The following is a 55291-nucleotide window of genomic DNA, read 5'->3' on the forward strand; positions in this document are numbered from 1 at the left end:
CTGGAAGACCTGTCGCCGGAGGCGGGCGAGGAAGAGGCGCTGGACATCCGCCGCCGAAGCATGCAGGCGGCCGAGCGTATCCGCGACGATGTTGCCCGCGCGCTCCAGATGCTGGGTGCGGATGGGGCAGAGGGCATGATGCTTGATGCCAATCGCTGGCTGGAGGCTGCGGCGGATCGTGCGGAGGGTCGTCTGGACCAGCCGCTGGCCGCGCTGTCGCGCGCGCTGATCGAACTGGGCGAGGCGCATGGCGGGGTCGAGGATGCGCTGTCCGAACTTGATTTCGATCCGGCGGCGCTGGAAGCCACGGAAGAGCGGCTGTTTGCGCTGCGCGCCCTGGCGCGCAAGCATGATATTCTGCCCGATGATCTGGCGGGGTTGGCGGATGAGCTGCGGGCGCGGCTGGACAAGATCGACGCGGGCGATGCCTCGATTGCCGAATTGCGCAAACGCATGGCAGATGCCCAGGCCAGCTATCAGGCCGAGGCGCAGCGGCTGACCGATATACGGCAGGCGGCGGCAAGCCGTCTGGATCAGGCCGTTTCTGCGGAACTCGCCCCGCTGAAAATGGAACGGGCGGTCTTTCAAACCCATGTCGGCACGGGTGAACCCGGCCCGGAGGGCGTCGACAGCGTGGCCTTTACCGTGGCGACCAATCCGGGCGCGCCGGCCGGTCCGCTGGACAAGATCGCCTCGGGCGGGGAATTGTCGCGCTTTCTGCTGGCTCTGAAAGTCTCGCTGGCGCGGGGCAATGATGCGCTGGTGATGATCTTTGACGAGATCGACCGCGGCGTCGGCGGTGCGACAGCCGATGCCGTGGGTCGGCGGCTGAAGACGCTGGCGGGCGATGCGCAAGTGCTGGTGGTCACGCATTCGCCGCAGGTCGCGGCGTTGGGCGATACGCATTTCCGCGTCGCCAAATCCGTCAGCGACGGGATGACCACATCCACCGTGGTGGCGCTGGCGCATCCCGAACGGGTGGAAGAGATCGCCCGAATGCTGTCCGGCGATCGCATCACTGAAGCCGCGACCGAAGCCGCACGCGCCCTGCTGGCCGGGTCATCCGGGCAGATGGGCAGTCAGTCGACCTGACGCAGGATCGACAGAACCTTGCCGGTTTCGGGGTTCATGCGCACCAGCAGATCGCCGACAATGGCATAAATGTTTCCGGCAGGTGCGATGCCAAGGCCATAGACCTCTGGCTGGTCGACAACCTGGACCCGGGACATATCCACCGTATCGCCGACGCTGACAGGGGCGCCCTTGGCCTTGGCAGAGCTTTGGGCCAGATAGATCTGCGGCTGCTGACCCACGGTATCCGCCCGGGCCTGCGCGTGATGTTGATGATATGCGACAGCCAACAGGGGAAAAACCAACAGCCCCAAGCTTGCCGTCGCGGCAATCGTCTTATGAGGCAACATAACCAAGTCCTTATTTGCTCGGGGGACTAACCGCTGTAAATGCGAAACGGTTCCGGTGATCCGACAAGTCGCGCGAACGTGAGGCGCGTTGCCCGCGACAGTGCCAATGGCTTAATCCACAATGGCGACATTGGCGCGGAGGATGGACAGCACCTTGTTGGTCTTGCTGTCCAGGCGCACAAGCTTTCCTGCCACGATCGCATAGCGGCTGCCCGGAATCTCGGGCCCCAGACCATAGGCGCCCGGTTTGTTGATGAAATGAATTGCATCGGCGGGCGGCGCTTCGCCCGCGACGACCGAAACCGGCGGGGCCGCTGCGGCAGCCCCGAAGGGGGTTGGCAGATCGTGGAACTGGCCGTCACTTTCAGCACTGTAAAGGCTGATCGCCGTCAGGGCGATCAGAAGTGATGCGTTTCGTGTAAAAGACATTGCGCGTCTACTTTGCCATGAGAACCAAAAAAACAGAACTTAACTCTGCCATTTTAGCTTCCATCTGCGGATTTGGTTCCGCAAAAATCAGCGGCTTTCGAGATTTTTTTCCGTAAACCGTGGCAACATTGCCGAAAAATCGCGCCCGCGCCCGTCTTCTTCCTCGACGAATTGGCGGTAAAGCTCACGTGCCAGCGCGCCCATCGGCGTCTCGGCCCCCGAGGATTCCGCCGCATCCTGCGACAGATTCAGGTCTTTCAGCATCAGTTCGGCGGCAAAACCGGGCTTGTAATCGTTATCGGCGGGCGATGTCGGCCCCACGCCGGGGGCAGGGCAATAGGCATTCATGCTCCAACTGTAGCCAGAACTGGTCGAAACGACATCGAACATTTTCTGCCGGTCCAGTCCAAGCTGATCGGCCAATGCGAAGGCCTCGCAGGTTGCGATCATGGTGACGCCCAGAATCATGTTGTTGCAGATCTTGGCCGACTGGCCAGCGCCCGCATCGCCGCAATGCACCGCCTTCTGGCCCATGATGTCGAACAGCGGCTGGACGGTCGCGAAATCGGCGTCTGACCCGCCCACCATGAAGGTCAGCGTCCCGGCCTGCGCGCCACCGATGCCGCCCGATACCGGCGCATCCAGCGATCCCAGACCGGCCGCATTCGCCTGCGCGGCCACGGCGCGGGCGCTGTCCACATCCACGGTCGAGCAATCGCAAAGGATCGCGCCCGGCTGCATGTCGGGAATGATCTGATCCGCCACGGCCCGCAGGATCTTGCCATTGGGCAGCATGGTGATGACGACATCCGCGCCCTTGACCGCCGCCGCCGCGCTGTCGGCGGTGCTGACGCCGTCGGGGCAGGGGGCGGCGGTGTCGAACCCCATCACCTCATGCCCGGCCGCAGCCAAATTTGCGGCCATTGGCGCGCCCATATTCCCCAGACCGATGAAGCCGATCTTCATGTTACCTCCTCCCAAGCAATTTCGTCATCGCCAAGCGATGCCAGCATTTTTTCGACATATTCGGGCGACGCATCGGCGGACCAGCGCGGATTGCGATCCTTGTCGATGATCTGCGCGCGCACGCCTTCTAGAAAGTCGCCCATCTCGCTTGCCCGCCAGGTAAAGCGGTATTCGCGGCTCAGCGCGTCCTGGATCCGCCGGTCGCCTCGCGCCGCGCGGACCATGTCAAGACCGGCTGCCATCGACAGGGGCGAGTTGCGACGGATCGCCTTTAACGCGGCCTCATCGCCATTGCTGTCCAGCGCCGTCGTTATTTCCTCGACCGTCCGGCCGCCGAAAGCGGACAGATCGCGCGTCGCCAGTTCTGAAACCGGCGCGCCATGGGCCGCGATCTCAGCCACATCGCCGCTTTCCTCCAGCCTCTCGATCAGCGCGGGCCATTCGGCCTCGGGCAGGTAGATATCGGCAAAACCGGCATGGATCGCATCGCCCGCGCCCATGCGCCCGCCGGTCAGGGCCAGGAACTCTCCGATCCGGCCGGGGGCGCGGGCCAGAAGCCAGGTGCCACCCACATCCGGGATCAGCCCAATACCGGATTCGGGCATCGCGATCTGCGTCGTATCGCCGACGATGCGGTGCGAGGCATGCCCGCCCACGCCAACGCCGCCGCCCATGACAAAGCCCTGCATGAAGGCCACGACCGGTTTGGGATAATCGGCAATCGCCGCATTCATCAGATATTCGTCGCGAAAGAAGTCGCGTCCGATCTGGTGGTCACCCTCCAGCCCGCCGCGATAGACGGCCGCAATATCGCCGCCTGCACAAAAGGCGCGGTCGCCCTCGGCATCGATCACGACCAGCTCGACCTGCGGATCGTCGCGCCAATCATCCAGCGCGCGGTGCAGATCCCGCGCCATCTGGTGATCCAGCGCGTTCAGCGCCTTTGGCCGGGTAAAGGTGATCCGGCCAGCCTGACCGGCCTTGCGTATATTCAGATCCTTCAACAGCATTCCCCCATATGCTTCGCCTGCGGTACTCGGTCTGGCGCGGTGATCGCGGTCAGATCCACGATCCGCATCCCGCCGCCATGGGTCAGCCGTGACCGTCCGCGTTCGGCCTGAAATTGAACGCGCATTCAATTAGCCCGCATGCCCTTTGAGGTGCAAGCATAACCGGCTGTCGCGGGTTGTTCTAACAGAATATTTTCGCTGATCTGCATGATCTTGCGCATTGTTCAGGCGCGGGCCACCACCCGGGAATCACAATGCGATGGCCTGCGTCGACTGGCTTTTCACGTCTGCGTCAAATCAGATGCGAAGCGCGCTTAAATCCAAAAATCATACACATTTGTTTAATTTTTATTTTCATTGCCGGAATATATCGCGGTCAGATGCCCTGTCTTTTTAGATAGGATTTTCGTTGTCTGGACATAATATCCCCTGTTATAGGCGCCTGATAGCGGAAGACTCATCTTGGGGTTGTTTTAACGTAAATACTTTCATCTTGAATGGTGAAATATCGATGGTATTTGTTTTTACTTGTAATTTATCGGCGAGATCCAGTTATGAGTAAGATCAAAAAAGCGGCGATTGCCGCGGTCATGGCAATCACAGCTTCTGCGGCTTCCGCGGGTACGATTACCTTCAACGATGGATCTCTGGGCACGCATACGAATTTCGTCGAAAGCGGCTTTCAATTCGACAAGCTGCGGATCGTGAAGGCCTATTGTGAAAACAAGGCTTCGGGGAATTGCGGCTCAGAGAACGCGTTCAGGGAAACCACGATGACGCGCGCGAATGGCGGCAAGTTTCACGTCAACAGCCTGTGGTTCTCGCTGCTTGCGGATAACGCGCCGCTGCAACTTGTTTCGGACAGAGGTTCGGCCAGCTTCGGGATCGGCACGCTTCTGGGCGGTGTCGCCGTTGCACAGAACAGCGGCTATGTGCTGGATCTGACCTCGATGGATCTTTTCAAGGATATCAGCTTTCTGACGATCATCGACCCGTCCCTGCAGCAAAACGATGCAGGCCGGGCCAAGGGCGATCTGCGCTTCGACAACATCGACGTGACGCCGGTGCCGCTGCCTGCGGCGGGTGCGATGCTGTTGGCGGGTCTTGGTGGTCTGGCGATGCTCCGTCGCCGCAAGCGGTCCGACGCCTGATCAGGTCCGAACCACGACATGCAAAAAAGGCGAGGAGAAATCCTCGCCTTTTTTAATGCGTGGGTAATATCCGGCCCGCCAGTATCAGCGGGCCGGATATTTTATCAGTCCATGGCCTTGAAGTTGAATTCGCCGCCTTCCTTGATCCCCGAAGGCCAGCGGGCCGTCACGGTTTTCGTCCGGGTATAGAAGCGGAAGGCATCCGGGCCGTGCTGGTTCAGATCGCCAAAGCCCGATTTCTTCCAGCCGCCAAAGGTGTGATAGGCCAGCGGAACCGGGATCGGCACGTTGATACCGACCATCCCGATATTGATCCGGTTGGCAAAATCGCGCGCGGTATCACCGTCGCGGGTATAGATCGCGGTGCCGTTGCCATATTCGTGATCCAAGGCCAGTTTGATCGCCTCTTCATAGCTGCTGGCGCGGACGGTGGACAGAACCGGGCCGAAGATCTCTTTCTTGTAGATCTCCATATCCGGGGTCACGCGGTCGAACAGGTGCGGGCCGACGAAGAACCCGTCCTCATAGCCCTGCAGGTTGAAGTCGCGGCCATCGACGACCAGTTCGGCGCCCTGATCAATGCCCGATTGCACCAGCCGCAGAATGTTTTCCTTGGCGGCGCCGGTCACGACGGGGCCGTAATCGACATCATTGCCCGCCGTATAGGGGCCGACCTTCAGCTTTTCGATCCGCGGCACCAGCTTTTCGATCAGCGCATCTGCGGTCTTTTCGCCGACCGGCACCGCGACCGAGATCGCCATGCAGCGTTCGCCCGCCGCGCCGTAACCGGCACCCACCAGCGCATCGGCCGCCTGATCCAGATCGGCATCGGGCATGATGATCATGTGGTTCTTGGCACCGCCAAAACACTGCGCCCGCTTGCCGTTCTGGGCCGCGCGCTCATAGATATATTGCGCGATCGGGGTCGAGCCGACAAAGCCCACGGCCTGAATGACCGGGTTGTCCAGGATCGCATCGACGCTGTCCTTGTCGCCATTCACGACCTGCAGCACGCCATCGGGCAATCCGGCCTCTTGCAGCAGCTTGGCCAGCATCATCGGGACCGAGGGGTCACGCTCGGACGGTTTCAGGATCATGGCATTGCCCGCCGACAGGGCCGGACCCATTTTCCACAGCGGGATCATCGCCGGAAAGTTGAAGGGGGTGATGCCCGCGACAACGCCCAGCGGCTGACGCATGGAATACATGTCGATGCCCGGACCGGCGCTGTCGGTGAATTCACCTTTCAGCAGATGCGGCGCGCCGATGCAGAATTCGATCACTTCCAGCCCGCGCTGCACATCGCCCTTGGCGTCGGGCAGGGTCTTGCCATGTTCAGAGGACAGCGCCTCGGCCAGCTTGTCCATGTCGCGGTTCAGCAGTTCCACGAATTTCATCATCACACGGGCGCGACGCTGCGGGTTGGTTGCGCCCCAGGCCAGCTGTGCCTTGGCGGCGCTGTCAACGGCGGCGTCCAGCTCTTGCTTGGTGGCCAGCGACAGCTTGGCCTGAACCTCGCCGGTGGCGGGGTTGTAGACATCGGCAAAACGACCCGAGGTGCCTTTGACCTCCTGGCCGTCGATCCAGTGATGAATCTCGCGCATTGCATCCTCCTTGATGATTTGTCGGCAGCATACCCTTGCGCAAATGCGGATCAAAGAGGCAGGATGGCAAATAGGTTTTGCATTTTTGCAAAGGAAGCGCATGGATTGGGACGATTTGCGGATTTTTCTGGCGGTGGCGCGGACAGAAAGCCTGTCCGGTGCCGGGCGGCGGCTGGGGATGGATGCCTCGACCGTGGGGCGGCGGATTGCGCGGCTGGAACAGGCCGTTGGCGCGGCGCTGTTTGCAAAGACACCGCAGGGCTATGCGCTGACGGCCGAAGGGGCACGCCTTATCGCCCCCGCCGAGGCCGCCGAGCAGGCCGCGATTGCCGCCAGTGAGGCAACCCGCAGGGATGCCGGCCTGACGGGGCAGCTTCGGATCGGCGCGCCCGATGGCTGCGCGAATTATCTTCTGCCGCAGGTGGCGCGGGATCTGTGCCGCCAGCATCCGGGATTGGAAATCCAGATCGTCGCCCTGCCGCGCGTGGTCAATCTGACCAAGAGAGAGGCCGATATGGCGGTCGCCGTCTCGCCGCCGGATACCGGGCGTCTGGTCGTGCAGCGGCTGACGGATTACCGGCTGCATCTGGCGGGTCACAGCGATTATCTGGACAGTCATCCCGCGATCACCGATCTGGCGGATCTGAAGGGCCACCGGATGATCAGCTATATCCCGGACATGATCTTTGACCGTGAACTGGATTACCTGTCCGAAACCGGCGTCGAAAGCGCGGCGATCACCTCTAATTCTGTCTCGGTCCAGATGCAGGCGATCCGGGCGGGGTCGGGACTGGGCATCGTGCATGATTTCGCCATCCCCTTTGCCCCGGGCGTGCGCCGCGTGCTGCCGGATCGAATCGCGCTGACCCGGGCTTTCTGGCTGATCCGGCATGCCGATGACCGCGCCTCGCGCCGCCTGACGCTTCTGGCAGAGCTGCTGGCGCAGGCAATTCGGGCAGAAGTTGCCCGTTTAGAGGCGCAAGTTTCCGCATCCGGGCATTCAGTTGCTTGACGCGACCCTGAAGGCGAAAAATAATCAACTCAACCACATGGTGAGGAGAATGTTCAATGTTGGTCAATCAGATGCTGTCGATGAAATCTGGTTCCGGTAAGGCCGGTATCGAAGCTCAGACCATCATCACGATCGCCCCGGATGCGACCCTGGCGGATGCCGTCAAGCTGCTGTCCGAGCGCCGGATCGGGGCCGTGGTGGTGTCAACGGATGGCAAGACCCCCGACGGGATCCTGTCGGAACGCGATGTCGTTCGCCAGTTGGGCGCCAAGGGCCCCGATATCCTGTCGGTGCCGATCAGTCAGGTCATGACCACGGCGGTGCAGACCTGCACCACGGGCGAGGACGCGCTGATCGTGCTGGAGCGGATGACCGAGGGGCGGTTTCGCCACCTGCCGGTGGTCGATGGCAACGGTCACATGCTGGGCGTCATCTCGATCGGGGACGCGGTCAGCGGCCGGTTGAAGGAGCTTGCCGCCGAAAAAGACGCGCTGACCGGGATGATCATGGGCAGCTGAGCCGGGTTTTCCCGCGATCTGCTTGCATTTCCGGTTCAGTTCCGTTTTGGCTGGGGCAATCGAATTGCACAAGGACAGCTGAGCATGCGCATCGGCCTTTATCCCGGCACCTTTGATCCGATCACTTTGGGCCATGTAGATATCATCCAGCGCGCCACGGCGCTGGTTGATCGTCTGGTGATTGGCGTTGCGATCAACCGCGACAAGGGCCCGCTATTCGACCTGGAAGAGCGGGTGGCCATGGTCAAGGCGGAATGCGAGGCGATTGCGCTGAACAGCGGGACCGAGATCCTGGTGCATCCCTTTGAAAACCTGCTGATCGATTGCGCGCGCGACGTCGGCGCAGGCGTCATCGTGCGCGGCCTGCGCGCGGTGGCCGATTTCGAATATGAATTTCAGATGGTTGGCATGAACCGCGCGCTGGATTCCGGGGTCGAGACCGTGTTCCTGATGGCGGATGCGCGTCGTCAGGCGATTGCCTCGAAGCTGGTCAAGGAAATAGCCCGGCTGGGTGGGGATGTGTCGAAATTCGTGACGCCCGCAGTGCGCGACGCATTGCTGCACAAATATCGCTAGCCGCGTCCGATAAAGGGCATATTGGTGGCCATCACGGTCATGAACTGCACATTCGCACCTGTCGGCAGGCTGGCCATATGCATCACCGAATCCGCCACGACCTGAACATCCATCAGGGGTTCGGCTTGCGGGGATGAACTGCTGACCTTTTGCAGCAGCTCGGTCGCGGCATTGCCGATGTCGATCTGACCACAGGCGATTCCGAAGGGGCGGCCATCCAGGGACAGGCTGCGGGTCAGCCCGGTGACCGCGTGTTTCGAGGTCGTATAGGCAATGGAGCCGGCGCGCGGCGCATGGGCAGAGATAGAGCCGTTATTGATAATCCGCCCACCCTGCGGCTGCTGGGCGCGCATGATGCGAAAGGCCGCGCTGGCGCAGTTGAACATGCCATTCACATTGACATTGATCACATCGGCAAATGTCGCCGCATCCATCTGATCGGGCAGGGCAGGATCGGCGCCGCGCCCGGCATTGTTGAACAGAACATCCAGCCGACCCCACAGCCCTGCCGCCTTGTCGAAACTGTCGCTGACTGCGGCCGCATCCGTGACGTCGCAGGGCAGGATCAGGGCCTCGTGATCCTGCGCCGTTTCACGCAGGCTGCCCAGATGCCTGCCCAGCAGTCCGACATGCCAGCCATCGCGCAGGAAGCGGCGGGCGGTGGCACGCCCGATGCCGCTGCCCGCGCCGGTGATCAGGATGCTGCGCCGATCCGTCGTCACGTCCTAGCCCCCGATCACGCGCTGCGTCTGTTCGCCAAGCCCCTCGATGCCCAGCCGCATCACCTGACCATCGCGCAGATAGGCCGGCGGTTTTTGCGCCATGCCGACACCGGGCGGGGTGCCGGTGGTGATCAGATCGCCGGGCTGCAGCGTCGTGAACCGGGAACAGTAGGACACGATCTCGGCCGGGCCAAAGACCATCGTCGCGGTGCTGCCGTCCTGATAGCGGTGGCCATCGACCTCCAGCCACATCTTCAGGGCGCGCGGATCGGCAATCTCGTCAGCAGTCACCAGCCAGGGGCCAATCGGGCCGAAACCGTCATAGCCCTTGCCCTTGTCCCATGTGCCGCCGCGCTTCAACTGCCAGTCACGCTCGCTGATATCGTTCACAAGGCAATAGCCCGCGATATGGTCGAGCGCGTCCGATTCGCTGATATTCTTGGCCCTGCTGCCAATGACAATGCCCAGTTCCACCTCCCAATCGCTTGCCTCAGAGCCCGGGGGCAGGTGCAGATCGTCGTCCGGCCCGGCAATGCAGTTGGTCCATTTCGTGAAGACGACCGGTTCTGTGGGCACATCCATCCCCGATTCGGCGGCGTGGTCGGCATAGTTCAGGCCAATCGCCAGAAACTTGTCGACACCGCCCACACAGGCGCCCAGACGCAGATCCTTTTGCGCGATGCCGTCGATGAGTGGCAGCGAGGAGATGTCGATCTTGCGCAAAGCCTCCAGCCCGCGCGGCGTCAGGGTCTCTCCGCCGATATCATCGCAATGCGCGCTGAGATCGCGAACCCGGCCATCGCTGTCCAGAACACCCGGCTTTTCCTGCCCGACAGAGCCATAACGAACCAGTTTCATCTGCATCCCTCCCATCTGCGGCACGGTATGTGCCAGCCATTCGTGTCATCACGCGTATCGTAAGGGAAGTTGGCCTTCGCGATTTTCTTTAGTTAGAGGATGCTGTGCCCCCGGATTATTGGACAACGCGGTGGGTCGGACAGCAGAAAGCCCGCAACAATGCTGCGGGCCATCAGAATCGGAGGATGTATCAGCCGGATCAGCTGGCGCTTGGCGGGGCCAGCTTCTTGGTGCCGCCATTGGACAGCGGATCTTCCTGACGCTGGACCGAGCCTTCGAAATGGGCGCCCGATTCGATCGCGATGGTCTTGTGGATGATATCGCCTTCGACACGCGCGGTGGCCGACAGGCGCAGCTTCAACCCGCGCACGCGACCGATGACGCGGCCATGGACCACGACGTCATCGCCGACGATCTCACCCTTGATGGTGGCGCTTTCGCCGACCGTCAGCTGATGCGCGCGGACATCGCCTTCGACATTGCCCTCGATCTGGATATCGCCCTGGGTGCGGATATTGCCCGTGACCGTCAGGTCCGATGACAGGACCGAAGGGGCCGTGCGGCTGCGCGGTGCAGAGGGCGCCTCGGGCGTGCGCTCGGCTGCGGTCGGGGCCGGGGTCGATTCGGCAGGTTCCGCAGGTGCGGAACCTTGCTGGGGACGGTTTTCGGTCACTCGAGTCTTAGAAAACATTTTCTGCTGCCTTGATGAAGCTCATCGGATCTACGGCCCGACCGTTCATGCGCACTTCATAATGCAGATGCGGTCCGGTCGAGCGCCCAGTATTGCCAATATCACCAATCAGGTCGCCTTGCGACACCCTTTGTCCCACTTTTACGCGAATACGCGACAGGTGGCCGAAGCGGGTTTCGGTGCCCAATTCGTGCTGGATCTTGATCAGATTGCCATAGGCGCCCTGACGGCTGGCATGGGTCACAACGCCATCGCCCGGGGCATAGACCGGCGTGCCGGTCGGGGCGGCCATGTCCATGCCTTCATGGCGGCGACCCCAGCGACGCCCGAAATTGGAACTGAGACGGAAAGAGTCGCGCACCGGCATGACCATAGGCAGCTTTTCCATCGCAATGCGATAGGTGTTCATCTGGTCCAGCGTGACGATGATCTGGTTCGCCTTCGTCTCGCCCCGCGACAGCGCGGCATCGCCGCGGGTCGAGCGTGACACCGGCGTCAGCGGGCCGCCCTGACCGGAATAACCGCTGCGGATCGTGGCCAGAACATCATCCGGGTCCATGCCGACCGAGCGGAAGACATCATCCAGCGGCTTGACCGAGACCGTGACGGCATTTTCCAGCTGCGTCAGGATTTCATCGTTACGCGCCAGGATCTGGTCGCGCTCGACAGCCATGTCATTGGCGGCACGCTGGGCCTCTTCGGCCTGCTGGACGGCGCTTGCGCGTTCTGACGCGGCCTGACGAAGCTCTCCGGACAGGATGTCCAGCGCGGTCGAGAATTCCTCGTCACGGGCGGCGGAAACGATGGCCTCATTTCCTTCTGCGGCAGTGGCGGCAATGCGCTGTGCGTCGTCGCGTTCGGTGATGGCATCGCGCAGGGTGGACTGGACCACGCCCAGCCCGGTTTCCAATTCGCGCCGACCCTCCTCCGAGGCCAGCAGCCTGGACTGCATCTGCGACACCTGCTCCAGCGCGACGGCAAAGCGGTTCTGCGCGGCGACGGCTTCGGCGGCACGTGCGTCCCGCTCTTCCGACAGCTGGTTCAGCCGCTCTTCGAAGGCCGCCTGCGTGCGCAGCATCTGATCGCGCGAGGTGCCCGAACTGATCGCGTCAATCGCCAGGATCGAGCTTGCCACCAGCGTCCAGCCAAAGACCGCCGCCAGGCCGCTGATCCCGACCATCTGCGTCGTGGGCGTCAGGCGGACAAAGCGCGTGGCGTCTTCTGAGCGCAGGAAAAGTCGTTTCTCGGGCAGGAATCTTTCCAGCGAGGCGTTCAGTCGGCTCATGAGTTTCGGCAAGGCACGTCCCCTGATATTGCGCCCCTTGCTGCGATACCGGGACGATCTGGTTCCATCAGACTGGCGGTAAACAAGACCTGTGCCTTCTTGGCAACAAGCCAGTTGCCTTAGCTTCCTAAGATGGGCGGATACCTGCCCCTTTGGGCGAAAACTCGCCGAATATCGCGGATCTGATCTGTAGGAATCATGAAATTTCATAGGGGAGAGGCCCATTTCGGTCGGATGGGATGCGTAATGGTCGGTCGATTGGCGGCACCGATCGCTGGTGGCAGGCCGGGCGCGGGCAGATTCGGCACGAGATTCCGATCGGCTCGAACATGCTGGGGCGCGACAGGTCCAGACCATCGGCATAGACAAGGTGATCGGCAAATCCGATCTCGCATCCCAGGCCGATGGCAAAGCGGCGAACCGGCGCGTTGAAGGCGCCTGCATGTTTCGACACATCGCGCGACAGCAGCAGATAGCGCACCCCGTCGGGCGTCTCGGCCAGCTGCCTGAGGAAACGTCCGGGCTGCTCGAACGCCTGATGGACGTTCCACAGCGGGCAGGCACCGCCGAAACGCGCGAATTGCAGCCGCGCGGCCGAATGGCGCTTGGTGATGGTCCCGGCCTGATCGACGCGCACGAAAAAGAACGGCACGCCCTTCATGCCCGGCCGCTGCAAGGTCGACAGGCGATGGGCCACCTGTTCCAGAGAGGCGCCAAAGAGATGCGACAGACGCTCCAGATCGTGGCGTTCGGTCTGGGCGGCGGCAATGAAGGGGCGATAGGGCATCAGGGCGGCGCCCGCAAAGTAATTGGCCAGCCCCACACGGGCGATCTCTCGCGCGGTCGGGCTGCGGAAACGGGCCAGATCCAGCGTCGCCTCTAACAGGTCATGCTGCTTTTCCAGCGCCACCAGATGCAGAAGCTGAAAGACCTGCGTGGCGCGTTCGGCGGCGGCATTCACCTGCAGCAGGTTGCCATCGCGGTGAAAGACGGCGGTCGCGGGCAGTTCCACCTCTTTGACGGAAATGCCGCTTTGCCCAAGCGTTTCGATGGCCAGCGCGCGCGGATCCGCGCGCGTGCCGCCCGGGCAGGCAAACCGTTCCGCCGCGCGGTCGACGGCATCAATGTAATTGTCGCAATAGTGGAAGAAATCCCGCACCTCTTCCCAGGGGGTCGAACTGCTGTTCTGGCCAGCCGCGCCGATTGCCTCATCCAGAGCTGCCAGCCGTTCCTGGCTTTGACGGTGCAGCCGGTAGAGGTCCAGAAAAGCCCGCGCCAGAACCGGCGCATTGCTGGCAGCCAGCCGCAGATCGGCCAGCGGCGGGGTGGTGTCAAAGACCGGATCTGCCAGCGCCTCCTGCATGTCGATGACCATCCGCTCGGCATCGCCTGCTGACAGCGTGGTCAGGTCGACGCCGAATTCCTGCGCCAGCCGCAGCAGCACCCCCGCAGAGATGGGGCGGTGATTGTTTTCCATCTGCGACAGATAGGGCAGTGAGATCCCCAGCCGCTCGGCAAAATGGCGCTGTGTCAATCCGCTGCGCGCGCGGGTTTCGCGCAGCGACGTTCCGGCATAGATCTTTTGCGTGGCCATTTTGCTGCCCCATGTATTTTGCAAAATAGCCCATAGCCTTTGCAAATGGCGCAAGGCAAGCTGGCTGACGGGGATGGGCCCCGGAAATCCTGTGCAATCCTGGCTCATGCCAGCAGATTGGCGCGGATTGGTTAAGATCCGGTTTCGCCCGTGATTTTACCGCCTGCGCGCCAGTTGCCGTTCCCGGCGAAACACCCAGAGGATCGCGATCAGGCTGCCCAGGGCCGAGGCGCACATGATCACCAGCAGCGGCGTCGCCCCCGAACCCGGGGTCAGCAATGCGCCGGCAAGGGCCGACAGGATCGCACCGCCCGCCACGGTCAGCGCGCCGCCCAGACCGCTGGCCGTTCCCGCCAGTTCCGGCCGCACATTCATCATCCCGGCATTGGCATTGGGCAGGACCATGCCATTGCCCATCCCCATGAAGACAATTGCCCCGAAGAACGTCCAAGGGCTGATCAACCCGGCCAGATCGCAGACCAGCGAGAAGGCAAGCGCCACCGCGCAGAGGACGGCGCCCAGCAGGATCATCCGGTTGATGCCAATGCTGCGCGCAAACCGGCCGGACAGGAAATTCCCCGTCAGATAGCCGATCGAGGGCGCCATGAAATAATAGCCGACCTCGGCCGGGGTCATTTGAAAAACGTTCAGGCCGACAAAGGGCGCCCCGCCAAGATAGGCGAAAAAGCAGCCCGAGCTGAAGGTTGCCGCGGCGCAATAGCCCCAGAAACGCACGGATCGCGCCAGCATGGGATAATTCGCGATCTGCTGCTGTATCGAAAGGCCGCCATCGCGAACCGTCTCGCCCAGATCCCACCAGGCCAGCAACATCACCAGAAAGGCGATGAAGCCCATGGCCGCGAAATTCGCCTGCCAGCCGAAGCTTTCGTCCAGAAAGCCGCCGATTACCGGCGCGATCATGGGCACCACGGCCATTCCCATGGTCACGTAACCGATCATCGAGGCCGCCTCGGCCCCTTCATATTGATCCCGGATCACCGCGCGCGGCACCAGCAGGCAGACGGCAATGACCGATTGCAGCAGGCGAAAGAACATGAAGCCCGCAATCGTCTGGGCCAGAAGCGTGCCAATGGTTGCCGCGATAAAGATGACCAGCCCGCCCAGAACCACCGGGCGGCGGCCATAGCGGTCGCTGATCGGTCCCGCCACAAGCTGCAGCAGCGCCGTTGCGCCGATATAGGCCGATACGGACAGCTGCATCACCGCGTAATCGACGCCGAAATACCGGGCCATGCCGGGCAGCGAGGGCAGAAAGACATTCATCGACAGCGCCGCGATGCCCGACAGGGCCACAAGCGTCAGGATATGAGGTGCCGATCTGGCCGCTGTCATCGGCGGCCGCCCCTTCGGTTCAGTCCCATTGAGTCTGCCGGTCCTTGGCCAGATTGCCAAAGCGGGTGAACTGCCCCTCGAAAGCCAGTTCGACCGTGCCGATGGGGCCGTGGCGCTGCTTGCCCAGGATCACCTCGGCCTTGCCATGCACCTGCTCCATGATCTGCTGCCATTTCGCCATCGCATCCAGATCGCTGTCCGAGGGTTTTTCGCGTTCCTTGTAATATTCCTCTCGGAACACGAACATCACGATATCGGCGTCCTGTTCGATACTGCCGGATTCCCGCAGATCCGAAAGCTGGGGGCGCTTATCCTCGCGGTTTTCGACCTGACGCGACAGCTGCGACAGCGCGATCACCGGGATGTTCAGCTCTTTGGCGACAGCCTTCAGACCCTGCGTGATCTCACTGACCTCATTGACGCGGCTATCCTTGGCCGAGGCCGCTTTCAGAAGCTGCAGATAGTCCACCATCAGCACATCCAGACCATGTGTCCGCTTCAGCTTGCGGGCGCGGGCGGCAAGCTGGTTGATGGGCAGGGCGGGGGTGTCGTCGATATAAAGCGGGCAGTTCTGCAAGGCATGGGCGGCTTCGACGAAACGGCGGAATTCGGCCTCATCCATATTGCCGCTGCGGATGCGCTCGGACGGCACCTCGGCGGCTTCGGACAGGATCCGGGCGGCAAGCTGTTCGGCCGACATTTCCAGGCTGAAAAAGCCGACAACGCCGCCTTCCACCGTGCCATGGGTGCCATCCGCCTTTTCGCCCATCTTATGCGCCTTGGCGATGTTGAAGGCGATATTCGTGGCCAGCGAGGTTTTCCCCATCGAGGGGCGCCCCGCAAGGATGATCAGGTCGGAATTGTTCAGCCCGCCCATCTTGCCATCCAGATCGATCAGCCCGGTCGAGATCCCCGACAGCTTGCCATCGCGCTGATAGGCGGCATTGGCGGCCTGCACCGCGCCGGTCACGGCTTTCAGAAAGCTCTGGAACCCGCGTTCGGCCACGCCCTGTTCGCCCAGCTTGTACAGGGTCTGCTCGGCGGCCTTGATCTGTTCTTCGGCATCGTCGCCAACCTCATGGGTCGAGGCGCGGGCGGCGATATCCTGACCCAGTTGCATCAGTTCCCGGCGCAGAGCGAATTCGCGGATCATCTGGGCATAGTCGCGCGCCGCATAGGCCGAGATCGCGGCGCTGGCCATGCGGGCCAGATAGGGGGCGCCGCCCAGTTCTTTCAGGCCCTCGTCATTTTCCAGAAAGGCCTTGATCGTGACCGGGCTGGCCAGTGCGTTCTTGCGAATCCGCTCGGCGCAGATGTCATAGATGCGGGCGTGGACGGGATGGTAGAAATGTTCGGGCTTGATGATCTGGCTGACGCGGTCAAAGACGTCGTTATTCGTCAGCAGCGCGCCCAGCAATTGCTGCTCGGCTTCCAGCGAAAAGGGGATCGCGGCCTTTTCCTCATCCGTGCCTTCCTGACCCGGAACGATTACACGCAATCCGCTCATTATCGTCATGTCCCTTGTTGCCTGTCGTGTCAGTCTAGCCCAGAAGCAGGCCGCGCGAAATGCCGCGCGGCCGGATATCGGTGCATCATTCTGTGGATAGCCTGTGGATAACCCACAAGATCAGCTATTGGCCGCCTGCCATGCACGCGGATTGCTGAGGAAGGTCTGAACCTCGTTCAGCGTGCTTTCGTCAAAGGCTTCCTGCCGCCGCGCCTCTTCCAGCACATCCCACCAGGTGCAGAGGAAATGCAGGTTGACGCCATGATCGGCCAGCTTCTGCGTGGTTTCGGGGAAGATGCCGTAATAGAAGATCACCGCCGTATGGGCGCAACTCGCGCCGGTCTCGCGGATCGCATCCACGAAAGACAGCTTGCTGCCGCCATCGGTGGTCAGATCCTCGACCAGTAGCACGCGCTGGCCTTCGGTCATCACGCCCTCGATCCGGGCATTGCGGCCATAGCCCTTGGGCTTCTTGCGCACATAGGTCATCGGCAGGCTCAGCCGTTCGGCCACCATCGCGCCAAAGGGGATACCCGCCGTTTCGCCGCCCGCGACATTGTCGAAGGCATCGAAGCCGACATTGCGTTGGACGGTCGCGGCCAGAAAATCCATCAGCGTCTGACGCACGCGCGGAAAGCTGATGATCCGGCGGCAATCCACATAGGTCGGACCTTTCAGACCCGAGGCATAGGTGAAGGGCGTTTCGGCATTGAAATCAACCGCCTTGATTTCCAGCAGCATCCGCGCCGTCAGCCGGGCAATTTCTTCGCGGGTGGGGTAGGGCAGGCTCATGCGGTCTCCAGATGCCAGTAAAGCGGGAAGCCGGGATCGAAGACGGTCACCGTCTCATCCCCGGCCGTGATCGAGGTCGGATATTCGGCGGGCCTGTCGCGGCGGATCAGGCGAATGCGATCTTCTGCCGGCGGCAGGCCATAGAAGGCGGCGCCATTGAGGCTGGCAAAGGCCTCCAACCGGTCCAGCGCGCCTTCCTGCTCAAAGACATGGGCCAGAATCGACATCGTATTCGGGGCGGTAAAACAGCCTGCGCAGCCGCAGGGTTGCAGCTTGGCGCTGTCGGGATGCGGCGCGCTGTCGGTGCCCAGGAAAAAGCGCGCCTCGCCGCTGGTCGCGGCGTCGCGCAGGGCAAGGCGGTGGTTTTCGCGCTTGGCCACGGGCAGGCAATAATAATGCGGACGGATGCCGCCCGCCAGGATGGCGTTGCGGTTGATGACCAGGTGATGGGTGGTAATCGTCGCGGCCAGATCATCGCCGCCGCTGCGGGCATAGGCCACGCCATCGGCAGTGGTGATGTGCTCCATCACCACCCGCAGACCCGGAACCGCGCGGCGGATCGGATCCAGCACGCGGTCGATGAACACGGCTTCGCGGTCGAAGATATCGACGGCGGGATCGGTCACTTCGCCGTGAACGCAGAGGGTGATCCCGGCCTCTGCCATCGCCTCCAGCACCGGACGGACCTTGTCGATATCGGTGACGCCGCTGGCCGAATTGGTCGTCGCCCCGGCCGGATACAGCTTGACGGCGCGGATGATGCCATCGCGATAGGCCGCGACGACATCCGCCGGATCGGTGGTGTCGGTCAGATAAAGCGTCATCTGCGGCTGCAGCGCGGCACCCGGGGGCAGCGCCGCCATGATCCGGTCGCGATAGGCGGCGGCCTGCGCGCCTGTCACGACGGGGGGAACCAGATTTGGCATGATGATCGCGCGGCCAAAACCGGCGGAATGCGGGGCCACGGCGGCCAGCATGGCGCCATCGCGCAGATGCAGATGCCAGTCGTCCGGGCGGCAAAGGGTGATGCTGTCGGTCATGGTTGCCTCTATACACGGCATGTTGGCGTTTCAAAGCCGTCAGTCAGGGATTCGTCAACCCTGTCGGAAAGTGTGACTTGCGCTAATCAGCGTCGGGCCCCACATTGGCCAAACGATTAATTTATAACATATGCCGTCTGAGGGACGATTCGCTGATGTATCCTGTTGGAAAATACGGCTCGCCGGCCAACCCTGTCCGCCTGTGGGCACAAGTGACCCGGCTTGCAATTGAATCGCAAATGGTGATCGGGCTTCGCGTCGCCGGAATGATGGGGATGATCGCGCAATCCCCGGGTGAGCCCTTTCGCATGGTGGCCGAAAAACAGGCCGCCGCCTCTGAATCGCTTTACGCCATGGCGCTGTCCGCCGGGCGCGGTGACAGCGCCGACCGGATGATCTCGGCCGCGCTGCGCCCCTATGGCAAGCGCACCCGCGCCAATTCCCGCCGCCTGACCAAGCGCCGGTGATCCGACCCCCTTACGGGATCTTGACTTCAATTACCTTGGCGCATCGCCATCCGATGAGGCCAACACATGAAAAAAGCGGCGGGAAAATCCGCCGCTTTTTCAATGCTTAAGGCGATGATCTCAGATCAGCTTGCCCATCGCGACGGCGGTATCCGCCATCCGGTTCGAGAAGCCCCATTCATTGTCATACCAGGTCAGGATGCGGCACAGGCGGCCCTCCATCACCTTGGTCTGATCCAGATGGAAGATAGAGCTGTGCGGGTCGTGGTTGAAATCCGACGAGACCAGCGGCTCATCGGTATAGCCCAGAACGCCCTTCAGCGGACCATCGGCGGCGGCTTTGATGGCGTTGTTGATCTCTTCGACCGAGGTGTCCTTGCCTGCTTCGAAAACCAGATCGACGACAGAGACATTCGGGGTCGGCACGCGGATCGCGACGCCGTCCAGCTTGCCCTTCAGTTCCGGAAGCACCAGACCCACGGCCTTGGCGGCGCCGGTCGAGGTCGGGATCATCGACAGGGCGGCGGCGCGGGCGCGATACAGATCCTTGTGCATCGTGTCCAGCGTCGGCTGATCGCCGGTATAGCTGTGGATCGTGGTCATGAAGCCGCGGTCGATGCCGATCGCGTCGTTCAGCACCTTGGCCACGGGCGACAGGCAGTTGGTGGTGCAGCTTGCGTTCGAGACGACGACATCGTCCTTGGTCAGCTGATCGTCATTCACGCCGAAAACGATGGTCTTGTCGGCATTTTCAGCCGGGGCCGAGATCAGCACGCGCTTGGCGCCGGTCGACAGATGCGGCTGCACCTTTTCCTTCGAGGTGAAGATGCCGGTGCATTCCATGATGACGTCGATATCGCCCCAGGGCAGGTCTGCCGGGTTGCGGATGGCGGTCACCTTGATCGGGCCGCGACCGACATCGATGCTGTCGCCGTCGACCTTCACCTCGGCCGGGAAACGACCGTGAACCGAATCGTAGCGCAGCAGATGCGCATTGGTTTCCACCGGGCCCAGATCGTTGATGGCGACGACCTCAATGTCGTTGCGGCCGGATTCAATGATTGCGCGCAGAACGTTACGACCGATGCGGCCAAAGCCGTTGATGGCAACTTTCACAGCCATGGATCTCTCTCCTGTCCAAATGACGTCGCTTCCCTCTATCGCGTGCGGAAAGGCGATGCAAACGCCGACAAAAGGATGCTGCCGGGATCAGCGCCAGAAACTGACATATTCGATGAAATTATCCAGACCCTTGCCGACCAGAACCGGCAGATCGTCCTGCAGGAAAAGAAAATCGACCGCAAAGATCGTCAGGATCAGCAGAAACAGGCAAATCGCGATGGAATTGGTCATGGCAGGCTCCTGCTGTGCTTATCCTGCGTTGGACCGTTCGGCGCAAGCGTCACGGGGGCGGGATCAGTCTTCTTCCTCGTCAAGCGGCTGGATCAGCGTCAGCTCGCCCGAGTCGGTCATCTTGCGAATCGCGGCGACCACCTCGTTCATCGCATCCTCGATATCGCGTGCGCGCAGCTTGCCCAGTGTATCGCGTTCCTCACGCAGCCCTTCGGCCATGCGCTGCGACAGGTTATCCAGGATGAAATTGGCGGTTTCGATATCTTCGGGCGCGGTGGCGGCCAGGGCGCGGACCAGAACGGCCTGATCGACCTGCCGCGTGACGCGCGGGATATCCTTTGGCTCGATCCGGGTGGGGATATGGGCGAAGATGAAGATCGCCTTGCGCACGCCGCCTGCAAAGCCCTGATCCTGTTCCTCCAATGCGCCCAGAACGTCATCGCGCAGATCGGCGGTCGCGAAATTCAGAAGCGCCCCCACGCGTTCCGCCGCCGGGGTCGAGATCGCCGGTTTCGGAACCGATTCCGCAGCCTGCAGCAGGATCAGGCCGACGCGCTGCAAGGCCTGCTGGCTGACACCCGAGGTCATGGACATGGCCGCCGCAACGGCGCGGGCGCGGTCGCGGGGCAGGGCGACAAAGGCTTCGGATGCGCGTTCGACCGGCAGTTTCGACAGCATCAGTGCCACAAGCTCGACCGCTTCGGAATTGGCCAGTTTTTCGATGGCATCTGCCGGAAGCGCGGAAATGCGCGCCCAAGGGTCGCCATGGCCCGATACCGCAGCCATGCGGCGCAGGTGATCGGCGCTGGCATCGGACAGCTTGCCCCCCAGCATCGCCAGCGTGCCATCCAGATCGCCGGGGAAGGTCAGCCCGACCGCTTCCAGATTGTCGCAGAATTCGGTGATGATGGCGTCGCGGGTCTGGCGGTCGATGATTTCCATGCTGGCCATGGCTTCGGCAACAAGCGTCTGGCTGTTGGTGTTCAGACGCGACAGGCTGGCCGCATCTTCATCATCCAGCAGCAACCGCACGATCACCGCCGCCTTCTGGCGCCGACTAAGCCCGTCTTGTGCCCGCATAACAACCCCCGGATTGACCCTGATTCCTGTCGGCCAATCTGGCAGGTCATGGCTAAGATCCCGTTACCAGGACCTTAGCAAGCCCTTAAGATTACAGAGGATTTGATTCAAATACGCGTTTGAAGATCGTATCCACATGCTTGGTGTGATAGCCCAGATCGAATTTCTCCTCGATCTGATCGGCGGACAGCGCGGCGGTGACTTCGGGATCGGCCAGCAATTCCTCTTTGAAATCCTTGCCCGCTTCCCAGACCTTCATCGCGTTTCGCTGCACCAGGCGATAGGCATCCTCGCGCGAGACGCCGGCCTGCGTCAGTGCCAGCAGGACCCGCTGGCTCATCACCAGACCTTTGAACTTGTTCATGTTCTTCAGCATGGTGTCGGGATAGATCACCAGCTTGTCGATCACGCCCGCCAGACGGTTCAGCGCGAAATCCAGCGTGATGGTCGCATCCGGGGCGATGCCGCGCTCGACCGAGGAATGGCTGATATCACGCTCGTGCCACAGGGCGACATTCTCCATCGCCGGGATCACCGCCATGCGCACCAGCCGCGCAAGGCCGGTCAGGTTTTCGGTCAGTACCGGGTTGCGCTTATGCGGCATCGCGGAAGAGCCCTTCTGGCCGGGGCTGAAGAATTCTTCGGCCTCCAGCACCTCGGTGCGCTGCATGTGGCGGATCTCGATGGCGATGTTTTCCATGCTGCTGGCAATGACGCCCAGCGTGGCAAAGAACATCGCATGGCGGTCGCGCGGAATGACCTGCGTGCTGATCGGTTCCGGGCGCAGACCCATTTTCTGACAGACATAGTCTTCGACATAGGGGTCGATATTGGCGAATGTCCCGACCGCGCCGGAAATCGCGCCGGTGGCGACCTCTTCGCGGGCGGCCTGCAGGCGGGCCTTGCCGCGCGCCATCTCGGCATAGAAGCGGGCGAAGGTCAGGCCCATCGTCGTCGGCTCGGCATGGATGCCATGGCTGCGGCCGATGCGGACCGTGTCCTTGTGTTCGTAAGCGCGGCGCTTCAGCGCCTCAAGCAGCTTGTCCATATCGGCCAGCAGGATATCGGCGGCACGGACAAGCTGGACATTCAGCGTGGTGTCCAGAACATCGCTGCTGGTCATGCCCTGATGGACAAAGCGGGCCTCTTCGCTGCCGATATGTTCGGCCAGATGGGTCAGGAAGGCGATCACGTCATGCTTGGTGACGGCCTCGATTTCATCGATGCGGGCGACGTCGAATTCCACGTCCCGGGCACGCCAGACGGCCTCGGCATTCTCTTTCGGGATCACCCCCAGTTCGGCCTGGGCATCGCAGGCATAGGCCTCGATCTCGTACCAGATGCGGAACTTGGTTTCAGGCGACCAGATCGCGGTCATGTCGGGGCGGGAATAGCGGGGGATCATGGCAGGCTCCTTTCGGTTGAGCGCGGCATAGCGGGCCGATGCCCCGGGGGCAAGTTTTCCGGTGACGCTTGCGCGGAATCGGGAACATTCCGACCGCGATTTCGGTTATATCGCCAAGACATCCGCGGTATTCGGAGACAGCACCATGACCAGCGATCACGACATCTATCAGTTGACAGAGGCCGACCGGGCCAGCCAGACCCGTTTTGGGACGCGGCCCGTCCCGCCGGGGCATATCAGCGACATGGACCATCATTTCCGAAAGCGCGCATCCTCTGACGGCGCTGGCCCCAGGGCCGGGCGTGATGAGCCGTCGCTGGCGGGCAGGATCGTCGTGTGGGGCGGCATCGCGCTTGGTGTGGCTGGCGTGACCGCAGCGGCTGTGATCGCGGCGCGAAAGCTGGGCGATGCGATGAGCGATGATCAACCGGAACGCGGGCGGAGGTCCCGTGATTATCGCCCGCAGCAGAACCATGTCGCCCCGCGCTTTGCCGCGCTGGACGAGGATGAGCGCGAGGCGATGCGCCGCCGCGTGCGCGCCCGTGCCCGCGCGGATGAGGATCAGGACGCACGGCTGCGCGCCTCGGCATCGCGGCGGCGTCGCAAGCCGCGCAAGGATTTCGCCCGCGAGGTGAATGAGACCACCAGCAGCCTGTCATCGGGGCTGGACGGGGTCACGGCATCGCTGACCGGCGCCTTTCAGGGGTTTCGCAGCGTTGCCGGGCAAGCCTCTGGGATCGTGAGGGAATTCTCGGACGCTGCCGATCAGCTTCGTTCGATGCTGCGCGGCTTTCAGGAGAATGCCAGCGGCAAGGAGGCTGAGGAGCGCTATGCCGCATCCAAGGCGCGGGATCAAAGACGAAGCCACCGGCTGTAAACCGGCAAATGCGCGGCGCGCATCACCGCTCGGTCAGTTTCAACTCGATCCGGCGGTTGCGCGCCAGCGCCTCGGGGTCGTTCCCCACATCCACGGGCCGCGTATCGGCAAAGCCGGTCGCGGCGACGCGGTTGGCCGGGAAGCCCAGATCATCGGTCATGTAGCGCACCACCGCCAGCGCCCGGGCCTGGCTGAGTTCCCAATTGTCGCGATACCGACCGGTGCCCGACAGCGGCGTGCTGTCGGTGTGACCGTCAACGCGGATGATCCAGTCGATCTCGGGCGGGATGTCACCGGCAATCTCGTCCAGCAGTTCCGCGATACCTGCGATTTCACGGCGGCCCGCGCTGGACAGCGTGGCTTCGCCCGGGGCGAACAGCACCTCTGACTGAAAGACGAAGCGGTCGCCGACGACCTGAACGCCCTGACGCCCCTGCAGGATCTGCGACAACCGGCCAAAGAATTCCGAACGATAGCGCGCCAAATCGCGCGCCTCTTCCTCGGCTTTCAGGCGGGCCTCTTCTTCCAGCGCCAGACGGCGGTCCTTTTCCTCGGCTGCGCGCAGAAGGGCGGCATTCAGCTGCTGCCCCAGATCCTCGACCCGCAATTCCGCCTGTTCCTGTTCGTCGCCCGCCGCATCCAGCAGCGCCTGCAGGCTGCCCAGCCGCGCGGTCAGCGAGGCGACCTGCTCATTCAGCAAGGCGACACGACGCTGACCCTCATCGGACAGGTTTTCCTGATCAGCCAGGGCCGCTTTCGCCTGTTGCAGCAAAATCGCCTGACGCTGGGCCTCGGACAGGTTTTTCGCCGCCTGATCGCTGGCGTCGTCGCGCGCGGCTTCGGCGGCGGCCAGAAGGGTCAGCGTTTCCTCGGCGCGCTTGCGGCTTTCCTCCAGCGACAGGGTCATGGCGGTCAGTTCGCTATCGGCGCGTTCCAGACGTTCGCGCAGCAGGGCGGCGGCTTCGGCATCGGTCAGCCGCGCGGCCTCGGCTTCGGTCAGTTGCGCTTGCAGATCGGTATTGCGCGCCTCGGTCGCCTCGTTGCGGCTGCGCAGATCGGCGATCAGCGCCTCCATCGCCTCGCGCCGGGCGGCGGCCAGTCGGGCCTGTTCCTGCTGTGCATCGATTTCCTGACGCGCCGCCGCCACGGCCAGTTCCGCGACCGAGGCGCGGTCCTGCTGGGCCGTGACCTGCGCCTGCAGATCCTCGCGTTCCGAGGTCGCCTTGACCAGATCGGCCGCCCGCGCGGCCATCAGCGCCGCGACCTCTGCCTCGAAATCGGTCAGTTGCGAGCGGGCCTGCGACAGATCCTCTTGCGTCGATTGCAACTGGGTGTTCAGGCGGGTGATGCGCGCGGCGCGGTCTCGCGCCTCGGCTTCGGCCTCACGGGCGCGGGCGGCCTCTGCCGCGACGTCGCCCTGCAGATCGGCTTCACGGTCCCGGGACGCGCTTAGCGCCTGACCAAGCGAGGAAATCTGTTGGCCCAGATCCTGCAGGCGCTGTTCCTGCTGCGACAGTTGCTGGCCCTGATCGGCGATGGTGTCATCCTGCGTATCAAGCTGTTCGCGCAGCACCGCCTGGGCGACCATGAAGATGGTCAGCACGAACATCAGCACCATCAGCAGGGTGGTCATGGCATCGACATAGCCGGGCCATATGCTGGATGAGAACCGGTTCCCCGAGCCGCGCGACAGGGCCATGATCTCAGGGCCTCCGCCGCGGTGTCAGAGGGGGATCGGCCAGCAGATCGTCGCGGAACGGATCATTGAAGCGCGCGGCCCGCACGGCCCGCGTCAGCACCAGCAGATCATTGCGCAGTTCGGCCAGCATGTCATCGCGGCCCTTGCCCAGATCGTCGGTCAGCCGATACAGCGCATCCTCGACCCCGGTCAGATCCGGCGTTGCGGATGCGCCCGGTTGCTGCGCCATGTCGATCAGACGGCTTTGCCCCTCGATCAGCTGCTTCAGCGCGACATTCAATGAGGCGATCTGCGCCAATGAGGCCTCTCTTTCGGCCTCGGTGCGTTTGACCATGGCTTCCAGCGCCTCGGCCATGATGACGGTGCGTTCATCCGCCCGGGCGGCGATCTCGTCGCGGGCGGCGTCGCGTTCGGCGTGATAGTCCTGCAGCCGCACCATCTGCCCGGCGACCTGTTCCAGAAAACGGGCCATTGCCGCATGGTCCAGATCAGCACCCGAGTCATCGGCAAGGCTGACGCTGGTAAAGCCGGACATCCACTCTTCCAATTCGCGGTAAAAGCGGTTCTGCCCATGCGTCACGAACAATTCCAGCAGCCCGACGACCAGCGATCCCACAAGGCCCAGCAGGGATGAGGAAAAGGCCGTGGCCATGCCGCCAAGCTGCGATTCCAGCCCGCCGATCAGCTTTTCAAAGACCTGCACGCCGGTTTCGCCATCCTCGGGCACCAGCGCCCGGATGGCCTCGACAATGGCGGGAATGGTGATCGCCAGCCCGTAGAACGTCCCCAGAAGGCCAAGGAAAATCAGCAGATTGGTCAGGTATCGCGTGATATCGCGCAGCTCATCGATGCGCTGCGCCACGGAATCCAGGATCGAGCGCGCCGAACTGGTCGAGATCGTGCCACCCAGCGGGCCACGCGCACCCAGCAGTGCGGCCAGCGGTGCCAGCAGACGCGGCGCGGCGGCGCGGTCAGGCTCGGAGGCAGAGGGCACGCCGCGTGCCACCGCATTCTGGCGATGGGCGGCGAAATGTTCGATCCAGCTGACGGACCGGACAAGCTGCGCCACCTGCCAGAAACAGGTCAGCACGCCTGCCGCGAAAACCGCGACAATCACCCCGTTCAGCCAGCGGTTCGCCATGAAGATCGGCAGGATGCGGCTATAGGCCACGAACACGCCGGCCAGAACCACCGCCAGCAGCGTCAGCATCAGCACGATCTGCCGGACGGGTTGCGAGAAATGGGGCCGGGACAGCGGAACGGCGGCGCGTTCCGCCGTGATCTGTCTGGTTTTGGCGGTGACGGACGGGCGCGAACCCGGGTCCTGATTGCTGGTTGGATCGCTCACCTGCTTCGGTCCCTCTGCCGTCAAGCTGTTCATGGCAGGATAGGCGGCGGCGGTTCACTTGCCAAGTGACGGAAAGTTAGCCAGAGTTTTTCGGCTGAATCGGTTTCAGCAGGCGGCTGACCTCGTCCGACAACTGGTTCATCGCAAGATCGGCCAGCCCGATTTCGCGCAGATGCTGGGCGGTGTTGAACAGGTAGTCGGCATTCGGCCCGCGCCTGCCCTGTGCCGTGGCGATGATGCGCGCCTGTTCGCTGAGGCTAAGCCCGCAGGCATAATGATCGTGATCCTTGCGCATGGTATAGGTCAGCGCCTCGACCTGCCGCCCGTCCTCCAGATCCAGCGTCACGATGGTCTCGATATAGGCATCGGTCGACATTTCGCGGGCGTGCAGATAGGCCATCACCTCGTCATGCTCGGCCCCGGGGATCCGCATGGCCATACCGTCGCAGGCGCTGCCGCTGTTCCTGTCCAGCCCCAGAACCAGACCGGGCGCGGCTTCAGTGCCGCGAAACTGGGTCGAGCGCAGGCAGAAGCTGCGGGCATAGCCTTCCAGCCGGGCCTTGACGGTCTCGGCGGGCTTGAAGCCGGGATCCCACATCAGCGAACCGTAACCAAAGACCCAATGAACCATGTGCATGATGAAAAATCCCTTTCCGTGCGTAAATTACGGCAGGATCGCCCGGGATGAAAGACCCGGGCCTTCGGCGTGAATGCCGGTTCAGCGATCTGCGTCCTTGTCCGAACTGCGCCCGAAATCGGGGGCGTCGGTATCCTGTCCCGCCTCGATAATGCCGCGACGGATGGCGCGGGTTCGGGTGAAATAATCGTGCAATTGCTGCCCGTCGCCCATCCGGATGGCGCGTTGCAGCACGAAAAGCTCTTCGGTGAAACGACCCAGAATATCCAGCGTCGCCTCTTTGTTATGCAGGAACACGTCGCGCCACATGGTCGGGTCGCTGGCCGCGATCCGGGTGAAGTCGCGAAAGCCCGCGGCTGAATACTGGATCACCTCGTCATCGGTGACACGGCGCAGGTGATCGGCCACGCCCACCATGGTATAGGCGATCAGATGCGGGGCATGGCTGGTCACCGCCAGCACCAGATCGTGATGCTGCGGATCCATCTGATCGGTTTTCGCGCCCATCGCCTGCAACAGATCGGTCAGGCGCTGCACGGCGGCGGGATCGGTTTCGGGCAGGGGCGTCAGCAGCCACCAGCGATTGCGAAACAGCGTGGCAAAGCCGGATCTTGGCCCCGAATGTTCCGTGCCTGCAAGCGGATGCCCGGGAATGAAATGAACGCCATCAGGGATGTGCGGCGCGACCGCGTCGATGACGGATTGCTTGACCGAGCCGACATCGGTGACCGTTGCACCCGGCGCCAGATGCGGTGCGATCTGCGCGGCGACCTGATCCATCGCGCCAACCGGCACTGCCAGCACCACAAGATCGGCCCCCTCGACGGCCTGCGTCACATCGTCATAGACCTGATCACACAGCCCGATCTCGCGCGCGGTCTCTCGCGTTTCGGCGCTGCGGGCATATCCGACAATCTCACCGGCCAGACCCTTCTGACGCATGGCATGGGCCATGGATCCGGCGATCAGGCCCAGCCCGATCAGGGCGACGCGATTGTAAAGGGCGGTCATGCCGGTCTCCGGCTTTGCATGAAGCGGCCCAGGCAGTCCAGAACGCGGCAGGTGCCATCTTCGTCGCCAACCGTGATCCGCAGCGCGGCGGGAAAGCCATAGCCGGTGACGCGGCGCACCAGAATGCCATCCTCGCGCAGGGCGGCATCTGCGGCGGCGGCCTCATCGGCATCGGCAAAGCGGGCCAGCACGAAATTCGCATGGCTTTCGTCGCAGGCAATGCCCATCTGGATCAGCGACTGCCGCATCCGGTCGCGCATCTGCGCGTTCAGCCTGGCGCAGTTTTCGGTAAAGCTGCGGTCGCGAATGGCGGCCGAGGCCGCTGCGATCTGGGCGTTGGACAGATTGAAGGGCTGACGCAGCCGGTTCAGAAAGTCGATGATCTGGCGCTGCGCATAGCCCCATCCGATCCGCAGCCCGCCCAGCCCGTGGATCTTTGAGAAAGTGCGCGTCATCACGACATTGGGAAAGCGGTCGACCAGGGATCTGCCGCCGTCAAAGCCCTCGGCATATTCGGTATAGGCCCCGTCATGGACCAGGATGACATGATCGGGCAGGCCACCGATCAGCCGCAGCAACTCGCCCCCGGACAGCATCGTGCCGGTGGGATTGGCCGGATTCGCGATAAAGACGATCCGCGTGCGATCCGTCACCGCCGCAAGGATCGCATCCACATCGATGCGGCGATCCTGTTCGGCCACGGTCACGGGCACCGCACCGACCATATGCGCAAGGATCGGATACATCGAAAAGCCGTGTTCGGTGGTGATCACCTCATCGCCCGCGCCGGCAAAGGCATGGGTGACGAATTGCAGAACCTCGTCCGATCCCACGCCGCAGATGATCCGGTCGGCATCCAGATCATGCACCTCGGCAATGGCCTGACGCAGCTCGGCATGGTCGGTCGAGGGATAGCGATGCAGGTTTCCCGCAGCCTGGGCAAATGCCGCCGAGGCCTTCGGACTGCAGCCCAGCGGATTTTCGTTCGAGGACAGTTTCAGCACCTGGTCGTGCCCGGCCAGCTTGCTTTCGCCGCTGACATACAGGTCGATTTCCATGATGCCGGGCTTCGGGGTGATCCGTGTCATGCGCCATTCCTTTGTTGGCGCAGGTTTATTCCGCCCGCCCGGGCATGGAAAGGGTCAAACGATGCCCTGCTGCGCGGGCTTCCACCGGAAGCGTGCCAAAATCGCACCATGATCGTTGGTGCCGCTGTCCTTGTGATCGTCCCAGTTCAGATGATCGTTCAGCACCAGCATATCGTCAAAGCGCCATAAGCGGCGCCGCGAATTGTCATAAAACTGTTCGCTGACAAGGATGTGGTCCAGGCTTTCGCGATCCTGCTGATAGACATGGGTGTAATAGACATCGCGGGTGGATCGGTATTCCTGCAGCACCTGCGCGGTATAAAACGCGTTATCCCCGCCGCCCGTGGCCAGTGTGGTCAGATAGCGCGGCTGCTCGGTCAGGATATTCAGCGTGTTCGAAGCCTTGCCGTCATTCATGTCGCCGATCAGCACGACGGGGGTATTGCTGCGCTTCATGATCTTGGTGGCCATGATGCGCAGGGCCGTCGCCTCGGCCGTGCGGCGGATCGTGGACAGGGCATAGCCCATGGCGGTGCGGTGATCGGAATGGCTGGCGGCGCTGTACCAGGCACGCTCGGTCCAGATGCGGGTGGGGCGGCGGGATTTGAAATGACAGATAAAGGCGTCGATCACCGGGGTGCGCGGGTCGGGCTGGACCTGCAGATGCAAAACCGGACGAGAGAAACTGTCCAGCGAGACACTGATATCCGCCTGCTGCGGATCGTCGCCAGAGGAACGCAGCTCCAGCTCGGGCGGGAAATTGACGATCCATTCCGGGCTGCCCACCAGCATCTCGCGCCGCACGGCCGCAGCGCAGGTGATCGAGGTTCCGGCATGGCCGGGCGGTGTCAGCATCACATGGCTGTCGGCCATGCCCGCCGCGTCCAGCGCCTGCTGCAACGCCTCGGGCGCCCAAAGTTCCTGAAATCCGAAGAGGTCGGCATCCAGCCGTGACAGCAGCGCCGCCGTAAAGCCGATCTTGCGGTCATAGACCTCGGGCGGCCAGCCGTCGCGGTCGGTATAGACCGGGCGACCGGGCAATTGCAGGTTCAGCAGGTTGATCGAACTGAACGAGATGTCGCGTGCGGCCATGGCGGGATCCCCCTGGCATCTGTCAGGCGCTTTTGTCCAGTTTAATCCGGCGACGGCCTTCTGTCGATCTTCGGCGACAGCCACAGGGTCAGGCAAAAGAAAAAGGCCGCCCACGCGGGACGGCCTTGGCATTCGATGCGGCGAAGATCAGTTCTTCGCGTAGAATTCGACGACCAGGTTCGGTTCCATGATGACCGGGTAGGGCACGTCGCTCAGCGTGGGCGTGCGCACGAAGGTCGCGGTCATCTTGTTGTGGTCGACGTCCAGGTAATCCGGCACGTCACGCTCGGGCAGGGCGACGGCTTCCAGCACGATGGCCAGCTGACGCGAACGCTCGCGGATCGAGATGACGTCGCCTTCCTTGACGCGGTAAGAGGCGATGTTGACGCGCTTGCCGTTCACCTCGACATGGCCGTGGTTCACGAACTGACGTGCGGCAAAGATGGTCGGAACGAATTTGGCGCGATAGACGACGGCGTCCAGACGGCGCTCCAGCAGGCCGATAAGGTTTTCACCGGTATCGCCCTTGACGCGCTCGGCCTCGGCATAGATGCGGCGGAACTGCTTTTCGGTCAGATCGCCGTAATAGCCCTTCAGCTTCTGCTTGGCGCGCAGCTGGGTGCCAAAGTCGGACAGCTTGCCCTTGCGGCGCTGGCCGTGCTGACCCGGGCCATATTCGCGGCGGTTGACCGGCGATTTGGCGCGGCCCCAGATGTTTTCGCCCATGCGGCGGTCGATTTTATACTTGGCAGACGTGCGTTTGGTCACGGCTGATCTCCTTCTTGAATTGTCGAAGGGCGTTGTCCTCTGGCTTGCGCCTGACAGGGATCCCCTTGCGGGGGCCACCAACACCAATGAAGTGCGCGCTTATAGACGGGCTGGTCGGGCTGTCAAGCCTAATCGCGCAGATAGCGCATCAGGAACCAGGCCAGCCCGGAACAGATCAGCGTCGCCGCGATGACCGGATAGGCGGTGCCGTCATAAAGCAGACCCGTGGGCACCGCGATCAGCATCGCCAGCACGGTCGAGGTCGCCGACACGATCGACGCCGCCATGCCCGCATTGCGGCCCATATTCTGCAGCGCCAGCGCGTTCAGGTTGCCAAAGGTCACGCCGGCCATGAAGAACACGCTGACCGCCCAGAGGAAGAAGGACGGGAATTTCAGCGCCTCGGGCATCAGCCCGCCCAGCATCGCGATCAGCAGGGCCGCCGAGACGCAGGTCTGCATGATATAGGCCCATTTCGCGATCCGCCGCATGCCAAAGCGCATGACGAATTTCGCATTCAGCAGCGTGCCCGTGCCCGACAGGATCGCCATCAGCGCGAACCACAGCGGGAACTGATCGCCCTTTCCATAGGCCTCGCCGAAAAGTTGCTGGGCCGAGGACAGCAGGGCAAACATCTGGCCATAGCCCAGCGTCAGGATCAGCGTGCACAGCACAAGCTGACGGTCGCTGATCACGACCCGCGCGGCACTGAGCAGCGGGCGCAGGCGCAGCGGCGTGCGGCGGTCCGGCAGCAGCGTTTCACCCTGACGCAGGTTCAGCCAGGTCGTGCCGATAATGGCGAACAGCACGAAGGCCAGAAACACGCCATGCCAGCCGGCAAGGGCGATCAGGCCTGACCCGATCAGCGGGGCCAGCGCGGGCACGATGATAAAGACCATCATCACGAAGCTGGTGATCCGCGCCATCTCTCGTCCGGCATAAAGATCGCGGACCAGCGCCAACGAGACGATGCGCGGCGCCGCCGCACCCAGACCCTGCACGAAACGCGCCACCAGCAGGAATTCCAGCGACTCGGCGAAATAGGTCGAAAGCGCGGCCATACCGTAGATTGCGAAACCGATGGTGATCGTGGGCTTTCGCCCGATGGCATCGGAAATCGGACCGGCAAACAGGGTGCCCACGCCCAGCCCGGCCACGAAAGCGGTCAGCACCAGCTGCGCCCGGTTGATATTGTCGGGGCTTAATTGCGCGGCGATATCGGGCAAGGCGGGCAGCATGGCGTCGATGGAAAAGGCGACGGATGCCGACAGAAAGGCCAGCAGGGCAATGAATTCAGGAAGGGGCAGCCGTCGCTGCGCGGCCGGGCTTGCGGTCATGGGAATACCTTTGATGATCGCGCAGCGATAGGCCGGACTTGCGCGATGTGCAAGTCTTAGCCCGGCTGCGCGCCGCCAAGCTCATCGATGACGCCCTGCCACAGGCTGGCGGGCTGCGCCCCGCTGACCACATGCTGATCGGCCACGATAAAGGTCGGCACCGAATTGATGCCGCGTTCGCGTGCATGCATTTCGCGGTTCAGCACCTCGTCGCGATCCGCATCGCTGTCCAGCAATTTGCGGATCACGGCGCCGTCCATCCCGGCACCTTCGGCGATTTTGACCAGTTCGTCTGTATCGCTGATATCGCGGGCCTCGTACCAATGCGCGCGCAAAAGGCCCGACATGACGCGGCTTTGTGCGCCCTCCAGCCCGGCCCAGTGCATCAGGCGGTGGGCGTCGGTGGTGTCGGGCTGTCTGGGCGATGGGTTCAGCTCCAGCCCAAGTGCTGCGGCGCGTTGGGCCACGGCGCGGGCGGCGTCTTCGGCCCGGGGGCCGAACTTCGCCTTCAGATAGGCCGCGCGGTCCATGCCCTCGGGCGGCATCTGCGGGTTCAGGCGAAAGGGATGCCAGGCGATCTCGAACGGGTGATCGGGGCGGCTTTCCAGCGCGCGGTCCAGTTCGACCTTGCCAATCAGGCACCAGGGGCAAACCGGGTCCGCGATGATGTCCAGACGGGTCATGAGGTCTCCTTGAGCGAATGGCTGTCACGCAGGGCGCGGCGGTTGATCTTGCCCGTCGCAGTGCGCGGCAGCGCGTCCAGATGGATATAGCTGCGCGGCTGCTTATAGCGCGCGATGCGGTCCTGGGCGAGGCCGCGCAGCTCGTCTTCCGCGGCGGCGCCGGTCCAGAAGGCGGCGATGATCGAGGTTCCCGGCCCGACCGCGATTTCCGTGACCGCGACATCGCCTGCACCGGGCAATGTGGCCAGAACCTCTTCCACCTCGGCCGGGGCGACGCGGAAGCCGCCTGCATTCATGATATCGTCCGCCCGGCCCAGCAGGGTGATGGCCCCCGCAGGATCGGACATCGCCTGATCGCCGGTCAGAAACCAGTCGCCCAGCATGCGCGCGGCGGTGTCCTGCGGTTGGTCCAGATAGCCCAGAAACAGCCCCGGATCGTCGCGGCGCACCGCCAGCGCGCCGGGCTGTCCGGCGGGGCAGGGCTGGCCATCCTGATCCAGAATCGCGACATGGCGTCCGGGCTGCGGAAATCCCGCCGTGCCGGGGGGCGCCGGGCGATCCGGGTTGCCCGACAGAAAGGTCGAGATTTCCGACGCGCCCATGGCCTCGTGCAGATCGGTGCCGGTGCGGGCCTGCCAATCGGCGCGCAGGCCGGGATCCAGACGCTCGCCCGCCGCCAGCCCGTGCCGCAGCGACGCGATGGGCCGCCAATCCGCCCGCAGCAGCCTGCGAAAGATGCCCGGCGCGCCGGCCAGAATCGTGGCCCCGTGACGCGCGGCCAGCAGGGGCAGTTGTTCGATCTGGGTGCCATCGGCGGGAATCAACGCCGTCGCGCCCAGCGTCCAGGGATCCATCAGCCCGGTGCCCAGAGTGAAGGTCCAGTTGAAGGCCCCGGCATGCATCATCCGGTCATCCGGGTGCAGCCCGTACCAGCCCTGAAACATCATCCGCCGCGCCAGGATCGCGCGATGCGCATGCATGACCGCGCGGGGCTGCCCGGAACTGCCTGAGGTATAGATGATATAGGCCAGCCGGTCGGGATCGCCCTGCGCAAAATCGGCGGGGGGAAGGGCAAAGAAATCGGCCAGCTGCGATTCCATCAGCACGGGGGCCGCATGATCGGGCAGGGCGATTCCCTGTCCGGCGACGATCATCGCGGGCTGTGTCTGATCCGCCAATTTGGTGATTTCAGCGCCCGTCAGCATGGCAGAGGTGGGAATCGGGACGATTCCCGCCGTGATCGCAGCCAGATAGGCAATCGGAAAGGCGGGTGTATTGCCCAGCCGCATCAGCAGCCGGTCGCCCGGTTGCAACCCCGCCTGCAGCAGCCCCGTCGCCGTCCCGCGCACCGCGCCGGTCAGGCGGGCAAAAGACCAACGGTCGGCCCGCGCGGCGCTGATCACCGAAAGGGCAAGCTTGTCCGGCTGCGACTGGCCCGCCCGCAGCACATGTTCAGCCAGATTCATCACGGTCCCCTGAAGCGAATGGCCGGGCCATATTCCAGAAGCTGCGGCTCTTGTGCAACCGCAAGGCTTCGCGCATCGGGCGGGTTTTCAAGAATTACGGTGCAAATATCTGGCAAGAAATAAAAAACGGCCCGCGAGGGGGCCGTTTATAAGGGTCTGAAACAGGGTCAGAGCAGTTTCAGATCGCTGGCCGAGGCGCGGCCATCGCGGCCCGACTGCAGCTCATATTCAATTTTTTGATTATCGTTCAGGCCTGTCAGTCCGGCGCGCTCGACCGCTGAGATATGCACAAAAACGTCTTTACCACCTTCGTCGGGCGCAATGAAGCCATAGCCTTTGGTGGCGTTGAACCATTTTACCGTTCCGGTCGCCATAACCGTTCTCTCCTTCAAATCCTCCCGACGCAGGATTGCGTCAGGCCGTGCAGCCCGCTTTCGGAAATCCGGCTGCCCACAAGAGGGAGGCGGTAGAAAGTCATTCGCTCACGCATCAAGGAGCATGAACGAATCATTCCGAAACGCAAGCGTGAAACGCCCCAAAATTTTTGGGGGGCGTAACAGCTTGGTAACATCGGCATCTTTCAGCGCAGATCGGGTGGCGTGGCCTCGGCCGTCAGGGAAGAGATCGCCTCATCCAGGGTCATGCTCCGGCTTCCCTGCTGGTCAAGTCGGCGGATCGAGACGGTCCGCTCCTCGACCTCCTTCATGCCGATGGCCAGAATGGCGGGCACCTTGGTCAACGAATGTTCACGAACCTTGTAGTTGATCTTTTCGTTGCGGATATCGGCTTCGGCGCGGATCCCGGCCTTTCGCAGCGACTCGACCACCTCAAGCACATAGGGGTCGGCATCCGAGACGATAGAGGCAACGACGACCTGACGCGGGGCCAGCCAGAAGGGCAGCTTGCCGGCATAGTTTTCGATCAACATGCCGATGAAACGCTCGAAGCTGCCCAGCACGGCCCGGTGCAGCATGATCGGGCGATGCTTGGCGCCGTCTTCGCCGATATAGCTGGCATCCAGCCGCTCGGGCAGGTTGGGATCGACCTGCAATGTGCCGCATTGCCAATCGCGACCAATCGCATCGGTCAGCACGAATTCCAGCTTCGGCCCATAGAACGCGCCTTCGCCTTCGAAGATTTCATAGTCATGCCCGGCTGCGGTGACGGCACTGGCCAAGGCGGCCTCTGCGTGGTCCCAGCTTTCTTCGCTGCCAATACGCTTTTCGGGGCGCGTGGACAGTTTGATGCGCCAGTTGTCAAAGCCCAGATCGGCATAGACGCGCGACAGGAATTCGATGAAGCGGCGCGATTCCGTCTCGATCTGCGCCTCGGTGCAGAAGATATGCGCATCGTCCTGGGTAAAGCCGCGTACCCGCATGATGCCATGCAGCGCGCCCGAGGGTTCATAGCGGTTGCAGGACCCGAATTCGGCCAGACGCAAGGGCAGATCGCGATAGGATTTCAGACCGCTGTTGAAGACCTGCACATGGCAGGGGCAGTTCATCGGCTTCAGCGCGTTGACGGTCTTTTCGCGGGCATGTTCCTCATCCACTTCGACGATGAACATATGCTCTTGATAGTTCTGCCAATGGCCGGATTCTTCCCACAGCTTGCGGCTGACGACCTGCGGGGTGTTGATCTCGTCATAGCCGCCCGCGCGCTGCCTGCGGCGCATGTAATCCTGCAACGTGGTGTAGATGCTCCAGCCATTCGGATGCCAGAAGACCTGTCCCGGCGCCTCTTCCTGCATGTGAAACAAGTCCATCTCTCGGCCCAGCTTGCGGTGGTCGCGCTTGGCGGCCTCTTCCAGCATGTGCAGATGCGCCTTGAGGTCGTCCTTGTTGCGGAAGGCCACGCCATAGATGCGCTGCAGCATCGGCCGGGTATTGTCGCCCAGCCAATAGGCGCCGGCCACATGGGTCAGCTTGAAGGCATCGGCGGGCAGTTGCCCGGTCATCTGCAGATGCGGGCCGCGGCACAGATCCTGCCAGTCGCCATGCCAATACATGCGCACATCCTCGCCTTCGGGAATGCGGTCGATCAGCTCCAGCTTGAAGGGCTCATTCGCGGCCTTGTAATGGGCGATGGCGCGGTTGCGGTCCCAGATCTCGGTGCGGATCGGGTCGCGTGCGGCGATGATCTGCTTCATCTTCGCCTCGATGGCGCCCAGATCCTCGGGGGTGAAGGGCTCGGCCCGGTCGAAATCATAGAACCAGCCCTTGTCGCGGACGGGGCCGATGGTGACCTTCACATCCGGCCATAACTCCTGAACCGCCCGCGCCATGACATGCGCGAAATCGTGGCGGATCAGTTCCAGCGCCTGATCGTCGTCCTTCATCGTGTGAATGGCGATCTGACCGCTGCTGCGGATCGGCCATTGCAGGTCGATATGCTGCCCGTCGAGGCTGGCAGAGATCGCGCGCTTGGCAAGGCTGGGGGCGATACTTTCGGCGACCTCGGCGGCGGTGACGCCTGCGGGATAATCGCGCGAATTGCCATCGGGAAAGGTCAAAGAGATCTGGGACATGATGTCCTCCTCGTCGGTTTGGCGCCCACGGAACGCCCGGTTGCGGGTTATGTCGGGGATCACATGGACCCCGCTGCGAAAACTGTCAAGATAGAGGCGAAACAGACAGTTCGCTGCCATCCTTTCGCAGCGGCAGGGACAGGAGAGCCACATGACCGAATATCTGGACACAGCCAGCGGACGCCGCATCGCCTTTCGCAGCACGCCGGGCGCGGGGCCGGGGGTGGTCTTTCTGGGCGGCTTCAAATCGGACATGACGGGAACCAAGGCGCTGTATCTGGAAGACTGGGCGCGGCGCACGGGCCGTGGTTTCCTGCGCTTCGATTATTCCGGGCATGGCGACAGCAGCGGCGCGTTCGAGGATGGCTGCATCGGCGACTGGGCCGAGGATGCGCGCGCCGTGATCGAAGCCCGGACCGAGGGGCCGCAGGTTCTGGTCGGCTCATCAATGGGTGGCTGGATCAGCCTGCTGCTGGCACGCGCGATGCCGCAGCGGGTTTCGGGGCTGGTCACGATCGCCGCCGCGCCGGATTTCACCGAACGGGGCTTCTGGGCCGGTTTCTCGGCCGATCAGCGCGATACGATCACACGGACCGGGCGGTTGGAACTGCCCAGCGATTACAGCGACGATCCCTATGTCATCACCCGAACCCTGATCGAGGACGGGCGCAATCAGGTGGTGATGACGCAGCCGCTGTCGCTGCCCTTCCCGGTGCGGATGCTGCAGGGCACGGCGGACGAAGACGTGCCGATGCAATGGGCGCTGGACCTGCTGGCCCATGCCACGGGCGAGGATATCCGGCTGACACTTGTGAAGGGCGCCGATCACCGCTTTTCGACGCCGGAATGCCTGTCGCTGATCACGCAATCCATCGAAGATGTGCTGGCATAGCGACGCGGCAGAGCAGACCGGTATCGCCCGCTGGCTGGCCGCGCGAGAGGCCGGAATTCGCCCCGATGTCGCCTCTTATCTGCAATGGGCCGGGGGGCCGGGGAAGCGGACCGGGATCGCGCTGATCTATGTCCACGGCTTTTCAGCCAGCCCCGGAGAGTTGCGGCCCTTGCCAGAGGATCTGGCGCGGCAGTTGGGGGCCAACCTGCTGGGGTTGCGCCTGACCGGCCACGGGCAGGATGGCGCGGCCCTGTCACGGGCACGGTTGCGGGATTGGCAGGACGATCTGGCGCAGGCGCTGCAATTCGGGCGGCAACTGGGCGGGAGGGTGATCGTGCTTGGCATGTCCACCGGCGCGACCCTGCTGGCGCAGGCGGCCTGCGATCCGCGGCTGCGCGACGCGTTTGACGCCGCGATATTGGTGTCACCGAATTTCCGCCTGCGCCATCCGGCGGCATGGGCGCTGAACCTGCCCGGAATGCGCCGGATCCTGACCGCACTTGGCGATCCGAAAAGGCGCTTTCCCCCGCGAAACGAGTTGCATGACGCATACTGGACAAGTTGCTATCCGATCTCGGCCACCTTGCCGGTCGCTGAACTGACGGCCCGCGCGCGCCGGACCGATTTCACGGCGGCGCAGATCCCCGCCATGTTCATCTGGGCCGCGCGCGACAGGGTCGTGGATCACCGCGAAAGCGGGCGAATCGCGCGCCGTTGGGGTGGCCCGGTCACGACACTGACTGTCGAGCCGGGCGAAAGGGACGACCCGAATGCGCATGTCATCGCCGGAGACGCGCTGTCCCCGGCGATGAGCCGAAAGCTGACACAGGCGATGGCGCGCTGGATCAGCACATATGTGGATCAGAATGTCAGCGAGAAATGATCGCCGATATCGGGTTTCGATCCGCTGATCTTGGATTTCGCGATTTCATAAAGGAATGACAGGCTGCCATCCGTGGCCCAGACCTCGGCATCGCTCAGCGACATGCGGACCAGTTGCACATCGGGGTCCTGCTGACCGTCCTCGAACCAGCTTGAGGCGATGGCGTTCCACAGATCATCCAGCTTTTCGCGATCATCCGACAGTTCCAGACTGCCGGCGATTCGGGCATAGAGACCCTCTTTGGCGCTGCTGACGATATAGGTGCCTTCCTGCGCGCCGCTTTGCAGCGATTTCACAAGCTCGGTGCCCTTGGCGGTGATGAACCACAGCGCGTTGATATCGTCATCGGCATAATGCGACATGGGCAGGAAACGCGCGGTGGCGTTCAGGCCCAGCATGCCTGCATTGATATCTTCAAGGCGGTCCCAGAAGGTTTCGCGATTGTCAGACATAGGCTCTTCCTCACGGTTGGAGTGTGAAGAGCAAACGCCGACAGCACGGCGCGGTTCCGGTGATACGCCCGGAACCGCGGAAGGGATCAGACGGCCATCTTGCCGTCAGTGCCCAGATCGTCGCCGGTCATGGCGCTGTCGCCGCCACGGGTCCGGCGCTTGCGCGGTTTTTCCGCCTCGGCCGGGCCTGCGGCCTCGTCGATGAAATCCAGCACCAGCGGGCGGATGTTCAGACGCCAGGACTTGCCCGCGAAGATGCCGTAATGGCCCGCGCCGGGTTCCAGATGCTGGACCTTCTTGTCCTCTGGCACGCCGCTGCACATCTCCAGCGCGGCGACGCATTGGCCGGGGGCCGAGATGTCGTCATTCGCGCCTTCGACGGTCATGATCGCGACATCCTTGATCTTGGTGATGTCGACCGGCGTGCCGTTGACGGTAAAGTTGTTCTGCGCGATTTCCAGATTCTTGAAGATCCGCTCTACCGTCGACAGGTAGAATTCGGCGGTCATGTCCATGACGGCCAGATATTCGTCATAGAACTTGTTATGCTTGTCGCCCTCATTGGCGTCGCCACGGGCTTCGGCAAAGATCTGATCGATAAAGGCGCCGGCATGGGTTTCGGCATTCATCGCGATGAAAGAGCTGAGCTGCGCCAGCCCCGGATAGACCATGCGCCCGGCACCGCGATATTTGAAGCCGACCGACTGGATCACCAGATGCTCAAGCTCGCCCATGGTGACGCGGTTGCCGAAATCGGTGACCTCGGTCGCGGCGGCATCCGGATTGACCGGCCCGCCGATCAGGGTCAGCGAACGCGGCTGCGCCTCTGGTTCCTGCTCGGCAAGGATGGCGGTGGCGGCCAGCGCCAGCGGGGCGGGCTGACAGACCGCGATGATGTTGGTCTCGGGGCCAAGGTGCTTGATGAAATCCACCAGATAGCTGGTGTAATCCTCGACGTCGAACTTGCCTTCGCTGACCGGAATATCGCGGGCATTGTGCCAGTCCGTCACATAGACGTCACAATCAGGCAGTAGGGATACCACAGTGGAACGCAGCAGCGTGGCGTAATGGCCCGACATCGGCGCAACCAGCAGAACCTTGCGCTGCGAGGGTTCGCGGCGGGCGACGCGGAAATGCAGCAGATCGCCAAAGGCGCGGCGCATGACGGGCTCGATATAGACGATGTGGTCCTGACCATCGGTGCCGGGGATGGCGGGGATCTGCCAGCCGGGCTTGATGACCATGCGGGCAAAGCTGCGCTCGGTCACGCGGCCCCATGCGCTCATCAGCTTGAAGGCCGGGTTCAGGCTTAGCGCGAAGGCCGGATAGGAACCGATGGCGCGCGCCGTCGCACCCAGCCATTCGTTGGTGTTTCTTATCGTCTCCATCGCGTCATAAGAGACGATTCCAGTCAAACCACGCTTACTCATATAGCTCCGCCTTTCGCTGCATCTGGCGGGTTTTTACGGCTGCTGGAAGCAGCGTTTACAAGGCCTCTATGCCCCATTTGCGCTAAGCCCGCCCAACGCATACACTTTACCTGTTCATATGGGGGAAGTCGGTTCATGGCAAGAACAACGCGCAGCACGGGTTCTAAATCGCAGGACAAGGGTGACGCTGGGGAAGTATCTGATAAACCGGTAAAAGCAGCATCGGCAAAGCCGAAGACAACGCGCAGAAACGTCGCGTCCAAGACAGAATCGGCCAGTTCGGCGGCCAAGCCCGCAGCGGCCAAGGCCACGGCGAGTCGCCCGAAAACCACCCCCCGCAAGGCCGCGCCGAAACGCCGGACAGCCGCTGCCGCCCCGCCGACCGAGCCGCCAAAGGTTGCGGCGCCCCAGGTCAGGCTGGAAGATGCGGCATCGGTGTCGTCGCCGACCATCGATTCCTCACCGATCTCTGACCCCGCCGCCGTCATGCGCGAGGCGATGAAGATCGGTGCCTCGGCCCCCGCCGCGCAGCGCCTGGCCGAGAATATCGAGCGGATCGAGGCGCTTAGCCATCGCCTGATGGCGGCATTCACGTCGCGCGGCCTGCCCAATCCGGGCGTCGAAGGCCCGGGGCCAGAGCTGTTCATGACCGCCACGAATGCCTGGATGAAGACGATCACCGAACAGCCCGGCCGCATGATCGAGCAGCAGGTGAATTTCTGGGGTCAGACGCTGAAGAATTACGCCAATGCGCAAAGCGCGATGGCAAAGGGCAGGTTCAATCTGCCCGAGGATGATGAGGAAAGCCGGGGCCGCAAGGACAAGCGGTTTGCCAATGAATTGTGGCAGACGCATCCCTATTTCAAACTGGTCAAGAATCAGTACCACACCAATGTCCGCGCCTTGAAAGACGCCGCCGAGGCGCTGGATCTGTCGGATGAGGTCGCGCGTCGTCGCATCGACTGGCTGACCAATCAGATCATCGACATGATCTCGCCCACCAATTTCCTGGCGACCAATCCCGATGCGCTGGAAAAGGCCGTCGCGACCGAGGGCGAAAGTCTGGTCAAGGGGCTGGAAAACCTGGTGCAGGATGTCGAGGCCAGCGGCGGAGAGATGGTCGTCTCGCTGGCCGATCGCGATGCCTTTACGGTGGGTGAGAATATCGGCAATTCCGAAGGCATGGTGGTGCATCGCACCCCGCTTTTCGAACTGATCCAGTACAAGCCGACCACCGACGAGGTCTATGAGATGCCCTTGCTGATCCTGCCGCCTTGGATCAACAAGTTCTACATTCTGGACCTGAAGCCGCAGAACAGCCTGATCCGTCACATGGTCGGGCAGGGCTATACCGTCTTTATCGTCAGTTGGAAAAATCCCGATTCCAGCTATTCCGAGGTGGGGATCGAGGAATATATCGCCGCCTATCTGGACGCGATGGACGTTGTCCGCGAACGCACCGGCCAGAAAAAGCTGAATGCGGTCGGCTATTGCATCGCTGGCACGACACTGTCGCTGGCTTTGGCGCTGATGCAGAAGCGCGGGGATGACCGGGTGAATTCGGCGACGCTGTTCACCACCTTGACAGATTTTTCCGATCAGGGCGAATTCGTCACTTTCCTGCAGGACGATTTCGTCAGCGGCATCGCGGAAGAGGTGTCCCGCCACGGTCTGATGCGCGCGCAGCTGATGTCGCGAACCATGAGCTTCCTGCGCGCGAATGATCTGGTCTGGGGCCCGGCCATCCGCAGCTATATGATGGGCGAAACGCCCCCGGCCTTCGATCTGCTGTTCTGGAACGGCGACAGCACGAACCTGCCCGGCCGCATGGCGATGCAATATCTCAAAGGGCTGTGTCAGGAGAATGCCTTTGCCGGGAACGGCTTCGAGCTGCTGGGCGAAAGCCTGCGCCTGTCCGATGTGAAACTGCCGCTTTGCGCTGTCTCCTGCGAGACGGATCATATCGCGCCGTGGAAGGATTGCTGGCGCGGTGTCGCCGCAATGGGATCAGAGGACAAGACCTTCATCCTGTCCGAATCCGGCCATATCGCCGGTATCGTCAACCCGCCCTCAAAGAAGAAATACGGCCATTACATGGGCTGTCGTGACTTTGCGCATGGGGCCGAGAAATGGCGCGACGATTCCACCTTCTATGAGGGCAGCTGGTGGCCGCATTGGGATGAATGGTTGTCGAATCGATCCGGCAAGAAAGTGCCCGCACGCGAGCTTTCCGAGGGTCTGGAACCCGCGCCCGGCACCTATGTGCACGAACGCGCAATCTAGCAGCCTCGCGATAACCCACTGATTTTACTGGCGGGCGGCGGCAGGGGAAACCTGACCGCCGCTTACACGTAAAAATTTTGCTGCATTGCAGCGAAAATACTTGAAATGCTGCGGCGCAGCATGCATATTATCGCTATGAAATTCACAACGCGGCGGACCAGACGTCCTCTCCCTGACACGCGTCGCCGCAGGAATAGGAGCACTACCATGGCTAAGACCCCTGACTTCACCAAAACCTTCGCTGACATGATGGCCAACTTCCCCGTGGACACCTCGTCCTACCAGGAAGCGCTGAAGTCGCAGGGCGCTCTGGGTGAGAAGCTGGCCAAAGTCGCACTGGGCGCTGCCGAGCGTTCGACCGAGATCTCGGCTCAGTGGGCGAAAGACACCATCAGCCGCATGGGCGAGCTGACCTCGGCCAAAGCCGAGCCGGCCGATTACGCCAAAGCCTATACCGACTTCGCTTCGGCTTCGACCGAAGTTGCTGCCGAGCACATGGCCTCCTTCGCTGAAGTTGCGAAGAAAGTTCAGATGGACACCGTCGACCTGATGCTGACCGCTGGCAAGGACATCGCTGCAGACGCTCAGAAAGCTGCTGAAAAAGCAACCAAAGAGACCCAGGCTGCTGTCAAGAAAGCCACCTCGGCTGCGAAATAATCGCTGAATTTTCAGTGAAATCGGGAAAAGGGGCAGTTCGCTGTCCCTTTTCTTTTGCGCTCATGCAGGCGCAGAAAATCCCGGCGTCAGATTTCCTTGCCTTTTGCGCATGCAGCAACCATCATGCCCTGAACAAGATACAGGGGGATATATGGCTGCCGAAACGACGCCGCTGCTGATCAAGCGTTACGCAAGTCGGCGGCTTTATAACACCGAGACCAGCGATTACGTCACGCTGGAAGACATCGCCGCCTTCATCCGGGAGGGGCGAGAGGTCAAGATCGTCGATCTCAAATCGGGCGATGACCTGACCCGGCAATATCTGTTGCAGATCATTGCAGAGCATGAGGGCAGGGGGGAAAACGTCCTGCCAATCGACGTGCTGACTGATCTGGTCCGCAGCTATACCAGCAACGCCCAATCCGTCGTACCGCAATTTCTGGCCGCCAGCTTTCAGATGCTGCGCGAAAACCAGTCAAAGCTGATGGAGAACATGGCCTCGATGCCGAACCCGATGTCGCGTGTTCCGGGGTTCGACGCGATGCAGCGTCAGCAGCAGATGTTCATCAAGGCGATGATGGGCAACTGGCCCGGCAATACGGAATCAGAGCCCGAAGGCGATCCCGCTGCAGAGGATCGGCCGACAGCCAAGCCCCGAGGCCAGGCCGCCAAAGCCTCCGCATCCGCCACGGGTGACGCCGAACCCGAGGACATGCAAGAGATCCGTCGGCAACTGGCCGAACTTCAGAAACGGATCTCAAAGCTCTGACTTGCACCCGCCGTCAGGTCGGTCTATGTCGATGCCAACGGAGCGGTGGCCGAGTGGTCGAAGGCGCACGCCTGGAAAGTGTGTAGGCGGGGAACCGTCTCGAGGGTTCGAATCCCTCTCGCTCCGCCACTTGCCCTCGCGAAAGCGTTCTCCTGATCCGGCTGCGGCGGGATTTTCTCGTTGTTTTCGAGGGTTATGCGGGACGGGCTGAGCACTGACCCCGGCGCCAGGTGGCCCGGAAGCGGTCTCTGAAGGCCGATATTCTCCGGACCTGATGACTGCGCGGGTTTGGTGAATTGTTTGCAAGTATCTGGAGCTGGAAGGTTTTTTCTAGGCGGAAGCTGAACACTTCGACGTCGGTGGCACTCGCCGAGACGGAACAGAGATCGAACTATCGCCAGCGATCGTGTGCCCAGTTCAGCCAGAACATTCGCCACTGACTATACCCGATTAGCGCTTTTGCGTCCGTTCGCTGCGCCCCGCGCAAACGGCCTGGTCGCGGACGAAGGGGCCGTTCAAAGAACTGAATTCAACGACATCTTCAGATACCGACCTCTCGCTGATTTCATATGAATCTAAACAGTAAGTATGGCTCGGGTCTGCGAAGCCGGGGCAAAGCCCTCCCCAACGCTCGGCATTGTGATCGGCGACGGTTTGCTTCATATCAGTAGACGCTGATACCTTATTCCTTCCAAGTATTGACGGCAGGCTATGAGTTCGAAGGATAACCAGGAAAAGCGGCGGCGGAGGGGGCGGCTGCTTGCGCTCTTGCCACTGGCGGTGTTCGGCCTGCTGGGTGCGGCCTTCTATTGGGGCCTCTGGAACAACGACGACCGGTTGCCCTCGACGCTGATCGGGAAACCGATCCCGGAGTTCGCGCTCCCGCCCATCGAAGGGCGGCAGGACGGCCTAGCGTCGGCGAACCTGCAAGGCCAGGTTTCTCTCGTCAATGTCTGGGCGTCGTGGTGCGTCCCCTGCCGCACGGAGAACCCGCTTCTCGTCGACCTGGCCGAAGCGGGCACCGTTCCGATCTACGGTATCAACTACAAGGACGATGCCGAGGAAGCGCTGGGTTTCCTCGACGAGCTCGGCGATCCCTTTACCCGCATCGGCGCGGACCGATCAGGCCGCGTTGCGATAGACTGGGGCGTCTATGGAGTGCCGGAAACATACATAATCGATGCCGAGGGGCGCATTGCATACAAGCATGTCGGCCCCTTTGATCAGGCCTCGCTTGAGGAGGACATTCTGCCGGTCGTGCGCCGGTTGCAGGCGGAGAGCGACCCGTGAGGCGACGTGACGTCCTTGCCGGAGTCTTGGCGCTTGCGGCAAGCCCTGCCTCCGCCCGACCACCGATCCCTAATCACGGGACTCCGCGTGAGCTCCTGTCGCCGCCTTTCGTGGATGGAGATGGACGGGATCTGACGCTGGCGGACTTCGAGGGACGTGTCGTGCTTCTGAACATTTGGGCGACCTGGTGCCCGCCTTGTCGCGAGGAGATGCCGACGCTCGACGCGCTGCAAGCGCGCCTCGGCGGATCGGATTTTCATGTTCTGCCGCTGTCGATCGATCGGGCCGGTCTCGAACCTGTGCGCCGCTTCTACCGAGAGACCGGCATTCGCAACCTCGATCTCTATATCGCGGAGGATACGCGCGCGATGCTGGCCTTGGCCGTGGTGGGCCTGCCGACAACGATTCTGATCGACCGCATTGGGCGCGAGCGCGGGCGCCTCGCAGGCCCGGCCGAATGGAACAGCCCCGAAGCCGTTGCGCAGATAAGCGCTCTTATTGACGAACGTAAGCAATAGGACATGGAAAAGCACGACGACCGCGCCAGCCGTTCCGCTCCGTGCGCACACGTGGTGGCGGTCTACCGATCAGTTTGGAGATGTGGATTTGATTGAACTTTCCGCTCTTGGACTAATGGCGGCATTGCTGGCCGGTGCCGTTTCCTTTCTGTCGCCCTGCGTGCTGCCGCTCGTGCCCGGCTACGTATCCTACGTTGCCGGACGTACGGTCACCGGCAGTGCAGCGCCTTCGAAGGGGCGGGCCGTCTGGCTCAGCTTCTGTTTCGTCCTTGGCTTCTCCACGATATTTATCGCGCTTGGGGCCTCTGCCACCGCGCTCGGTCAGGCGCTGCTGCAGTGGCGCTACGAACTCAACCTCGTCGGCGGCGCGATCGTGATCCTGTTCGGTCTGTTCATGATCGGGGCAGCGCGCCTGTCGGCCATGGAGCGCGACCTGCGTTTTCATCTCGACCTGCCGGGCGGGCAACCGGTCGCCTCCTACGTGCTCGGACTCGCCTTCGGTTTCGGCTGGACACCGTGCATCGGGCCGATCCTCGGCGCCATCCTAACCGCCAGCGCGACAAGCGCGACGATTGGCGAGGGCGTCGCATTGCTTGCCGTCTACTCGGCCGGCCTTGGGATCCCGTTTCTGGTCGTCGCGGGGTTCACCGACAGTATTGCCGGCAGGCTGCGCGGCATCGGTCGTTGGGGTCGCCGCCTGCATCAGGCTGCGGGCGGCGTCATGATCCTGATGGGCCTGGCGATGATGACCGGGCGGTTGAGCGCACTGGCCTACTGGCTGCTGGACACCTTCCCTGTCCTTGCGCGGATCGGGTGAACAGATGCGACTGTACGAGAAACATATCCTCCCTCGGCTGACGCATCTGGCGATGGACCAAAATCAACTTCTTCCCTACCGGCGCCGCGCCGTCTCCGGGCTGCATGGACGTGTGCTGGAGATCGGGATCGGCTCGGGCCTGAACCTTGCGCTCTACCCCGAGGCCGTGCGTCAGATCATCGGTGTTGACCCGTCGCCCGAACTCCTCTCTCGGGCCGCGCAAACCTCCCATGGCCTGATGCCCGCGGCCGAGATCATCGAGGGCGTGGCCGAAGCATTGCCGCTGGAGGATCGCAGCGTCGACTGCGTCGTCGCCACCTGGGCGCTCTGCAGCGTGTCGGAGCCGGAGAAGGCGCTCGCCGAGATCCGGCGCGTTCTCAAGCCGGACGGCATCTTCCGCTTCGTCGAGCATGGTTTGGCGCCGGAGCCCGGTGTCCGGCGCTGGCAGCGCTGGCTCACGCCCGTCTGGAAACACTGCGCCGGGAACTGTCACCTTGACCGTCCAACGGCCGGCTTGATCGAGACAAGCGGCTTCCGAATGGAGCGGCTCGACACCGGCTACGCGACAGGTCCGAAGCCCTTGGTTTTCATGTATGAGGGGCAAGCTCGCCTCTACTAAGGAAGCTTGGAAAAAGAACAACATCGGCTTTCGATTCGTGGCGCAACACTAATGGCAAGGCAATCAATTCTCGCCTCGAACTTTGGCTGCAGGCTCCGCCTTATGAGGTATTATGAGTAGTCAGCAAGATAACCGGCAGGCCAATCTGACGCGCGGCATCCGCGTCGAGATCGCCAGCCTCGTCTACAACATCATCGAGGTCGTCGTATCCGTCACCGTGGGACTTCTGACCGGCAGCGCGGCACTGGTAAGCTGGGGTCTCGACAGCACGGTCGAGGCCACCTCGGCCGCGACACTGATCTGGCGCTTGAAGGGGGAGAAAGACGGTGCCGAAAAGCGCACGGTCCTGCACCGCAAGAAGGTCGCGCTCTACGTGGTTGCCTGTGCCTTCTGGATCGTTGTCGCGGCGATCCTCTACGAGGCGGTCTCCGCCTTCCTCTCGCAGAAGGCGCCGGGCTTCAACTGGTGGGGTATCGCGATCCTGGGTGCTTCGCTCGTGGTCAACCCGTTCCTCGCCTGGGGCAAGTATCGCTATGGCAAACGGCTCGATGCGCCCGCCCTGAAGTACGATGCCAAGGACACCATGATCTGCCAGTATCAGACAATCGTGGTGTTGGCCGGGATCGGTCTGACGCAATGGATGGGCTGGTGGTGGGCCGATCCGGTCGCGGCGCTTCTGATCGTGCCCTACGTTGCGTGGGAGGCGTTCGAGGCCACCAAGGATGCGCGGTCGGTCGATCCGGACGACGCCGAAGCTACTGCCGACGCCTGACGTTGCGCATGATGAACCGGGATTTAGGCATGGGCGGCAGTTCTCCGGTTTCCAGATCCAGATCCTGATCCGGCACTTCGTAGTCGATGGCGTTCACCAAGAAACTGCAAAACGCCTTCATCTGGCTGATCGCGATCCACTCGCCCGGACAACGGTGGTTCCTGTGGTGATCACCACCGCCCTGCGGAATGAAGTCGTAGGGGGTGACCTCCCGATCGTGAAACCGCTCGGGCCGGAACTCTTGCGGCGCGTCCCACGAGCGAGCGTCGGTATTCGTACCGTAGAGGTCGAGCAGAACCCGGTGTCCTTTGGTAAAGCGATATCCGCGCCACTCGAAATCGCTCTTCACCCGTGCCGCGACCGCGGGAAAGAACGGATACAGACGGCGGACCTCTTGCACGAAAGGTTCGAGCTGTCCCTCGTCATCCTTCAGCTTTTGCCGCCACTCGGGATTCCGATGCAGGGCATGCGCCGCCTGGGCGATGAACGCAGAGACCGCGACGATCGGGCGTACCACGTTCAGAAGCTCCACGGCGGCAACCTTGGAGGTCAGCAGCTCCCCGTTCAGATCACGCCAGGTCGCGACGATATGGGCAGCGCTTTCCTGTGCCGGCCGGAGGCTTCCGTCGCGCACCCGCTCGATGATGCCGGCCGCCCAACGCTCCGCGCGATGCCGCGCCAGACGCGCGCCCCAGTGCTTCCAGCCGACCGCCCCGGCGTCCTGGAATAACGCCGTCATCTGCGCCGTCCGCGTCTCGACCTCCGCTTCGGGAAGCGGCACGCCCGACCAGGCACAGGCGGCTCTGGTGAGGATTTCGCGCACTTCGTCGTAGAGAACGACCTTCTCCGCCGCTTGCCAGTCCCGTGCGTAGCGGTCCAACAAATCCCGCGTCCTGTTTTCGAGAGCTTCGATCCGCTCCGACGCCATGAGTGATATGAACATCCGCTTGCGATGACGGTGGGCCTCGCCATCGAGCCCCTGGATGCCCTTTTCGCCGAGCAGGGTTTTCTGGATACGCTTCGGCATCGAGCCCGCGCGCACGAGCCCATCTTCGGAATAGAAGACCTCGGCTGCTGCGGCACCGGTCATGCAGATCGTCTTCTGCAACAGGATGCGGGTCTCGAACAGGTCGCCTTCAAGATCGCGGCATGTGTCCGGAATGAATCCATATGGGTTGCGCAGCAGGGCGAGCGTGCTGTCGATGCCCTTTGCGGATGGAATGCTGGACATCGATTATTTCCCCGTAACGTTTTCTTCTCGGTGGTTACGTTCGGGCTTGTTCTTCGCCGAGCGGAAGCTGTCCCAGAACAGCAGGGCCGCACCGCAGAAAATCGCCACATCCGCGAGATTGAAGGACGGCCAGTGGTATGATCCGTAATGGAAATCCAGAAAGTCCGGGACGGCCTGATAGCGCAGGCGGTCGAGGACATTTCCGAGCGCGCCTCCGATGATCAGACCGAGGGCCGCACCCGTCAGCCTGTCCGGCGCGCGCCACAACCAGATCAACAGCCATCCAACGATCACGCCAGCAAGCGCGATGAGGCCCCACCACGGTACGACCCCGCCGAGTATACCGAAGCTGACCCCATCGTTCAGAACCCGCACGAGGTTCAGAAAGGGTAAAACCTCGACCCCGCTCTCAAGCGCCGGTGTGCTAAGGGCAAGCGCCTTGGTGCCCTGATCGAGACCAAGCGCTGCGATCGCGCAGAGCCCGCCCAGAACGCGGCTATTCATGCCGCCGCCTTCAGATCGGCCCGCGCATCGCGAATGATCGCCCAAGCGGAGTGCAGGAACAGTCCGGCGATACCGAAGGCGACGATAAGGTCGGGCCACGCGCTGCCCAGCCACGCTACGAGACCGGCGGCGATGACGACCGCCGCATTGCCGATGGCGTCGTTGCGCGAGAATAGCCAGACGGCCCGCATGTTCGCGTCGCCCTTGCGGAACCGCAGCAGCGGCAGAACGGAGACGACATTGACGACAAGGGCGATCATGCCGAGCAGGCCCATGAGACCTGCATCCGGCGTCGTCCGTTCGAAGACCCGGACGATCGTCGTGCCGAGGACGCCAAGACCGAGGAGCCCGAGGAAAATGCCCTGGATCAGGGCCGACCGAGCCCGCCAGGCGAGGCTCCAGCCAATGGCCAGCAGGCCGAGGAAGGTGATCGCGCCATCGCCGATGAAATCGAGCGCATCGGCCTTCACGGCCTGTGATCCGGCGATGAATCCGCCGATCATTTCAAGGACGCCGTAACCCACGTTCAGGATCACGACGATCCAGAGAGCGCGTCGGTAGGCCGGATCCTGATGAGCCGGATTCGGCGGAATATCTCCATCGCCCTCGATCCGGTCGAAGCCGTAACCGGTCACCGCAACGGCCTTTTCGATATCTGGCAGGCGCGCCTCGGAGGCGTTCAGTGTCATGATGTGCGTTGCGGCCGACACCTTCACATCGTCGGGCGCTACTCCGGCCGACTGCGCCGCCCGTTCAATCTGCGCGGCATCCTTTGCGCAATCCATACCGGAAACCCGGTAACGGAAGGGCGGGGCATCAGCCGTCGATCCGGCTCTTTCGGTGTTGGCCATGGTCGCGCTATTCCTGCTAGGATGAATCGAAGAACAACATATCAGCGAGGAGTGATATGGTGCAAATCGTCGATGACCGCAAGAGCGCGACCATCGAGCGACGGGCGAAATTGTTCCGCGGCTTCGCGGACCCGAGCCGCCTGGCCATTCTCGGTGCACTTTGCAATGAGCCATTGGCCGTTCACGAGATCGTCGAGCGGACGGAACTATCGCAACCCAACGTCTCCAACCACCTGAGGTGCCTGCTGGACTGCGGGCTTGTCGCCAGCGACCGCGATGGGCGCTTCATCCGCTACCGTATCAGCAGCCCGCGCATCACGGTCCTTCTGAGCGATGTGGACGCACTTCTCGACGTGGTCGCGGAAGGCGTTGAGGCGTGTGACAATTATCGTGGGGCGTAAAAGGTCGAATTTTGACCGGCACACGCAGCATCGCGAACCTTAGCGCTTTGTCGGCACAGCTTGCCGACAAGTAGAACAGTCGGTTCGCGATCGCCACGCCAGTCCGATCCTTGAGCCTCATAACCCGACTAGAATACCGCCCCCTAGCAACACATAGGCGATCATGGCGAGCCAGAATAGCACCTTCTCGACAGCGCCGCCGGTCGAAAATCAATGAGAGACCTCGTCGCGGACGCAAGACTGCGCGTCGATGGGATCAATCCCACTGACGCTCATCGGGCGATGGGGCGTGGCGATGTCATTTTCGACGTGCGCGAACCGGCAGAGCTGGAGAGCGAAGGCGCAATTGAAGGCGCGGTTCACATTCCGCGCGGCCTGGTCGAAGCGCAGGCCGATCCGACACCTGCGTGGCGAACGAGGCTCTGGCCGCGCAGCGCGATGGCGAGGGCCGTGTTCACGCTCTCTGTGCGTCCGGCGCGAGCGCGGCCCTTGCCGCCGACAGCCTGCGCCAGATGGGCTATGGCACCACCGTGATCGAAGGCGGTCTGGCGGGCTGGAAAAAGGCGGACCTGCCGCTTCGCGCCTGACACTGATACAAACGCTGAAGCGATGTTTTCCGGGCCTCGGCTGGGAACGACGCAACCCTTTTAATGACGGAGTATCACTATGAGACGCCGAAAGTTTCTTACCCTCGCCGCAGCCTCCCTCGCGACCCCTGCACTTAATATCAGCCGGGCGTGGGCCGCCGAGCCCGGCGCGCCCTTGCGGATACCGGAGGTCATGGAGATCGGCCCCGGCGCAGGCAACACACTCGATGCGATACGCGGAACACGCGACTTCATCGCAGGCGCGGCGTCGGAAACCTGGGGCTACTCGCAGGATTACCTCGGGCCGCTGCTGAGGTTCCGGCGCGGGCGCACCGCAAACATAAGTGTCACGAACCGTCTCGATGAACCGATCACGGCTCACTGGCACGGCATGCACGTGCCGGGCTATCTCGACGGTGGGCCGCAACTTGCTTTCGGCCCGGGCGAGACTTGGGCGCCGGAATTACCGGTCGATCACCCGGCGGCAACGCTGTTTTACCACAGTCATGTTCACGGGCGAACAGGCCCGCAGGTCTATCGCGGGCTGGCGGGCATGATTGTCATCGACGACCCCGAGATCGACGATCCGCTGCCGCACGACTATGGCGTCAACGATTTTCCACTCATCGTGCAGGATCGACGCTTCGACCGGTCAGGCCGCGTGACCTATAGTCTTGGCATGATGGACCGGATGCACGGGTTCCAAGCGGACCAGATCCTCGTCAACGGTGTGATCCGTCCCAAGCTTACAGTTCCGGCGGGTCTGGTACGCCTGCGTATCCTGAACGCGTCGAATGCGCGCGTGTACGATTTCCGTTTCACCGATGGCAGGCAATTCCACCAGGTCGCGAGCGATGGCGGCCTACTAGATCGCCCGCTGGCCATGGCCAGCCTCCAACTCAACGGCGCCGAACGGGCCGAGATCGTGGCCGATTTTTCGGACCGGTCACCTGTCTCTCTCGCCTCGCGCGACATCGGGATGGGTGGCATGATGAACGAGGGCACGATGGGTGACAGGGGCGGCTCCATGATGATGGGCGATAGAGGCATGATGGGAGATCGCGGTAGGATGGGCGACCGCGGTATGATGGGGATGGGTGGAAACAGTGGTGCGCCGATCGAGATCATGTCGTTTGATGTGGGCGCAGCTGCGCCCGCCGGCCCCACCCGCCTACCCACCTCGCTGCCTTCGGATGCGCCCGCACTCGGCGATCCAGTCCGCAGGCGCAATTTCACCCTCAACATGCACACCGGGGGTATGATGCGCGGCGGCATGATGGGTGGCGACGGTCAGACGATGGGGATCAACGGCGAACCTTACGTCATGGATCGCATTGATGAGACCATCCGCGCAGGCGAAACCGAGCTTTGGCGCATTAGTACCGACATGATGATGCGGCACACGTTCCACGTTCACGGGACTTCTTTTCGGGTCGTGAGTCAGAACGGACGACCGGTCGACTCAGCGCGGATCGGTTGGAAAGACGTTGTTCGTGTGCAGGGCTCGACCGAAATCCTGCTGAGGTTCGACAAGCTGGCTTCGGAAGAGACGCCATTCATGTATCACTGCCACATCCTCGAACACGAGGATGCGGGCATGATGGGACAGTTTACGGTCACATAACAGGACCCCACCCGCTCGACACCGGGTGTCGTCAAGAGCTTACGTCTTCTTGCGGCGTTCTATCAGGTGTCGGTGTCGCCTTGTTGAAACGCATTACGGAGTATGTCTAGACCCGAACGGAGAACACCTCGCTAAGCTGCGGGTCCGCCGAAGCGGCCGTTCAGTCGCTCGGCAGCATTCGTCAAAAAGGGGCTCAGGTGCAGTCGATTGCCGCACAGATCACGAACGGCCGTTCTCGCTGTTTCAACCAAGGTGTTCGGTCTGGATCGCCCACTCCACTGGAAATGGCTCGAGCACTCGCGCCAGCGTGACCTCCGGCCCCTGCTTCCCGTTTAGTATCGCTTCGACGATGTCGGGGGCGAGCAAGGTCAGGCGCAGGACGCGTGTCATGTAGGAGGGCGCGATCCCCTCGCGTTCGGCAAGTTCGGCGATGGTGGCATACTCACCAGACTCCAGCATCCGCTTCCAACGAAAAGCGCGGGCCAGCGCCTTGACCAGTGAGCTGTCGGCCCTGTGCGGCTGGGTGGCGCCCTCCGGCAACTGCATTTCCTTCCGGCCGCCGCGCTTCACAATGCGGAACGGCACGTGGAGCGTCACCGTCTCAGGGATCGGCGTCGCGCGGGTCATGCTGCTGCGCCCATATCGCCGGCCAGCATCTCGCGCGCGAGGTAGCCGAGGCCGTCAATGCGCAGACGAACGTTCAGCCCGCCCTCTCCAATATCCACACGCTCGACCAGCAGCGCCACGATGCGCGTCTGCTCTGCGGGGAAGAGTTCGTCCCACAGCGGATCGAAGTGCTGCAGGGCCGCGCGGGCGTCTTCCTCGGTGATGTCGTCGGCATTGGCGCGTGCCGCCTTCCGTGTCCCGGCCACGATCTCGGGTTGGCGGAACACTGCGCGGAGCTGATCAATGACGGCGGTTTCGATCTCACCAGCCGAGACACGGCCCACGGGACACGATCCGGCGCCGTGCTTCAGCACCGTCTGGCTGACATAGTAGCGGTACAGTCGGTCGCCCTTCCGGGTGTGCGTCGGCGAGAACGCGGCGCCATCGGGCCCGAACAGCAGCCCCTTCAGCAACGCCGGGGTCTCGGCGCGGGTGCGCGCGGCGCGCTTGCGCGGGCTCTCCCGCAGGATGGAATGCACCCGGTCCCATGTCTCGCGGTCGATGATCGCATCGTGCTCGCCGGGGTAGCTCTCGCCCTTGTGGACCGCCTCGCCGATGTAGGCGCGGTTGTTCAGCATCCGGTAGAGGTACTTCTTGTCGATCCGGTTGCCGCGCGGCGTGCGGATGCCGCGCTTGGCCACCCCGCGCGCCAGTTCCGTCCCCGAGCCAATCTCGAGG

General features: G+C 62.7%; 59 protein-coding genes, 1 tRNA gene and 1 pseudogene (2 of these 61 only partly in view). 22 read left to right on the forward strand and 39 right to left on the reverse strand.

Annotation, left to right across the window (positions count from 1 at the left end):
* Positions 1–1092, forward strand: partial view of a DNA repair protein RecN gene (gene recN / locus JHX87_RS17425; RefSeq protein WP_271883526.1) — the 3' portion only. Its footprint begins 585 nt before the window's first position; the window shows 1092 of its 1677 coding nt (coding positions 586–1677); its start codon lies beyond the left edge, outside the window; its stop codon occupies positions 1090–1092.
* On the opposite strand, the gene JHX87_RS17430 is transcribed toward recN, so the two are convergent.
* The 5 genes from JHX87_RS17430 to JHX87_RS17450 form a co-directional block, all read right to left on the reverse strand.
* The gene (locus JHX87_RS17430; protein ID WP_272833747.1) at positions 1080–1313 is read right to left on the reverse strand and encodes a hypothetical protein; all 234 of its coding nucleotides are present in this window, start codon (positions 1311–1313) and stop codon (positions 1080–1082) included. The two genes, recN and JHX87_RS17430, sit on opposite strands and share 13 nt — an antisense overlap.
* Positions 1314–1532: 219 nt before the next feature.
* Positions 1533–1850, reverse strand: a complete 318-nt coding sequence (locus JHX87_RS17435) for a hypothetical protein (RefSeq protein ID WP_271883524.1) — start codon at positions 1848–1850, stop codon at positions 1533–1535.
* A gap of 87 nt (positions 1851–1937) precedes the next feature.
* Positions 1938–2816: a 3-hydroxyisobutyrate dehydrogenase gene (gene mmsB / locus JHX87_RS17440; RefSeq protein WP_271883523.1), complete on the reverse strand. Its 879-nt coding sequence runs from the start codon at positions 2814–2816 to the stop codon at positions 1938–1940.
* A complete protein-coding gene (locus JHX87_RS17445; protein ID WP_271883877.1) occupies positions 2813–3820 on the reverse strand; it encodes an enoyl-CoA hydratase/isomerase family protein in 1008 nt (335 codons plus the stop codon). Before JHX87_RS17445 ends, mmsB begins: the two co-directional genes overlap by 4 nt.
* A complete protein-coding gene (locus JHX87_RS17450; RefSeq protein WP_271883522.1) occupies positions 3817–3951 on the reverse strand; it encodes a hypothetical protein in 135 nt (44 codons plus the stop codon). The genes JHX87_RS17445 and JHX87_RS17450 overlap by 4 nt, the downstream gene beginning before the upstream one ends.
* Positions 3952–4380: 429 nt before the next feature.
* On the opposite strand from JHX87_RS17450, the gene JHX87_RS17455 reads away from it, so the two are divergent.
* Complete coding sequence (locus JHX87_RS17455; RefSeq protein WP_271883521.1) at positions 4381–4977, forward strand: VPLPA-CTERM sorting domain-containing protein; 597 nt, start codon at positions 4381–4383, stop codon at positions 4975–4977.
* Positions 4978–5081: 104 nt separating this feature from the next.
* Here the strand turns inward: JHX87_RS17455 and JHX87_RS17460 are convergent, their stop codons facing one another.
* Positions 5082–6581, reverse strand: a complete 1500-nt coding sequence (locus tag JHX87_RS17460; protein ID WP_271883520.1) for a CoA-acylating methylmalonate-semialdehyde dehydrogenase — start codon at positions 6579–6581, stop codon at positions 5082–5084.
* A gap of 100 nt (positions 6582–6681) precedes the next feature.
* Between JHX87_RS17460 and JHX87_RS17465 the strand changes: the two genes are divergently transcribed.
* The 3 genes from JHX87_RS17465 (at position 6682) to coaD (ending at position 8687) form a co-directional block, all read left to right on the forward strand.
* A complete protein-coding gene (locus JHX87_RS17465; RefSeq protein ID WP_271883519.1) occupies positions 6682–7593 on the forward strand; it encodes a LysR family transcriptional regulator in 912 nt (303 codons plus the stop codon).
* A 56-nt stretch (positions 7594–7649) separates the two neighbouring features.
* On the forward strand, positions 7650–8111 hold the full coding sequence (locus JHX87_RS17470; protein ID WP_271883518.1) for a CBS domain-containing protein: 462 nt from the start codon (positions 7650–7652) through the stop codon (positions 8109–8111).
* 84 nt (positions 8112–8195) lie between these two features.
* Positions 8196–8687, forward strand: a complete 492-nt coding sequence (gene coaD, locus JHX87_RS17475) for a pantetheine-phosphate adenylyltransferase (protein WP_271883517.1) — start codon at positions 8196–8198, stop codon at positions 8685–8687.
* On the opposite strand, the gene JHX87_RS17480 is transcribed toward coaD, so the two are convergent.
* From JHX87_RS17480 to pyrC, 9 genes are all read right to left on the reverse strand, one after another.
* Positions 8684–9409 carry an SDR family oxidoreductase gene (locus tag JHX87_RS17480; RefSeq protein ID WP_271883516.1) on the reverse strand — a complete coding sequence of 242 codons (726 nt, stop codon included), beginning with the start codon at positions 9407–9409 and terminating at the stop codon, positions 8684–8686. The genes coaD and JHX87_RS17480 overlap by 4 nt on opposite strands.
* Positions 9410–9412: 3 nt before the next feature.
* Positions 9413–10267: a fumarylacetoacetate hydrolase family protein gene (locus JHX87_RS17485; protein ID WP_271883515.1), complete on the reverse strand. Its 855-nt coding sequence runs from the start codon at positions 10265–10267 to the stop codon at positions 9413–9415.
* Between the two features lie 199 nt (positions 10268–10466).
* On the reverse strand, positions 10467–10958 hold the full coding sequence (locus JHX87_RS17490; RefSeq protein ID WP_271883514.1) for a bactofilin family protein: 492 nt from the start codon (positions 10956–10958) through the stop codon (positions 10467–10469).
* The gene (locus JHX87_RS17495; RefSeq protein ID WP_271883513.1) at positions 10948–12243 is read right to left on the reverse strand and encodes a M23 family metallopeptidase; all 1296 of its coding nucleotides are present in this window, start codon (positions 12241–12243) and stop codon (positions 10948–10950) included. The genes JHX87_RS17490 and JHX87_RS17495 overlap by 11 nt, the downstream gene beginning before the upstream one ends.
* A 196-nt stretch (positions 12244–12439) precedes the next feature.
* Positions 12440–13837 (reverse strand): helix-turn-helix domain-containing protein, encoded by a 1398-nt coding sequence (locus JHX87_RS17500; RefSeq protein WP_271883512.1) that lies wholly within the window; start codon positions 13835–13837, stop codon positions 12440–12442.
* Between the two features lie 156 nt (positions 13838–13993).
* Positions 13994–15190, reverse strand: coding sequence for a multidrug effflux MFS transporter (locus JHX87_RS17505; RefSeq protein WP_271883511.1), 1197 nt, complete (start codon positions 15188–15190; stop codon positions 13994–13996).
* 19 nt (positions 15191–15209) lie between these two features.
* Complete coding sequence (locus JHX87_RS17510) at positions 15210–16697, reverse strand: replicative DNA helicase (RefSeq protein WP_271883510.1); 1488 nt, start codon at positions 16695–16697, stop codon at positions 15210–15212.
* A 120-nt stretch (positions 16698–16817) separates the two neighbouring features.
* Positions 16818–17489, reverse strand: a complete 672-nt coding sequence (locus JHX87_RS17515; protein ID WP_271883509.1) for an orotate phosphoribosyltransferase — start codon at positions 17487–17489, stop codon at positions 16818–16820.
* Positions 17486–18529 carry a dihydroorotase gene (gene pyrC, locus JHX87_RS17520; RefSeq protein WP_271883508.1) on the reverse strand — a complete coding sequence of 348 codons (1044 nt, stop codon included), beginning with the start codon at positions 18527–18529 and terminating at the stop codon, positions 17486–17488. Before pyrC ends, JHX87_RS17515 begins: the two co-directional genes overlap by 4 nt.
* Positions 18530–18768: 239 nt before the next feature.
* Between pyrC and JHX87_RS17525 the strand changes: the two genes are divergently transcribed.
* On the forward strand, positions 18769–18996 hold the full coding sequence (locus JHX87_RS17525) for an antibiotic ABC transporter (RefSeq protein ID WP_271883507.1): 228 nt from the start codon (positions 18769–18771) through the stop codon (positions 18994–18996).
* Positions 18997–19116: 120 nt separating this feature from the next.
* On the opposite strand, the gene gap is transcribed toward JHX87_RS17525, so the two are convergent.
* From gap to purB, 4 genes are all read right to left on the reverse strand, one after another.
* Positions 19117–20118: a type I glyceraldehyde-3-phosphate dehydrogenase gene (gene gap / locus JHX87_RS17530; protein ID WP_271883506.1), complete on the reverse strand. Its 1002-nt coding sequence runs from the start codon at positions 20116–20118 to the stop codon at positions 19117–19119.
* A gap of 87 nt (positions 20119–20205) precedes the next feature.
* The gene (locus tag JHX87_RS17535; RefSeq protein ID WP_271883505.1) at positions 20206–20349 is read right to left on the reverse strand and encodes a hypothetical protein; all 144 of its coding nucleotides are present in this window, start codon (positions 20347–20349) and stop codon (positions 20206–20208) included.
* A 63-nt stretch (positions 20350–20412) separates the two neighbouring features.
* Positions 20413–21429 (reverse strand): FliG C-terminal domain-containing protein, encoded by a 1017-nt coding sequence (locus JHX87_RS17540; protein WP_271883504.1) that lies wholly within the window; start codon positions 21427–21429, stop codon positions 20413–20415.
* Positions 21430–21520: 91 nt separating this feature from the next.
* Positions 21521–22834 (reverse strand): adenylosuccinate lyase, encoded by a 1314-nt coding sequence (gene purB / locus JHX87_RS17545; protein ID WP_271883503.1) that lies wholly within the window; start codon positions 22832–22834, stop codon positions 21521–21523.
* 145 nt (positions 22835–22979) lie between these two features.
* Between purB and JHX87_RS17550 the strand changes: the two genes are divergently transcribed.
* The gene (locus tag JHX87_RS17550) at positions 22980–23711 is read left to right on the forward strand and encodes a hypothetical protein (RefSeq protein ID WP_271883502.1); all 732 of its coding nucleotides are present in this window, start codon (positions 22980–22982) and stop codon (positions 23709–23711) included.
* A 22-nt stretch (positions 23712–23733) separates the two neighbouring features.
* Here JHX87_RS17550 and JHX87_RS17555 read toward each other — a convergent pair whose 3' ends face one another.
* The 12 genes from JHX87_RS17555 to thrS form a co-directional block, all read right to left on the reverse strand.
* Complete coding sequence (locus JHX87_RS17555; RefSeq protein WP_271883501.1) at positions 23734–25410, reverse strand: peptidoglycan -binding protein; 1677 nt, start codon at positions 25408–25410, stop codon at positions 23734–23736.
* 4 nt (positions 25411–25414) lie between these two features.
* Positions 25415–26758 carry a hypothetical protein gene (locus JHX87_RS17560; RefSeq protein ID WP_271883500.1) on the reverse strand — a complete coding sequence of 448 codons (1344 nt, stop codon included), beginning with the start codon at positions 26756–26758 and terminating at the stop codon, positions 25415–25417.
* Positions 26759–26834: 76 nt separating this feature from the next.
* Positions 26835–27395 (reverse strand): gamma-glutamylcyclotransferase, encoded by a 561-nt coding sequence (locus JHX87_RS17565; RefSeq protein WP_334220873.1) that lies wholly within the window; start codon positions 27393–27395, stop codon positions 26835–26837.
* An 81-nt stretch (positions 27396–27476) separates the two neighbouring features.
* Entirely contained in the window at positions 27477–28406 is a 930-nt protein-coding gene (locus JHX87_RS17570; protein ID WP_271883499.1) for a prephenate/arogenate dehydrogenase family protein, read from the reverse strand.
* Positions 28403–29494 carry a histidinol-phosphate transaminase gene (gene hisC / locus JHX87_RS17575; protein WP_271883498.1) on the reverse strand — a complete coding sequence of 364 codons (1092 nt, stop codon included), beginning with the start codon at positions 29492–29494 and terminating at the stop codon, positions 28403–28405. Before hisC ends, JHX87_RS17570 begins: the two co-directional genes overlap by 4 nt.
* A 54-nt stretch (positions 29495–29548) precedes the next feature.
* The gene (locus tag JHX87_RS17580; protein WP_271883497.1) at positions 29549–30586 is read right to left on the reverse strand and encodes an endonuclease/exonuclease/phosphatase family protein; all 1038 of its coding nucleotides are present in this window, start codon (positions 30584–30586) and stop codon (positions 29549–29551) included.
* A gap of 147 nt (positions 30587–30733) precedes the next feature.
* Positions 30734–31354 carry a 30S ribosomal protein S4 gene (gene rpsD / locus JHX87_RS17585; RefSeq protein ID WP_271883496.1) on the reverse strand — a complete coding sequence of 207 codons (621 nt, stop codon included), beginning with the start codon at positions 31352–31354 and terminating at the stop codon, positions 30734–30736.
* A 128-nt stretch (positions 31355–31482) separates the two neighbouring features.
* Positions 31483–32691 (reverse strand): multidrug effflux MFS transporter, encoded by a 1209-nt coding sequence (locus tag JHX87_RS17590; RefSeq protein WP_271883495.1) that lies wholly within the window; start codon positions 32689–32691, stop codon positions 31483–31485.
* Positions 32692–32747: 56 nt separating this feature from the next.
* Complete coding sequence (locus tag JHX87_RS17595) at positions 32748–33374, reverse strand: DsbA family oxidoreductase (RefSeq protein ID WP_271883494.1); 627 nt, start codon at positions 33372–33374, stop codon at positions 32748–32750.
* Positions 33371–34840 carry a class I adenylate-forming enzyme family protein gene (locus tag JHX87_RS17600; protein WP_271883493.1) on the reverse strand — a complete coding sequence of 490 codons (1470 nt, stop codon included), beginning with the start codon at positions 34838–34840 and terminating at the stop codon, positions 33371–33373. The genes JHX87_RS17595 and JHX87_RS17600 overlap by 4 nt, the downstream gene beginning before the upstream one ends.
* Positions 34841–35007: 167 nt before the next feature.
* Positions 35008–35214, reverse strand: coding sequence for a cold-shock protein (locus JHX87_RS17605; RefSeq protein ID WP_271883492.1), 207 nt, complete (start codon positions 35212–35214; stop codon positions 35008–35010).
* Between the two features lie 206 nt (positions 35215–35420).
* Complete coding sequence (gene thrS, locus JHX87_RS17610) at positions 35421–37367, reverse strand: threonine--tRNA ligase (protein ID WP_271883491.1); 1947 nt, start codon at positions 37365–37367, stop codon at positions 35421–35423.
* Positions 37368–37518: 151 nt separating this feature from the next.
* On the opposite strand from thrS, the gene JHX87_RS17615 reads away from it, so the two are divergent.
* Entirely contained in the window at positions 37519–38259 is a 741-nt protein-coding gene (locus JHX87_RS17615; RefSeq protein WP_271883490.1) for an alpha/beta fold hydrolase, read from the forward strand.
* A complete protein-coding gene (locus tag JHX87_RS17620) occupies positions 38246–39142 on the forward strand; it encodes an alpha/beta hydrolase (protein WP_271883489.1) in 897 nt (298 codons plus the stop codon). The genes JHX87_RS17615 and JHX87_RS17620 overlap by 14 nt, the downstream gene beginning before the upstream one ends.
* Here JHX87_RS17620 and JHX87_RS17625 read toward each other — a convergent pair.
* The 3 genes from JHX87_RS17625 to JHX87_RS17635 all read right to left on the reverse strand — a co-directional run bounded on the left by JHX87_RS17625 (position 39121) and on the right by JHX87_RS17635 (position 41476).
* Positions 39121–39594 carry a pyridoxamine 5'-phosphate oxidase family protein gene (locus tag JHX87_RS17625; protein ID WP_271883488.1) on the reverse strand — a complete coding sequence of 158 codons (474 nt, stop codon included), beginning with the start codon at positions 39592–39594 and terminating at the stop codon, positions 39121–39123. The genes JHX87_RS17620 and JHX87_RS17625 overlap by 22 nt on opposite strands.
* Positions 39595–39680: 86 nt before the next feature.
* Positions 39681–41024: a polyhydroxyalkanoate depolymerase gene (gene phaZ / locus JHX87_RS17630; protein WP_377775982.1), complete on the reverse strand. Its 1344-nt coding sequence runs from the start codon at positions 41022–41024 to the stop codon at positions 39681–39683.
* A complete protein-coding gene (locus JHX87_RS17635; RefSeq protein ID WP_271883487.1) occupies positions 41021–41476 on the reverse strand; it encodes a hypothetical protein in 456 nt (151 codons plus the stop codon). Before JHX87_RS17635 ends, phaZ begins: the two co-directional genes overlap by 4 nt.
* Here JHX87_RS17635 and phaC point away from each other — a divergent pair.
* The 9 genes from phaC to JHX87_RS17680 all read left to right on the forward strand — a co-directional run bounded on the left by phaC (position 41460) and on the right by JHX87_RS17680 (position 48749).
* A complete protein-coding gene (phaC, locus tag JHX87_RS17640) occupies positions 41460–43307 on the forward strand; it encodes a class I poly(R)-hydroxyalkanoic acid synthase (protein WP_272833753.1) in 1848 nt (615 codons plus the stop codon). The two genes, JHX87_RS17635 and phaC, sit on opposite strands and share 17 nt — an antisense overlap.
* Before the next feature lie 207 nt (positions 43308–43514).
* Positions 43515–43964 (forward strand): phasin family protein, encoded by a 450-nt coding sequence (locus JHX87_RS17645; protein WP_271883486.1) that lies wholly within the window; start codon positions 43515–43517, stop codon positions 43962–43964.
* Positions 43965–44115: 151 nt separating this feature from the next.
* The gene (gene phaR / locus JHX87_RS17650; protein WP_271883485.1) at positions 44116–44733 is read left to right on the forward strand and encodes a polyhydroxyalkanoate synthesis repressor PhaR; all 618 of its coding nucleotides are present in this window, start codon (positions 44116–44118) and stop codon (positions 44731–44733) included.
* Between the two features lie 39 nt (positions 44734–44772).
* Positions 44773–44862 (forward strand) — tRNA-Ser (locus tag JHX87_RS17655).
* Between the two features lie 582 nt (positions 44863–45444).
* Entirely contained in the window at positions 45445–46023 is a 579-nt protein-coding gene (locus JHX87_RS17660) for a DsbE family thiol:disulfide interchange protein (protein WP_123194461.1), read from the forward strand.
* 161 nt (positions 46024–46184) lie between these two features.
* Positions 46185–46541 carry a TlpA disulfide reductase family protein gene (locus JHX87_RS17665; RefSeq protein ID WP_247653267.1) on the forward strand — a complete coding sequence of 119 codons (357 nt, stop codon included), beginning with the start codon at positions 46185–46187 and terminating at the stop codon, positions 46539–46541.
* Between the two features lie 115 nt (positions 46542–46656).
* A complete protein-coding gene (locus JHX87_RS17670) occupies positions 46657–47358 on the forward strand; it encodes a cytochrome c biogenesis CcdA family protein (RefSeq protein ID WP_203561098.1) in 702 nt (233 codons plus the stop codon).
* A gap of 4 nt (positions 47359–47362) precedes the next feature.
* A complete protein-coding gene (locus JHX87_RS17675; RefSeq protein WP_271883484.1) occupies positions 47363–47977 on the forward strand; it encodes a class I SAM-dependent methyltransferase in 615 nt (204 codons plus the stop codon).
* 112 nt (positions 47978–48089) lie between these two features.
* Positions 48090–48749, forward strand: coding sequence for a cation diffusion facilitator family transporter (locus JHX87_RS17680; protein WP_197717488.1), 660 nt, complete (start codon positions 48090–48092; stop codon positions 48747–48749).
* Here JHX87_RS17680 and JHX87_RS17685 read toward each other — a convergent pair.
* Genes JHX87_RS17685 through JHX87_RS17695 form a run of 3 tightly spaced genes read right to left on the reverse strand, consistent with a single transcriptional unit; the run spans position 48733 to position 51335 of the window.
* A complete protein-coding gene (locus tag JHX87_RS17685; protein ID WP_163464874.1) occupies positions 48733–49980 on the reverse strand; it encodes a cytochrome P450 in 1248 nt (415 codons plus the stop codon). The genes JHX87_RS17680 and JHX87_RS17685 overlap by 17 nt on opposite strands.
* A 3-nt stretch (positions 49981–49983) precedes the next feature.
* Positions 49984–50484 carry a signal peptidase II gene (gene lspA, locus JHX87_RS17690; RefSeq protein WP_123194466.1) on the reverse strand — a complete coding sequence of 167 codons (501 nt, stop codon included), beginning with the start codon at positions 50482–50484 and terminating at the stop codon, positions 49984–49986.
* The gene (locus JHX87_RS17695; protein WP_123194467.1) at positions 50481–51335 is read right to left on the reverse strand and encodes a cation efflux transmembrane domain-containing protein; all 855 of its coding nucleotides are present in this window, start codon (positions 51333–51335) and stop codon (positions 50481–50483) included. The genes lspA and JHX87_RS17695 overlap by 4 nt, the downstream gene beginning before the upstream one ends.
* Before the next feature lie 56 nt (positions 51336–51391).
* Between JHX87_RS17695 and JHX87_RS17700 the strand changes: the two genes are divergently transcribed.
* The 4 genes and pseudogenes from JHX87_RS17700 to JHX87_RS17710 all read left to right on the forward strand — a co-directional run bounded on the left by JHX87_RS17700 (position 51392) and on the right by JHX87_RS17710 (position 53947).
* The gene (locus JHX87_RS17700; RefSeq protein ID WP_123194468.1) at positions 51392–51736 is read left to right on the forward strand and encodes an ArsR/SmtB family transcription factor; all 345 of its coding nucleotides are present in this window, start codon (positions 51392–51394) and stop codon (positions 51734–51736) included.
* 282 nt (positions 51737–52018) lie between these two features.
* A pseudogene (locus tag JHX87_RS18535) lies at positions 52019–52066 on the forward strand (hypothetical protein); the annotation flags it as partial.
* Positions 52067–52143: 77 nt separating this feature from the next.
* Positions 52144–52323, forward strand: coding sequence for a rhodanese-like domain-containing protein (locus JHX87_RS17705; RefSeq protein ID WP_197717489.1), 180 nt, complete (start codon positions 52144–52146; stop codon positions 52321–52323).
* A gap of 79 nt (positions 52324–52402) precedes the next feature.
* Complete coding sequence (locus JHX87_RS17710; protein WP_163464875.1) at positions 52403–53947, forward strand: multicopper oxidase family protein; 1545 nt, start codon at positions 52403–52405, stop codon at positions 53945–53947.
* A 243-nt stretch (positions 53948–54190) separates the two neighbouring features.
* On the opposite strand, the gene JHX87_RS17715 is transcribed toward JHX87_RS17710, so the two are convergent.
* Positions 54191–54574, reverse strand: coding sequence for a hypothetical protein (locus JHX87_RS17715; protein WP_163464876.1), 384 nt, complete (start codon positions 54572–54574; stop codon positions 54191–54193).
* A protein-coding gene (locus JHX87_RS17720) for a recombinase family protein (protein WP_271883483.1) crosses the window boundary here: on the reverse strand, positions 54571–55291 show its 3' portion. The gene runs 605 nt beyond the window's last position; the window shows 721 of its 1326 coding nt (coding positions 606–1326); its start codon lies off the right edge, out of view — the gene reads right to left on this strand; the stop codon is at positions 54571–54573. The genes JHX87_RS17715 and JHX87_RS17720 overlap by 4 nt, the downstream gene beginning before the upstream one ends.

This window comes from Paracoccus fistulariae, assembly GCF_028553785.1.
GTDB classification, from domain to species: Bacteria; Pseudomonadota; Alphaproteobacteria; order Rhodobacterales; family Rhodobacteraceae; genus Paracoccus; species Paracoccus fistulariae.

Bases quoted from the DNA above. Each gene is read 5' to 3' on its own strand.
- JHX87_RS17435 (WP_271883524.1), bottom strand. From the start codon at position 1,850: ATGTCTTTTACACGAAACGCATCACTTCTGATCGCCCTGACGGCGATC.
- mmsB (WP_271883523.1), bottom strand. From the start codon at position 2,816: ATGAAGATCGGCTTCATCGGTCTGGGGAATATGGGCGCGCCAATGGCC.
- JHX87_RS17450 (WP_271883522.1), bottom strand. From the start codon at position 3,951: ATGCGCGTTCAATTTCAGGCCGAACGCGGACGGTCACGGCTGACCCAT.
- JHX87_RS17455 (WP_271883521.1), top strand. From the start codon at position 4,381: ATGAGTAAGATCAAAAAAGCGGCGATTGCCGCGGTCATGGCAATCACA.
- JHX87_RS17460 (WP_271883520.1), bottom strand. From the start codon at position 6,581: ATGCGCGAGATTCATCACTGGATCGACGGCCAGGAGGTCAAAGGCACC.
- JHX87_RS17465 (WP_271883519.1), top strand. From the start codon at position 6,682: ATGGATTGGGACGATTTGCGGATTTTTCTGGCGGTGGCGCGGACAGAA.
- JHX87_RS17470 (WP_271883518.1), top strand. From the start codon at position 7,650: ATGTTGGTCAATCAGATGCTGTCGATGAAATCTGGTTCCGGTAAGGCC.
- coaD (WP_271883517.1), top strand. From the start codon at position 8,196: ATGCGCATCGGCCTTTATCCCGGCACCTTTGATCCGATCACTTTGGGC.
- JHX87_RS17485 (WP_271883515.1), bottom strand. From the start codon at position 10,267: ATGAAACTGGTTCGTTATGGCTCTGTCGGGCAGGAAAAGCCGGGTGTT.
- JHX87_RS17490 (WP_271883514.1), bottom strand. From the start codon at position 10,958: ATGTTTTCTAAGACTCGAGTGACCGAAAACCGTCCCCAGCAAGGTTCC.
- JHX87_RS17495 (WP_271883513.1), bottom strand. From the start codon at position 12,243: ATGAGCCGACTGAACGCCTCGCTGGAAAGATTCCTGCCCGAGAAACGA.
- JHX87_RS17500 (WP_271883512.1), bottom strand. From the start codon at position 13,837: ATGGCCACGCAAAAGATCTATGCCGGAACGTCGCTGCGCGAAACCCGC.
- JHX87_RS17505 (WP_271883511.1), bottom strand. From the start codon at position 15,190: ATGACAGCGGCCAGATCGGCACCTCATATCCTGACGCTTGTGGCCCTG.
- JHX87_RS17510 (WP_271883510.1), bottom strand. From the start codon at position 16,697: ATGAGCGGATTGCGTGTAATCGTTCCGGGTCAGGAAGGCACGGATGAG.
- JHX87_RS17515 (WP_271883509.1), bottom strand. From the start codon at position 17,489: ATGAGCCTGCCCTACCCCACCCGCGAAGAAATTGCCCGGCTGACGGCG.
- pyrC (WP_271883508.1), bottom strand. From the start codon at position 18,529: ATGACCGACAGCATCACCCTTTGCCGCCCGGACGACTGGCATCTGCAT.
- JHX87_RS17525 (WP_271883507.1), top strand. From the start codon at position 18,769: ATGGTGATCGGGCTTCGCGTCGCCGGAATGATGGGGATGATCGCGCAA.
- gap (WP_271883506.1), bottom strand. From the start codon at position 20,118: ATGGCTGTGAAAGTTGCCATCAACGGCTTTGGCCGCATCGGTCGTAAC.
- JHX87_RS17535 (WP_271883505.1), bottom strand. From the start codon at position 20,349: ATGACCAATTCCATCGCGATTTGCCTGTTTCTGCTGATCCTGACGATC.
- JHX87_RS17540 (WP_271883504.1), bottom strand. From the start codon at position 21,429: ATGCGGGCACAAGACGGGCTTAGTCGGCGCCAGAAGGCGGCGGTGATC.
- purB (WP_271883503.1), bottom strand. From the start codon at position 22,834: ATGATCCCCCGCTATTCCCGCCCCGACATGACCGCGATCTGGTCGCCT.
- JHX87_RS17550 (WP_271883502.1), top strand. From the start codon at position 22,980: ATGACCAGCGATCACGACATCTATCAGTTGACAGAGGCCGACCGGGCC.
- JHX87_RS17555 (WP_271883501.1), bottom strand. From the start codon at position 25,410: ATGGCCCTGTCGCGCGGCTCGGGGAACCGGTTCTCATCCAGCATATGG.
- JHX87_RS17565 (WP_334220873.1), bottom strand. From the start codon at position 27,395: ATGCACATGGTTCATTGGGTCTTTGGTTACGGTTCGCTGATGTGGGAT.
- JHX87_RS17570 (WP_271883499.1), bottom strand. From the start codon at position 28,406: ATGACCGCCCTTTACAATCGCGTCGCCCTGATCGGGCTGGGCCTGATC.
- hisC (WP_271883498.1), bottom strand. From the start codon at position 29,494: ATGACACGGATCACCCCGAAGCCCGGCATCATGGAAATCGACCTGTAT.
- JHX87_RS17580 (WP_271883497.1), bottom strand. From the start codon at position 30,586: ATGGCCGCACGCGACATCTCGTTCAGTTCGATCAACCTGCTGAACCTG.
- JHX87_RS17590 (WP_271883495.1), bottom strand. From the start codon at position 32,691: ATGACCGCAAGCCCGGCCGCGCAGCGACGGCTGCCCCTTCCTGAATTC.
- JHX87_RS17595 (WP_271883494.1), bottom strand. From the start codon at position 33,374: ATGACCCGTCTGGACATCATCGCGGACCCGGTTTGCCCCTGGTGCCTG.
- JHX87_RS17600 (WP_271883493.1), bottom strand. From the start codon at position 34,840: ATGAATCTGGCTGAACATGTGCTGCGGGCGGGCCAGTCGCAGCCGGAC.
- JHX87_RS17605 (WP_271883492.1), bottom strand. From the start codon at position 35,214: ATGGCGACCGGAACGGTAAAATGGTTCAACGCCACCAAAGGCTATGGC.
- thrS (WP_271883491.1), bottom strand. From the start codon at position 37,367: ATGTCCCAGATCTCTTTGACCTTTCCCGATGGCAATTCGCGCGATTAT.
- JHX87_RS17615 (WP_271883490.1), top strand. From the start codon at position 37,519: ATGACCGAATATCTGGACACAGCCAGCGGACGCCGCATCGCCTTTCGC.
- JHX87_RS17620 (WP_271883489.1), top strand. From the start codon at position 38,246: ATGTGCTGGCATAGCGACGCGGCAGAGCAGACCGGTATCGCCCGCTGG.
- JHX87_RS17625 (WP_271883488.1), bottom strand. From the start codon at position 39,594: ATGTCTGACAATCGCGAAACCTTCTGGGACCGCCTTGAAGATATCAAT.
- phaZ (WP_377775982.1), bottom strand. From the start codon at position 41,024: ATGAGTAAGCGTGGTTTGACTGGAATCGTCTCTTATGACGCGATGGAG.
- JHX87_RS17635 (WP_271883487.1), bottom strand. From the start codon at position 41,476: ATGGTCGGCGACGACACCGATGCCGCATCTTCCAGCCTGACCTGGGGC.
- JHX87_RS17645 (WP_271883486.1), top strand. From the start codon at position 43,515: ATGGCTAAGACCCCTGACTTCACCAAAACCTTCGCTGACATGATGGCC.
- phaR (WP_271883485.1), top strand. From the start codon at position 44,116: ATGGCTGCCGAAACGACGCCGCTGCTGATCAAGCGTTACGCAAGTCGG.
- JHX87_RS17660 (WP_123194461.1), top strand. From the start codon at position 45,445: ATGAGTTCGAAGGATAACCAGGAAAAGCGGCGGCGGAGGGGGCGGCTG.
- JHX87_RS17670 (WP_203561098.1), top strand. From the start codon at position 46,657: ATGGCGGCATTGCTGGCCGGTGCCGTTTCCTTTCTGTCGCCCTGCGTG.
- JHX87_RS17675 (WP_271883484.1), top strand. From the start codon at position 47,363: ATGCGACTGTACGAGAAACATATCCTCCCTCGGCTGACGCATCTGGCG.
- JHX87_RS17680 (WP_197717488.1), top strand. From the start codon at position 48,090: ATGAGTAGTCAGCAAGATAACCGGCAGGCCAATCTGACGCGCGGCATC.
- JHX87_RS17685 (WP_163464874.1), bottom strand. From the start codon at position 49,980: ATGTCCAGCATTCCATCCGCAAAGGGCATCGACAGCACGCTCGCCCTG.
- lspA (WP_123194466.1), bottom strand. From the start codon at position 50,484: ATGAATAGCCGCGTTCTGGGCGGGCTCTGCGCGATCGCAGCGCTTGGT.
- JHX87_RS17695 (WP_123194467.1), bottom strand. From the start codon at position 51,335: ATGGCCAACACCGAAAGAGCCGGATCGACGGCTGATGCCCCGCCCTTC.
- JHX87_RS17700 (WP_123194468.1), top strand. From the start codon at position 51,392: ATGGTGCAAATCGTCGATGACCGCAAGAGCGCGACCATCGAGCGACGG.
- JHX87_RS17710 (WP_163464875.1), top strand. From the start codon at position 52,403: ATGAGACGCCGAAAGTTTCTTACCCTCGCCGCAGCCTCCCTCGCGACC.
- JHX87_RS17715 (WP_163464876.1), bottom strand. From the start codon at position 54,574: ATGACCCGCGCGACGCCGATCCCTGAGACGGTGACGCTCCACGTGCCG.